The organism is Bacillus sp. AFS029533, assembly GCF_002585125.1.
Taxonomy (GTDB): Bacteria; Bacillota; Bacilli; order Bacillales; family Bacillaceae_G; genus Gottfriedia; species Gottfriedia luciferensis_B.
This window is the reverse complement of record NZ_NUQC01000040.1, coordinates 1-46,659: the sequence shown is the minus strand read 5'-3', so window position 1 is coordinate 46,659 and position 46,659 is coordinate 1. Positions and strand designations below refer to the sequence as shown.

At 31.2% G+C, this 46,659-nt stretch carries 49 protein-coding genes; 12 read left to right on the top strand and 37 right to left on the bottom strand.

Features of this window, described 5'->3' with window-relative positions; translation table 11 throughout:
* Positions 1-310 precede the first annotated feature (310 nt).
* Positions 311-1,837 (bottom strand): ABC transporter permease/substrate-binding protein, encoded by a 1,527-nt coding sequence (locus COE53_RS19565; RefSeq protein ID WP_098948571.1) that lies wholly within the window; start codon positions 1,835-1,837, stop codon positions 311-313.
* 1 nt (position 1,838) lies between these two features.
* Positions 1,839-2,591: an ABC transporter ATP-binding protein gene (locus tag COE53_RS19560; RefSeq protein WP_069032486.1), complete on the bottom strand. Its 753-nt coding sequence runs from the start codon at positions 2,589-2,591 to the stop codon at positions 1,839-1,841.
* Positions 2,592-2,804: 213 nt separating this feature from the next.
* On the opposite strand from COE53_RS19560, the gene brnQ reads away from it, so the two are divergent.
* Complete coding sequence (gene brnQ, locus COE53_RS19555; RefSeq protein ID WP_069032485.1) at positions 2,805-4,139, top strand: branched-chain amino acid transport system II carrier protein; 1,335 nt, start codon at positions 2,805-2,807, stop codon at positions 4,137-4,139.
* Between the two features lie 66 nt (positions 4,140-4,205).
* Here the strand turns inward: brnQ and COE53_RS19550 are convergent, their stop codons facing one another.
* Positions 4,206-5,378, bottom strand: coding sequence for an alpha-hydroxy-acid oxidizing protein (locus COE53_RS19550; RefSeq protein ID WP_069032484.1), 1,173 nt, complete (start codon positions 5,376-5,378; stop codon positions 4,206-4,208).
* Between the two features lie 382 nt (positions 5,379-5,760).
* On the opposite strand from COE53_RS19550, the gene COE53_RS19545 reads away from it, so the two are divergent.
* A complete protein-coding gene (locus tag COE53_RS19545) occupies positions 5,761-6,237 on the top strand; it encodes a nucleoside deaminase (RefSeq protein WP_069032483.1) in 477 nt (158 codons plus the stop codon).
* A 68-nt stretch (positions 6,238-6,305) separates the two neighbouring features.
* On the opposite strand, the gene COE53_RS19540 is transcribed toward COE53_RS19545, so the two are convergent.
* The 4 genes from COE53_RS19540 to COE53_RS19525 all read right to left on the bottom strand — a co-directional run bounded on the left by COE53_RS19540 (position 6,306) and on the right by COE53_RS19525 (position 9,552).
* Positions 6,306-6,764 carry a YkvA family protein gene (locus COE53_RS19540; protein ID WP_069032482.1) on the bottom strand — a complete coding sequence of 153 codons (459 nt, stop codon included), beginning with the start codon at positions 6,762-6,764 and terminating at the stop codon, positions 6,306-6,308.
* A gap of 128 nt (positions 6,765-6,892) precedes the next feature.
* Positions 6,893-8,515 carry an ABC-F family ATP-binding cassette domain-containing protein gene (locus COE53_RS19535; RefSeq protein ID WP_091021411.1) on the bottom strand — a complete coding sequence of 541 codons (1,623 nt, stop codon included), beginning with the start codon at positions 8,513-8,515 and terminating at the stop codon, positions 6,893-6,895.
* A gap of 124 nt (positions 8,516-8,639) precedes the next feature.
* The gene (locus tag COE53_RS19530) at positions 8,640-9,278 is read right to left on the bottom strand and encodes an SdpI family protein (protein ID WP_069032480.1); all 639 of its coding nucleotides are present in this window, start codon (positions 9,276-9,278) and stop codon (positions 8,640-8,642) included.
* Positions 9,279-9,291: 13 nt separating this feature from the next.
* Positions 9,292-9,552 (bottom strand): autorepressor SdpR family transcription factor, encoded by a 261-nt coding sequence (locus COE53_RS19525; RefSeq protein WP_069032479.1) that lies wholly within the window; start codon positions 9,550-9,552, stop codon positions 9,292-9,294.
* Between the two features lie 172 nt (positions 9,553-9,724).
* Here COE53_RS19525 and COE53_RS19520 point away from each other — a divergent pair, with 172 nt between their 5' ends.
* Positions 9,725-10,909 (top strand): alanyl-tRNA editing protein, encoded by a 1,185-nt coding sequence (locus COE53_RS19520; protein ID WP_069032478.1) that lies wholly within the window; start codon positions 9,725-9,727, stop codon positions 10,907-10,909.
* A 121-nt stretch (positions 10,910-11,030) separates the two neighbouring features.
* Here COE53_RS19520 and COE53_RS19515 read toward each other — a convergent pair whose 3' ends face one another.
* Positions 11,031-11,525 (bottom strand): GNAT family N-acetyltransferase, encoded by a 495-nt coding sequence (locus COE53_RS19515; RefSeq protein WP_069032477.1) that lies wholly within the window; start codon positions 11,523-11,525, stop codon positions 11,031-11,033.
* 351 nt (positions 11,526-11,876) lie between these two features.
* On the opposite strand from COE53_RS19515, the gene COE53_RS19510 reads away from it, so the two are divergent.
* A complete protein-coding gene (locus tag COE53_RS19510; RefSeq protein WP_098948570.1) occupies positions 11,877-12,569 on the top strand; it encodes a DUF899 domain-containing protein in 693 nt (230 codons plus the stop codon).
* 92 nt (positions 12,570-12,661) lie between these two features.
* Here the strand turns inward: COE53_RS19510 and COE53_RS19505 are convergent, their stop codons facing one another.
* From COE53_RS19505 to COE53_RS24125, 6 genes are all read right to left on the bottom strand, one after another.
* Positions 12,662-13,303, bottom strand: a complete 642-nt coding sequence (locus tag COE53_RS19505) for a DUF4272 domain-containing protein (protein ID WP_098948569.1) — start codon at positions 13,301-13,303, stop codon at positions 12,662-12,664.
* Positions 13,304-13,476: 173 nt separating this feature from the next.
* Positions 13,477-13,935, bottom strand: coding sequence for a hypothetical protein (locus COE53_RS19500; RefSeq protein WP_069032474.1), 459 nt, complete (start codon positions 13,933-13,935; stop codon positions 13,477-13,479).
* A gap of 56 nt (positions 13,936-13,991) precedes the next feature.
* Complete coding sequence (locus COE53_RS19495; RefSeq protein ID WP_069032473.1) at positions 13,992-14,906, bottom strand: DUF3885 domain-containing protein; 915 nt, start codon at positions 14,904-14,906, stop codon at positions 13,992-13,994.
* A gap of 169 nt (positions 14,907-15,075) precedes the next feature.
* Positions 15,076-15,696, bottom strand: coding sequence for a hypothetical protein (locus COE53_RS19490; RefSeq protein WP_069032472.1), 621 nt, complete (start codon positions 15,694-15,696; stop codon positions 15,076-15,078).
* 104 nt (positions 15,697-15,800) lie between these two features.
* Positions 15,801-16,640: an SPFH domain-containing protein gene (locus COE53_RS19485; protein WP_098948568.1), complete on the bottom strand. Its 840-nt coding sequence runs from the start codon at positions 16,638-16,640 to the stop codon at positions 15,801-15,803.
* Positions 16,641-16,928: 288 nt separating this feature from the next.
* Complete coding sequence (locus tag COE53_RS24125; RefSeq protein WP_175403443.1) at positions 16,929-17,066, bottom strand: hypothetical protein; 138 nt, start codon at positions 17,064-17,066, stop codon at positions 16,929-16,931.
* Positions 17,067-17,401: 335 nt separating this feature from the next.
* Between COE53_RS24125 and COE53_RS19480 the strand changes: the two genes are divergently transcribed.
* From COE53_RS19480 to COE53_RS19460, 5 genes are all read left to right on the top strand, one after another.
* Positions 17,402-17,734, top strand: coding sequence for a hypothetical protein (locus tag COE53_RS19480; protein ID WP_098948567.1), 333 nt, complete (start codon positions 17,402-17,404; stop codon positions 17,732-17,734).
* Between the two features lie 25 nt (positions 17,735-17,759).
* Entirely contained in the window at positions 17,760-18,638 is an 879-nt protein-coding gene (locus COE53_RS19475; protein WP_069032470.1) for an ABC transporter permease subunit, read from the top strand.
* Positions 18,635-19,654, top strand: a complete 1,020-nt coding sequence (locus tag COE53_RS19470) for an ABC transporter permease subunit (protein ID WP_069032469.1) — start codon at positions 18,635-18,637, stop codon at positions 19,652-19,654. The genes COE53_RS19475 and COE53_RS19470 overlap by 4 nt, the downstream gene beginning before the upstream one ends.
* 363 nt (positions 19,655-20,017) lie before the next feature.
* The gene (locus COE53_RS19465) at positions 20,018-21,241 is read left to right on the top strand and encodes an MFS transporter (protein WP_069032468.1); all 1,224 of its coding nucleotides are present in this window, start codon (positions 20,018-20,020) and stop codon (positions 21,239-21,241) included.
* A gap of 76 nt (positions 21,242-21,317) precedes the next feature.
* Positions 21,318-21,620, top strand: coding sequence for a hypothetical protein (locus COE53_RS19460; protein ID WP_069032467.1), 303 nt, complete (start codon positions 21,318-21,320; stop codon positions 21,618-21,620).
* A gap of 519 nt (positions 21,621-22,139) precedes the next feature.
* Here COE53_RS19460 and COE53_RS19455 read toward each other — a convergent pair.
* From COE53_RS19455 to COE53_RS19380, 16 genes are all read right to left on the bottom strand, one after another.
* The gene (locus COE53_RS19455) at positions 22,140-22,439 is read right to left on the bottom strand and encodes an SMI1/KNR4 family protein (RefSeq protein ID WP_069032466.1); all 300 of its coding nucleotides are present in this window, start codon (positions 22,437-22,439) and stop codon (positions 22,140-22,142) included.
* A 229-nt stretch (positions 22,440-22,668) separates the two neighbouring features.
* Entirely contained in the window at positions 22,669-22,929 is a 261-nt protein-coding gene (locus tag COE53_RS19450; RefSeq protein ID WP_069032465.1) for a DUF1294 domain-containing protein, read from the bottom strand.
* A 22-nt stretch (positions 22,930-22,951) separates the two neighbouring features.
* On the bottom strand, positions 22,952-23,428 hold the full coding sequence (ybaK, locus tag COE53_RS19445; protein WP_069032464.1) for a Cys-tRNA(Pro) deacylase: 477 nt from the start codon (positions 23,426-23,428) through the stop codon (positions 22,952-22,954).
* A gap of 36 nt (positions 23,429-23,464) precedes the next feature.
* Positions 23,465-24,400, bottom strand: coding sequence for an EamA family transporter RarD (gene rarD, locus COE53_RS19440; protein WP_069032463.1), 936 nt, complete (start codon positions 24,398-24,400; stop codon positions 23,465-23,467).
* A gap of 25 nt (positions 24,401-24,425) precedes the next feature.
* On the bottom strand, positions 24,426-25,865 hold the full coding sequence (locus COE53_RS19435; RefSeq protein WP_069032462.1) for an MDR family MFS transporter: 1,440 nt from the start codon (positions 25,863-25,865) through the stop codon (positions 24,426-24,428).
* A 115-nt stretch (positions 25,866-25,980) separates the two neighbouring features.
* Positions 25,981-26,499 carry a peptide-methionine (S)-S-oxide reductase MsrA gene (msrA, locus tag COE53_RS19430; RefSeq protein WP_069032628.1) on the bottom strand — a complete coding sequence of 173 codons (519 nt, stop codon included), beginning with the start codon at positions 26,497-26,499 and terminating at the stop codon, positions 25,981-25,983.
* 242 nt (positions 26,500-26,741) lie between these two features.
* Entirely contained in the window at positions 26,742-28,454 is a 1,713-nt protein-coding gene (locus tag COE53_RS19425) for an FTR1 family iron permease (protein ID WP_098948566.1), read from the bottom strand.
* Between the two features lie 9 nt (positions 28,455-28,463).
* Positions 28,464-29,714 (bottom strand): iron uptake transporter deferrochelatase/peroxidase subunit, encoded by a 1,251-nt coding sequence (efeB, locus tag COE53_RS19420; RefSeq protein ID WP_069032460.1) that lies wholly within the window; start codon positions 29,712-29,714, stop codon positions 28,464-28,466.
* A 1-nt stretch (position 29,715) separates the two neighbouring features.
* Positions 29,716-30,564: an iron uptake system protein EfeO gene (gene efeO, locus COE53_RS19415; RefSeq protein ID WP_069032459.1), complete on the bottom strand. Its 849-nt coding sequence runs from the start codon at positions 30,562-30,564 to the stop codon at positions 29,716-29,718.
* Positions 30,565-30,844: 280 nt separating this feature from the next.
* Positions 30,845-32,152: a D-arabinono-1,4-lactone oxidase gene (locus COE53_RS19410; protein WP_091021420.1), complete on the bottom strand. Its 1,308-nt coding sequence runs from the start codon at positions 32,150-32,152 to the stop codon at positions 30,845-30,847.
* Positions 32,140-33,315: an alanine racemase gene (locus COE53_RS19405; RefSeq protein WP_069032458.1), complete on the bottom strand. Its 1,176-nt coding sequence runs from the start codon at positions 33,313-33,315 to the stop codon at positions 32,140-32,142. Before COE53_RS19405 ends, COE53_RS19410 begins: the two co-directional genes overlap by 13 nt.
* 96 nt (positions 33,316-33,411) lie before the next feature.
* Positions 33,412-35,685, bottom strand: coding sequence for an AAA domain-containing protein (locus COE53_RS19400; protein WP_069032457.1), 2,274 nt, complete (start codon positions 35,683-35,685; stop codon positions 33,412-33,414).
* A gap of 374 nt (positions 35,686-36,059) precedes the next feature.
* The gene (locus COE53_RS19395; RefSeq protein ID WP_069032456.1) at positions 36,060-36,449 is read right to left on the bottom strand and encodes a hypothetical protein; all 390 of its coding nucleotides are present in this window, start codon (positions 36,447-36,449) and stop codon (positions 36,060-36,062) included.
* Positions 36,450-36,796: 347 nt separating this feature from the next.
* Positions 36,797-37,537 (bottom strand): esterase family protein, encoded by a 741-nt coding sequence (locus COE53_RS19390; RefSeq protein ID WP_069032455.1) that lies wholly within the window; start codon positions 37,535-37,537, stop codon positions 36,797-36,799.
* 17 nt (positions 37,538-37,554) lie between these two features.
* Positions 37,555-38,742, bottom strand: coding sequence for an ATP-grasp domain-containing protein (locus COE53_RS19385; RefSeq protein WP_069032454.1), 1,188 nt, complete (start codon positions 38,740-38,742; stop codon positions 37,555-37,557).
* Between the two features lie 130 nt (positions 38,743-38,872).
* Positions 38,873-39,703, bottom strand: a complete 831-nt coding sequence (locus tag COE53_RS19380) for an alpha/beta hydrolase (RefSeq protein WP_069032453.1) — start codon at positions 39,701-39,703, stop codon at positions 38,873-38,875.
* Positions 39,704-40,153: 450 nt separating this feature from the next.
* On the opposite strand from COE53_RS19380, the gene COE53_RS19375 reads away from it, so the two are divergent.
* Positions 40,154-40,666 carry a GNAT family N-acetyltransferase gene (locus COE53_RS19375; protein WP_069032452.1) on the top strand — a complete coding sequence of 171 codons (513 nt, stop codon included), beginning with the start codon at positions 40,154-40,156 and terminating at the stop codon, positions 40,664-40,666.
* 76 nt (positions 40,667-40,742) lie between these two features.
* On the opposite strand, the gene COE53_RS19370 is transcribed toward COE53_RS19375, so the two are convergent.
* From COE53_RS19370 to COE53_RS19360, 3 genes are read right to left on the bottom strand one after another with little or no spacing between them, the layout of a single operon-like run.
* Positions 40,743-41,210, bottom strand: a complete 468-nt coding sequence (locus COE53_RS19370) for a hypothetical protein (RefSeq protein WP_091021421.1) — start codon at positions 41,208-41,210, stop codon at positions 40,743-40,745.
* 56 nt (positions 41,211-41,266) lie between these two features.
* A complete protein-coding gene (locus tag COE53_RS19365) occupies positions 41,267-41,782 on the bottom strand; it encodes a hypothetical protein (RefSeq protein ID WP_069032450.1) in 516 nt (171 codons plus the stop codon).
* Complete coding sequence (locus tag COE53_RS19360; protein WP_069032449.1) at positions 41,757-42,323, bottom strand: RNA polymerase sigma factor; 567 nt, start codon at positions 42,321-42,323, stop codon at positions 41,757-41,759. The genes COE53_RS19365 and COE53_RS19360 overlap by 26 nt, the downstream gene beginning before the upstream one ends.
* A 207-nt stretch (positions 42,324-42,530) precedes the next feature.
* Between COE53_RS19360 and COE53_RS19355 the strand changes: the two genes are divergently transcribed.
* Positions 42,531-43,505, top strand: coding sequence for an NAD(P)H-quinone oxidoreductase (locus COE53_RS19355; protein ID WP_069032448.1), 975 nt, complete (start codon positions 42,531-42,533; stop codon positions 43,503-43,505).
* A gap of 26 nt (positions 43,506-43,531) precedes the next feature.
* The gene (locus COE53_RS19350) at positions 43,532-44,236 is read left to right on the top strand and encodes a DUF554 domain-containing protein (RefSeq protein ID WP_069032447.1); all 705 of its coding nucleotides are present in this window, start codon (positions 43,532-43,534) and stop codon (positions 44,234-44,236) included.
* Positions 44,237-44,277: 41 nt separating this feature from the next.
* Here COE53_RS19350 and COE53_RS19345 read toward each other — a convergent pair whose 3' ends face one another.
* From COE53_RS19345 to COE53_RS19330, 4 genes are all read right to left on the bottom strand, one after another.
* Entirely contained in the window at positions 44,278-44,976 is a 699-nt protein-coding gene (locus COE53_RS19345; protein ID WP_069032446.1) for a YoaK family protein, read from the bottom strand.
* Positions 44,977-45,250: 274 nt separating this feature from the next.
* The gene (locus COE53_RS19340) at positions 45,251-45,955 is read right to left on the bottom strand and encodes a hypothetical protein (protein ID WP_069032445.1); all 705 of its coding nucleotides are present in this window, start codon (positions 45,953-45,955) and stop codon (positions 45,251-45,253) included.
* Between the two features lie 74 nt (positions 45,956-46,029).
* Complete coding sequence (locus tag COE53_RS19335; RefSeq protein ID WP_069032444.1) at positions 46,030-46,281, bottom strand: hypothetical protein; 252 nt, start codon at positions 46,279-46,281, stop codon at positions 46,030-46,032.
* 99 nt (positions 46,282-46,380) lie between these two features.
* On the bottom strand, positions 46,381-46,659 hold a 279-nt coding region (locus COE53_RS19330), incomplete at its 5' end, for a GNAT family N-acetyltransferase (protein WP_142350424.1).

Below are 46,659 nucleotides of genomic sequence, written 5' to 3'. Positions count from 1 at the left end.
TTTTATTGACGTAGATACAAACCGCAATTAAAATTATCAAATCTGCAATTAAATCTTGAGAAAGTGCAATTAAAATACAAAATTACCCATACCAGTTAAGGTATTTCACCCCAAAAACTGTTCATAAATTCATACTCTTTAAAAGAAAACTAGCAATTTCCCGCTAATTCTATCTTTATCGAATAAAAAGTCGCTACAAATCTGCTTAAAAATCTTATTTTGATAGATAAGCGCTTTAAGTTCATGTGTATTACAATAAAAAAAGGACCGCTTTGATCAGTTCCCTGACCAATAAGACAGTCCAATACGTTTATTTTAGCAAACCCTCTTCTTTCAAAAACTCTCTAGCAACACTTTCGGCTGATTTTCCACCAACATTTACTTTGTAATTCATTTCTCGCATTTCATCATCCGTTATTTTATTTTTTAATTTATTTAATATATTTTTGACTTCTGGATATTTTTTAAGTGTTTCTTTCCTCAGAAGTGGTGCGCATTGATATGGTGGGAATAAATTTTTATCATCGACTAACACTTTCATGTGATAACTTTGGAGCTCACTATCGGTTGAATAAGCATCGATTATTGAGAGATCGCCCGATTGAATTGCGTCATATCTCAATTTAGGTTCCATCGTTTTTAAATTTTGGAACTTTATTCCATATAATTTTTGTAATCCTAAATATCCGTCTTCACGATCTGAAAATTCTAAAGTGAAACCTGCTTTTAATTGATTTGCTACTTTGGTTGCATCTGAAATTGTTTCGATTCCAAATTGTTTGGAAATGTGATCTGGAACAGCTAATGCATAAGTGTCATTAAATTTCATAGGTTCCAAATAGCTCAAATTATACTTTTTTGCTAAACCTTCAGCAGCTTGTTCATATACTGCATTTGCATCATTACTAATAGCCTTTTGTTTCAAAAAAGTAGATATGACCGTACCTGTATATTCTGGATAAATATCAATATCACCTTTTTTTAATGCATTAAACACAAATGTTGTTTTACCAAAATTGGGCTTAACTTCAACGTTTAGATTTGTTTCATCCTCAATCATTAATTTATACATATTCATTATTATTTCTGGCTCAGCACCTAATTTTCCAGCGATGACTAGGTCCGTTTTATTCCAAGATTTAATTGTTAATGGAGAAAATAATAATGCTAATAAAATAAAAGAAGCAGTAATTATTCTTAATGAAAAACTCTTAAAACTCCTCTTCTCTATTAATCTTAAAATAAAATCAAATATAATTGCTAAAAGTGCTGATGGTATTGCCCCTATAATGATTAAATTCATATCGTTTCGGTCGATGCCTAATAATATTAAACTACCTAAACCACCAGCTCCTATTAAAGCGGCGATTGTTGCAGTTCCAACAATGATGACCATCGCAGTGCGGATTCCCGCCATCATAACTGGTAGTGCTAATGGTAATTCAACCTTAAATAGTCTTTGTCTACCATTCATTCCTAACCCAGTTGCTGCCTCTAATAGGATTGGATCAATCTCCTTAATTCCAGTATATGTATTTCGCAAGATCGGCAATAATGCATAAACACTTAGCGCAATTACCGCTGGAATCTTTCCAATACCAACTAATGGTATTAAAATCCCTAACAGCGCCAATGAAGGTATAGTTTGAATAACTGCTGTCGTTCCAATTACAAATTCTGAGAGAACTTTCTTCCTCGTTAAGTAAATTCCAATCGGGACAGCTATTATTATTGCAATAATTAGTGCAAAAACTGAAATTTGTATATGCTCTAACAAAGCCGTTAATAATTGCTCTTTTCTATTTGCAAGAGCTGTTGTAAATGAAATGAGAATCATCTTATATTCCCTCCTTTACAACAACTTTACTACGATAATTGTCTATAAATTGTTCAACAAAAGGATTGACTGGATTATTTAGAATTTCATCCTTCGTACCAACTTGAACTAGTTCTCCATCGTGCATGATCCCGATTCGGTTTCCTAAATAAAATGCCTCGTCTAAATCATGAGTAACAAAAAGGATCGTTTTATTAATCTTAGTTTTTAATTGCTTCAGGTCCTTTTGTAATTGTAATCTAGTAATCGGATCCAATGCACTAAACGGTTCGTCCATTAATAATAGATTTGGATCCCCTGCTAAAGCCCTCGCTACACCTACCCGCTGTTGTTGACCCCCAGATAATTCTGAAACTGATCTTTTACTAAATTCCAAAGGATTTAATTTTACTAATTCTAATAATTCATGAGTGCGCTCTTTTATTTGAGCTTTGTTCCATTTTTTTAATTCTGGTACAATTGAAATATTTTCTTCAACATTCAAATGCGGAAATAGTGCAATTTGTTGAAGTACATATCCAAACTCTCTCCTCAGCTTATGTTCATCATATTCTTTAATATTTTTATCATTATAAAAAATTTCTCCGTCAGTTGGTTTAATTAATCTATTTATTAATTTAATTGTTGTTGTTTTTCCACAGCCACTTGGGCCAATTAAAACAAAACATTCACCTGTCTCAATTGAAAAAGATAAATCCTGAACTGCACATTTACCATTTGAAAACCTAAAAGAGATATCTTGAAATTGAATCATTCTAGTCCTCCCTTATAAATTGCCTATAAGTATATATATTTAGAGGACAAGTTTTCTTATGCTTTAACTGATGAAAATTAGGACAAAAGAAACTTTTTTCTTACTTTATGAAAATTATAAGAATTTTAAAGGTTTTTGTAGTAAATAGAGTTATTCTTTGATAAAATGAGAAAATCATTTTTAAATAGCAACTATGTTTTTGAGGTGAATTATTTGAATACTTTAACAAAAAAAGAAATACTGTTTATTGGATTTATGTTATTTTCTATGTTATTTGGTGCTGGTAATTTAATTTTCCCAGCATACATAGGACAAGCAGCCGGAGAGAATGTATGGGAAGCAATTATTGGATTTATTATTTCGGATGCAGGCATTGCAATTTTAGCATTTATTGCAATAGCAAAATCCGGTAATTTTGATACGCTTGTAAAAAGGGTACATCCCATATTTGCACTTCTCTTCCCAATGGCAATCTACTTGTCGATCGGACCTGGACTTGCCATTCCTCGAGCTAGTAGTCTGGCATATGAAATGGGTGTTAAACCATTTTTGTCCGAAAGTTTGTCTATTTCTCCGATAGGACTCTTAATTTATACGATTGTGTTTTTTAGTATCGTTTATTGGTTTGCTAAATCACCTTCAAAATTAGTTGACAGATTCGGTAAAATTTTAACTCCAGCTTTACTAATCTTAATTTTAATTGTTTTTATTAAAGCAATGTTTACAGACTTATCTAGTTTTAAGGATGCATCCTTAACATACAAATCTAACCCTGTCTCACAAGGAATTTTAGATGGCTATCAAACAATGGATGGCATTTGCGCATTAATCTACGGGATTGTTTTTATCAATATTTTTCAAAGATTAAATGTTACAAATAAAAAGTTACAAATTAAGTATTTAATTATTTTCGGTTTAATTTGTGCATTATTATTATCGATGACTTATTTTATAATTGGCTACTTAGGTGCTTCAGCAACGATTACTGGACAAATTGACAATGGAGCAATCGTTTTAACGACAGTCATGAATCAACTATTTGGCAATGGTGGAACAATTGTTTTAGGACTTATTTTTACACTTGCATGCTTAAGTGTTTGTATTGGTTTAATCACATCATGTTCTCAATATTTTAATAGTATTTTCCCTAAATTATCTTATAAGCAATGGGCAATCTTATTATGTTTTATAAGTGGTTTCGTAGCAAATTTAGGACTTACACAAATATTAAAAGTATCCGTTCCAATATTAGGTCTTTTATATCCAATGGCAATTGCACTAATTGTTCTAGCGCTTTTACACGATCAATTACCATTTAAAGGTAGACCTGTTTATTTATTAACAATTTTGTTCGTTGGAATTTATAGCTTAATCGAGATAATCAATTCATCATTTTTACATAACGGACTAAATGAATTATTATCGATTGTTCCAATGCAAAGTAACGGATTCGGTTGGGTAATACCTGGTTTAATCGGTTTTGTAATTGGGTGTATTTTGGAGAAGTTTATCGTCAAAGAATATACCGAAGTAAAAAACGCAGCATAATTCTTTTTAAAATATAAAGAGCGACTCATTAGTCTAAGCACTTATTGAGATTGCTCTTTTTAATTTTTAAAAATGCTTACTAAGGTTTTCTTTCACTAGCAATGATGGCTTTAATTCACTGATACTTTTTTGTCCGGATAAAGCCATCGTTAAATCAAAATCAGCTAACATATTTTTCATGACTTGAACTACTCCATTTTTACCAGCAAGTGCTAGGCCATACATATACGGTCGTCCAATTAATACTGCATCAGCACCGATTGCTAAAGCTTTATATACATCTGATCCTCTTCTAATGCCACTATCCATTAAAATTGGTAATTTACCTTTTAATTCACTACAAATACTCTCTAATGCATCTAGAGTACTAATTGTTCCATCAACTTGTCTTCCACCATGATTCGAAACGATAATACCATCCATGCCATATTCAAGTGCAAGCATCGCATCGTCCTTATGTAAAATTCCCTTTAATAAAATAGGTAATTTAGTTTGATTTCGCAAAAATGCTAAATCTTCCCATGTTAATGCAGGATTGCCAAAGAGTCTTGTCCATAATAGAATTGCTGACTGTGGATCCTCTTCGGGTGATTTATTCAATCTTGAGCGAAATACGGGATCCTCTAAATAGTTACCAATTCCTTGCCCCTGTAAAAACGGCAAATATGCATTTTCAATATCTTTTTCTCTCCAGCCCATAATCGAGGTATCAAGTGTAATAACAATCGCTTCGTAACCATTTGCTTCAGCTCGTTTAATCATACTCGCTGCAATTTCCATATCACTACTACAATATAACTGATACCATTTAGGAGAATTTCCTAAAACAGTTGAAACCTTTTCTAAAGAGTAAGTTGATGCAGTACTAGTAATGTATGGAATATTCAATTCAGCTGCTGCTCTTGCAGCTTCAAGTTCACCTTCTGGATGTGCAATTGACTGCACACCGATTGGAGCAAATAAAATTGGTGAATGATATGTTTTGCCAAATAAATTTATACTAATATCACGCTCAGCCACATTTCGTAACATTCGCGGTACAATTTTCCACTTATCAAAAGCTAATCGATTTTCATTCATCGAGCGCTCACTACCAGCGCCCCCTGCTATATAATAAAAAGGCCCTTCCTCTAATTGATCATGTGCTAGCTTTTCTAAATCTTCAAATCTAACAGGAATCTCACTTTTTTTCCCAGCACTATAAACTTGCAATTGAATAGAATTTCCGAAATTCCTCATTCGAAACACATCCTTCAAAAAAAGTTGTAACCGTTTACATATTCTAATACCTATCAGCTAACTCCTTTAAATTTCTTAATAAATCATTCGACATTTTGAATATTTATAAGATTCCCTATCTCGTTAAGCATTTAATTTTATAGTAAATATTTTTGTTTGAATAATATTAATCTTTTATTATTGTTAAAAAAAAAACGAAATATGTTCTTAAATATCGTTATAGAGTGTACAAATAAGTAAGATACCCTTTTAAATTTTATTGGCTGATTTAAAGAATTTTAAATCGTTTAACTAATTTGATTGACTACTTATTTATATTAATTTATGAGATTAGATAAATGTAAATACATTTCGCCCTTATTACTATAAAGGTGGTGTTAGTTTGAATCACTCTGATTGGATTAAATTAAGTGTAAGACTTGCTTACGAAAACTTATTAAATAAGAATGGTGGGCCATTTGGAGCAGTTATTGTCCAAGATGGAAAAGTAATTGGTGCAGGCGTAAATGGTGTCACAACTTTAAATGATCCAACTGCACATGCAGAGGTCCAAGCAATTCGAAACGCATGTCAAAATTTAGGTACATATTTATTAAAGGATGCTGTCTTATATACTAGTTGTGAACCATGCCCAATGTGTCTAAGTGCCGTCTATTGGTCTAGAATTTCAAAAATATATTATTTTTTCACAAAAGATGATGCAGCAAAAATTGGATTTGATGATGCACATATTTATAATGAACTTTCATTGCCATATGAAGATCGAACCATCCCAAGTGAACAAATTATGATTAAAGTCAAAGATATTGAAAACCCTTTCATTGTTTGGTCAAAAGATGAAAGTCATGTACATTATTAATCTGTATAAGAAAAGGTTGCTCATTAATAAATAATGGGCAACCTTATTTTAATTTTGATTTATAAATTTTATTCTTTTAGCTCATGATCTTTTTCTGACTCTTCAATTTCCACTAAATTTAATGAATCATCTTTTTCGTTATTATTTTCTTTCCAAATTTTATACTTTTCAATATCTTTGTTTATTTGTTTAAATGTATACGCTAAAATCGTTGCATCATCTAAAAAGCCTAAGCCGACGATAAAATCTGGTATTGCGTCAATTGGGCTGACAAAATAAATTAATGCCCCGATCACTGTCAAAATTGATTTTGTGGAGATATCTCTATAACTGCCATTAATATATGATTTAAATAAATCTATAAATAAATTTACTTTTTCCCAAGCTTCACCTAATGCACCTTTTTTATCTGGTGCCAGCTTAGCTGCTTTTTTCAATAAATTCGTAGATTTTTCTTTATTTCCTAAATAGGAAGAAGCTTTCTTTAAATACTTTTTAAAAAACTTATTTTCATTTAACTCAGACATTATTTCTCCTCCCTTTTTTATAGTTTAACAAATATGAAAACAAGATGAAAGTAAGAAAAACCACTAATCAATTGATTAGTGGTTTCACGCCTTTCTGCTTTTAATGTGAAAGGCTTGTGTAGTTGGAATTACTTATTATATAACTCTTCTACTTGCTTTTGTAAATCTTTGTTCTCTAAGAACTCATCATAAGTACATTCTTTGTCAACTAAACCGTTTGGTGTCACTTCAATGATACGGTTTGCAATTGTTTGAATGAACTGATGGTCATGAGATGTAAATAATGCAGTACCTTTGAAAGCAATTAGACCATTATTTAATGCCGTAATTGACTCTAAGTCTAAGTGGTTAGTAGGATCATCTAATACTAATACGTTTGCTCCACTTAACATCATTTTTGAAAGCATACAACGAACTTTTTCTCCCCCAGAAAGAACAGAAGCTTTTTTCATTACTTCCTCTCCAGAGAATAGCATACGTCCTAAGAAACCACGTAGGAAGCTTTCAGACTCATCTTGTGGAGAGAACTGACGTAACCATTCGATTAAGTTCATATCACTTTTTTCAAAGAACTCAGAGTTATCTTTAGGGAAAAATGCTTGAGAAGTTGTTACACCCCATTTAAATGAACCAGTATCTGGCTCCATTTCACCCATTAAAATTTTAAATAAAGTTGAAATTGCAACGTCATTTTTACCAACAAACGCAATTTTATCACCTTTGTTTACAGTAAAACGTACGTTATCTAATACTTTTTCACCATCGATTGTTTTTGAAATTCCATCTACAGTTAATAAATCATTTCCAACTTCTCTCTCTGGCGTAAATCCAACGAATGGATAACGACGAGAAGATGGTCTAATATCATCAAGTGTAATTTTATCTAAAAGTTTTTTACGTGAAGTAGCTTGTTTTGCTTTTGAAGCATTTGAGCTAAATCGAGCAATAAATCCTTGTAGTTCTTTAATTTTCTCTTCTTTTTTCTTATTAGCATCAGACATTAATCTTTGAGCTAATTGACTTGATTCATACCAGAAATCATAGTTACCAACATAAAGTTGAATCTTACCAAAATCTAAATCAGCCATATGCGTACATACTTGATTTAAGAAGTGACGGTCATGTGATACAACGATAACTGTGTTTTCAAAGTTAATTAAGAAGTTTTCTAACCATTGAACAGCTTTAAGATCTAAGTTATTCGTTGGCTCATCTAGTAAAAGAATATCTGGTTGACCAAATAATGCTTGAGCAAGTAAAATTTTTACCTTCTCACCAGCTTGTAATTCAGCCATTTTTTTATAATGTAAGTCTTCTGTAATGCCAAGACCTTTTAATAAAATCGCAGCTTCTGATTCTGCTTCCCAACCATTTAACTCTGCAAATTCACCTTCAAGTTCTGCAGCTTTCATGCCATCTTCTTCAGTGAAATCTTCTTTACTGTAGATTGCATCTTTTTCTTTCATTACTTCATAAAGACGAGTATGACCCATAATTACTGTTTGAAGAACTTCAAACTCTTCATATTCAAACTGGTTTTGTTTTAATACTGCAAGACGCTCACCTGGCGTTACAATAACATCACCTGTTGACGGCTCGATCTCACCAGATAAAATTTTAATAAAAGTAGATTTACCCGCACCATTAGCACCAATTAAACCGTAACAGTTACCTGGTGTAAACTTTATATTAACATCATCAAATAATTTTCTGTCCGCAAAACGCAAACTAACATTAGAAACTGTAATCATTTTAATTATATTCCTCCAACTCTTTTGCTCTACTCTTTACAATACCATATTTTAAAAGGAAATTAAATTTTTTCTAAAAGAAATTCATAAACAAACACCAAATTTTGTAAAAAAATAGCTTAATTTAGTTTTTCATTTCCTTTTTAAAGGCAATATATGAGTATATAGTTGTGAACCCAACTAAAAATATAATCAATGGAATGACAATAATTCCTTTATTACTCACTGGTATAAAATAAAGCAATAAGAAACATAAACCAACGATCATAAATAATCTACCGCTCACACGATGTGTTTTTTTCCAAACATTTTCATTACTTAATGTCCATGGTGTACGGACGCCAATAAAATAATTCGAACGAACATGAGGCATATAATTTCCAAGAAACATAAACAAAAGGCCAATAAAGAGAAAACTCATTGAGCCGATATGAACGTTATAACCTAATCCGTAGAATAAAACACTCATATTAATTAAAAAGAAAATAAATAAAATCCCTGTTGCCATAAAGTACAAGCTTCTTTGGAATAACTTATAATTTTCTTTTCTTGGATCGATCTTTGGAGTTACAATTGGTAATAAATAAACGAAAAGCATGATCGCATGGAGCTCGATAAATGTTTGCATTTTTGAATCGTAATTATTAATTTGACCTGAAAAATCCCAGTGAACTGGTAGTTGACTTGGTAAATTATGAAAGTTAATAATCCATAATACTAGTGAACAAATAAATAGTAAAATTGCAATGATGTGCTTTTTCAAAATAGGTCACCTCTCAATTATTTTCTTTAAAACTATATGCCCAACTAATAATTTCTTGGAAAACTGTCATATTTAAAGAATAAATAATAAATTGCCCCTTCTTCTCATCTTGAATTAACTGAGCTGACTTTAATATTTTAAGATGCTGCGAAATACTAGGTTTTGACATATCAAATTGTTCTGAGATTTCTCCCGCAGTTAAATCCTTCTCTTTTAATAAATCTAAAATTTTTCTTCGAGTTGGATCCGATAATGCTTTAAATAATTCGTTCACATTTTACACCTCTAAGATTTAGTATTTAGTTAATTAACTAAATACTAAAATCTATTTGTCAAATTGTCAATTATGCTAAAATTAAAATAGATTATTTTAAGTTTTTATTTCACTTCTATATAATTTAAATTAAACAACAAATTTAGGAAATTAAAAGATTAGAGGTATGATCATGGCAAATAAATTATATTTTGAACACCCTTCATTAAAAAAATGGTTTACTAAAATTACAGAAATTAAAGAAGTTGATTCTTTGTTTCATATCAAACTTGAGGATTCTGCATTTTATCCTGAAGGTGGTGGGCAGCCATCTGATTTCGGTACAATTAATGGAATTGAAATTGTTGATTTAATAGAAGAAAATGAAGAAGTCATCCATGTCCTAAATGCAAGACCGGATACAATAGAAGCAACATGTGAAATAAATTGGGATCGAAGAATTGATCATATGCAGCATCATAGTGGCCAACATTTACTTTCAGCAACAATTATTGAACTATTTGATGTACCTACTGTAAGTTTTCATTTAGGAAAAGAGACAGTTACGATTGATTTAGATACACCTTCTCTTTCTGCTGAACAATTAAATCAAATTGAAAGAGCTGTATATGAAAAGATACTTGCAAATATTGAAATTAATACATATTTCGTAAATAAAGAAGAACTAAATGCACTTCAACTACGCAAATTACCAAAAGTTGAAGACAACATACGAATTGTTGAGATTTTACATACAGATTTATCCGCATGTTGTGGTACTCATGTAAAACAAACGGGTGAAATCGGATTAATTAAATTAATTAAAACTGAAAAAGTAAGACAAACTACTAGACTTCATTTTAAATGTGGCTATAGAGCACTAGAAGAAGTTCAAAAGACTAGTAAAACTTTATCAAATATTAATCAATTATTTAATACACATACTGACCAAGTTAAGGATAAAGTCGAAACGACGATGAATGAATTAAAAGAAGCACAAAAAGAAATCGACAAAATGAAAGAAACGATCTATAACTCAATCTCAAATGAGTTACTATCAAAAGCTACGAATGATATCATTATTAAAACATTTGAAGAAGAATCAGTAAAAGACTTACAGTTACTTGCAAAATCAATCCAATCAAAAAAACCTTCATTACTTGTTTTTTCAAGTGTAAAAGAGCAAAAATTATTGCTTATTAATCAACTGAAAAATGATATACATTGTGGAGAATTAATTAAAAATTTACTAAAACGAGTTGATGGAAAAGGAGGCGGCGGTGCCGGGCAAGCACAAGTCACATTTGAAACTTCAATCCAATTACACGAAGCTGAAAATATTCTAAAAAGTATTCTTCTTAGTCAGGTAAATTGTTAATTCTTTAAAAAACTATTTTCAAAAAAAAAAGATTGTTAAATTAGACAATCATTCTAAAAAGAACAACGGCGGACTGCTCAAGTCCACAGTTGTTCTTTTCTTGTTATGTATTCATTTCGATCTATTCAACCGAATACTTATAGAATATTTTATCGACCTTCATTACTGGAAATTTTTCAGGTAAATCTGTCACTTCTACACTTTTAAAACCATTTTTCTCATAAAATCTATGAGCTGCTAAAAATTGGGGAGTTGTTCCAAGATAAATTGCTTTTATTGACTTTTCTTTCGCCCATTTAATAGCATTATTTAATAAAAGACTTGCAGTTTTATATTTTGCACCTCTGTATTCTTTGTCTACAAACATCTTTCTTAACGCAACTTCTTGATTCCCTATGTCTAAAAGACTAATTGTACCAACTACTTTATCCCCATAAAGAGCCACCCAAAAGTTGCCGTTTCCGTTTTGGTAAAATTCTTCAATTGTAAACAAATCAGGCTGGTCATCTTTGGTGATTTTAATATTATATTCTTGCTGCTGAATAGCAAGAATTAAATCTACTACTTCAGCTTGGTATTCATTAGAGTATTCTTTCAAAATAGGACTGTTGTTCATGTTTTTACACCGCCTTTTAGATATTAAGACATTACTATTTTTAATTTAACCACTGCTCTATACTATAACTCTTTATTCAATATAGAGATTGGGATGTCCTTTTTTCATATTTAACTAAATTGATAAATTGTTCAAATTAAAAAAGCCGCAATTATGCAACTTGTGATGTTTAACTATCGTATACTGTAGTTCTATAAGATTTAATTGTTTTCCAATCCTCATTTTTCACATTGCGGGTTAACTTAGCACTCTCCTCTGCTTCGTCGATTGAATCATAATCTGTATCTCAAATGAATACGAGATGCGATAATGTAGAGAATATATGAGAAAACGATATGACGAGGTGTTGTTATGGATCACAAAGTTCTGCCAAGAAAGGAATGGCTTGAATCGAGGAAAGAACTTTTACAGAAAGAAAAAGATTTCACCAAGTTAAGAGATGAACTTACACAGCAGAGACGAGATTTGCCGTGGGAAGTTGTTAGCAAGTCATATATATTTGACGGTCCGAACGGTACGGTATCATTAGCAGACCTATTTAATGGAAAAAGTCAGTTGATTGTCTACCATTTCATGTTCAGTCCAACTTGGGATCAAGGGTGCAAACATTGTTCTTTTTGGGCTGACCACTACAGCGGAATGATTCCACACTTAAATCACCGAGATGTCAGCTTTGTTTGTATTTCCCGTGGACCATTAGAAAAGTTGGAGAAATTTAAAAAACGTATGGGTTGGACATTTCCATGGTATTCATCAGGGCACACGGATTTTAATTATGATTTTCAAGCATCTTTTTTAGAAGACGAAGTAGAGAATAAATTAGCATATTATAACTATACTATGCAAGATCCAATGAGTTCTGACAGAGAAGGAGTGAGTGTTTTTTATAAAGATGATGAAGGAAATATATTTCATACTTACTCCACTTACGCTCGTGGCATTGACATGATGAATAATACATACCAGTTTCTCGACTTGGTCCCGAAAGGAAGGCAGGACGATCGTGGACTTCGTCATAGCGATCAATATGTTCCAAAAGTATAATTTTTTCATATTAAAAGGACTGCAAAAATGAATTGCAGTCCTTTCTGTTATAGAACTAACTCAATGCTTTAGTTGAATAAGGAATTTAAATTTTATGTATCTGTAGAAACAGCATCCCATTCTTCTTCCATGTAATTCACAAGCCAATTAAATGTATAATGTCTTTCATAAATGACACCTTCATTAAAGTTTGATGGGATTTGTGATCCATTTAATTGAGCGTCTCTAACTGCCCAATGACTTCTATATGTGAAATCCAAGCTATCAAGAATTTCATTAGTACCTCTAAGTGAAGTTTTTTTTATTAAATCCTCCTTAGTAGAACTCAATACTGTCTCATAAACTAAATCTACATCACATGTGTTTGTTGGGATACCCAGTTCTTGAATTATATTAATCGACCACAAAAGAACCCAAATACATTCGATTTTCCATGAATATTGAATAAATTCTCTTTGTTTTGGGCTTTTCTTTTCAATAAAAATTTTCTCCTCATCTGTAAATAAATCGAATGCTTTAAACACCTCGATAAATTCATCAATTTCACCATTTGATGCACCCATTCCTTTTGCAGAAACTATCGTGAGTGCAATTATTCTATCTATGATTTCCTCTTTAGTTCTTACATTTACATCACTATCTAGTTCTGTTAAAGGTAAATTCTCGTTAATCGGGATTCCTAATTTCTTTAGTTGAAGTTCGGATTTTAATTTTCTCTCATTTGTTAGTTCCACTTAATCACCCCTAATTTTATTAATCAATATAAAGATTCCTTCACTATGATACCAATTACATCATTCTATAATAACAATCCATATTAAACTAGGCTGCCAAATACTTAAAAAGGAGTCGATCATTATCGACTCCTGAATTTGCACAATTTTCACATGCGTTAACCAACCTTGAATCAATAATTTACCGCTCCATCCGAGTGAACTATTACTAAAGGATTATCAGAATCGCTTTCTAAAGTGAGAACACATTCTTTTCCAAGTACCCTTGATATTTTTTTCATAAATTCGAAAACTACCTTTAAATCAGTCTCATTTTTAATTTCTTTTGGATCTAAATCAAACTCAATTTCAGTAAGTGAAAAGAAATAGCAATTAAACAAAATACCATTAATTTTGATAGTCATCATAATACTGTGATTCTCTTTTTCTTTAAATAACATATAAACAGTTGTATTTTCATATTCAGATATCTGTCCATCTATATATAAAGTAATATTCCAGTGAGAACGATGGATTAATTCATATAATTTCTGCCATTCATCTAAACCTACATTAAACACATACATATCCCTAAGACTACCATCTACAAAAAATATCTCATTTAAAACTTTATTGTTAATGTTTTGCACCATTAGTCCATTCTCCATATAAGAATAATTTATAATCCCTACGTAACGAACGTATTCATTTAAGCTCTACTAGCTGACCAACTGTTATACATTCCCTGATATTTTTTCGAATAAAGTGACATAAGTTCAGTTTGGTAATTTATTAATCCTAAAGCTTCCTTTTTCGTGATATTAATTTTAATGAATTCATTCTCCGTAGTATCTACCATAACTTCAAAACCTGTTTGTTTGATCTCCTCAATACACTCTTGTGAACGGTTTATAGGAATCATTAATTTATGAGTTATATAACAAGTATTATCTTCAAATAAATTTATTTCAGATTCCCTGATTTTTTTTCTGTTTAGATTTAGTCTTTTCTCACTTTCATCAGGTGTTTCATAAATATTAAACAACCCATTTCCAAACATTCGGTCAATTTGGATCCTATTATAATCTAAAATCCAAGATTTGAAATTTTTATAAATAGGTATTAAGCTACTTTTTTCTATACCATATACATCGCATCCTCTATCGTCATACATATGAAACAACGTCTCTTTTGTCAAATTTAATAGATAACAAGAACCATTAATCATTGGTTTTTTTGCGAAATCTTTATTACCTATTAATTGGATAAGATAGGCTATGCGAATATCATCTTTTTTAACTCTTAAACTATACTGTTTTGTTTCCATTTCTACATCTTCTTCATCAAATTCAAATGGTAAAGTTTCGCATTTCAATCCATATATTTGCTTTTTACACCTCATCAAACGCTTTATGTTAGGGATAACAATTCGTTTGGAATTGCGTAGTCTATTAATATTAAGAATTAGTAGTAATTCATCATCCTTATCTATCATGGAATTTAGAATAGTAATTGCTCTTCGATTCATTTCCTCAAAGTATTGCTTACCTTCTAATTGAATAAGACCTAATTCAAAACGGATCCAAAAACTAGATCCCTTTATTAATTGACTCCATAGGCTCATTATGATCTCCTTTTATTTAAGCTATCTAGTAATTTCATTTAATGTATGATAGCTCTATTTTCTAATTTTAATATACTTACATTTTGTAAAATAAAAAAGACTACTAAAGTAGCCTATTTTTGTACAAAAGCAATGTTAGTTTTTCAAAAGAGAATGTATATCTGAGAAATTAGTCAAATTTTCTAAGATCGTTTGTTAATTTAACTCCTTGATTATAAAGCCCTAATTTACTTTGAAGTTGATTAGGTAGTATACAAGTAATTTTGTTTATATCCACTAAAGTTATTTCTTTTTGATTTGTACGTCCTGAAACTTCTTCACCAATCATTGCTAAGTCAAAGGGTGAATGACTATATATTAATTCTGTAATTGTTGTAAACATCTTATCTATATCATTTAACCAAAGATTAGATTCCTTTATTAGTGGGTAGTTACAATTAAAAATCTCTTCGAATATAACTAGAGGTATACTTATATCGATCCAATCAGACTCCCCTTCAATTCTTATAATACTAATCAAACAAGGAAAAATATTGCTCTTTGAGTCAGTAACTGTTCCATAAAATTGATCTACACTTGCATCTTCAAGATTTATAGGGAGCGAAATAGTTTCATAATAATTTTGGAAATCCTTTCTTTCTTTCCACATACCATTGAAATTATCGCATTTATACAATGCTACAAGAGCTTTATTCAATTTTTTATTATCTCCATAGGGATTATATTCAATTGACAGTTCATAGTATCCGCCATACCATAATTCTTCATTATTGAAATCATTATAATTCATAAAATTATCCCTCTTTTTTTATCTTGGGGTTTATTTATAGAAGTTAGATAGAGTTTTGTTCAAAAGTATCTGATTATAAAAATAGAATCTATTTTGTTTAGTTTCTATTTTTTCATTGTACTTAAAACAGGTTGTGCACCTTTTTCGGAAATTATTGTTACAAGAAGACTAGTAACCATATCGGCTTTTTGACTGTCTGTTGCAGTCAATAATCCTTTTTCTTCAAGCATTTTCAAAGCATCTTCTACCATACCAACAGCACCTTCTACAATTTCTCTTTTAGCTTGAACAACTGCTTTTGCTTGTTGTCTTTGTAACATACTACTTGCTATCTCAGGAGCGTAAGCAAGATGGCTTAATCTAGCTTCTTGAACTTTAACTCCGCTTTTTTGAAGTCTTTCCTGTAACTCAATTTGTAATTCTTCTGCAATCTCTTCTGCATTCCCTCTTAAAGAAAATTCTTCTTTATTTGTCGTGTCGTAAGCATATTTCGTTGCAATATGACGAATTGCTGTTTCACTTTGAATCATGACAAATTTTTGATAATCTGCAACATCAAACAATGCTCTTTCAACATCAACTACACTGTATACTACAACTGCAGCAATCTCGATGGGATTCCCGTCGATGTCATTTACTTTCAATACATCGCTATTGAAATTAACAGCTTTTAAGTTCACTTTGGATTTACTTGTAAATGGAATTGTGCAATAGAAGCCATCTTCATAGATTGTCCCTAAATATTTCCCCATAAATACCATAGCAACTGCTACGTTAGGTTGATTTATGACAAATCCAGACGAAATCAAACAGACGAATAGAAATGAAGCGATCATGAAAAATGCATGACCACTAGCTAAAGAAATAAATCCACCAAGTATTAATAATCCTATTATGAATGCCAACACGATGTAACCGTTAATTCGAAATGCTTCTTTTTTCATATTTTTCCCCTCTTCATTCAACTAAGTATGTTAAATCAATAAAAATAGTAATATCAATGAAAAATACAAAGAATTCATCGGAACACCTTAAGGTGATATGTATATTTCCAACTTGATTATTCAACCAAGTTTAATAGTTTAATAATTTGAAATAAATTCTAAATTTGAAAGTAATCCCAGAAATATAAATCCTATTCCTAATGAAAACCATATTGATTTTACTAACCAAATAGGCAAAAATTTTATAAACCCTCCAAAAATAAATGTAATAATAAACCCGATACAGCCTTAAAACTCATTTGAGTATACAGTTATATCTGCAGCATTCGATAAGTTTTCTTTATTTTTTTCATTTGTGATCATTACTTGTACGAATAGAAGCCCCCCTGTTATTATCAGTCCTAATCGATTTATCCAGTTGATCACACCATTAATCCTCCTGATAGTTTATCTACTAATTAGTTTAATAATAGGCTAATTATACAGCTTTGATTGACTTTTGTAACTTGGGGTATTTTGAATATTTAATAGAAATTATTTTGATCAAAAAAGTAAAGCCCTATTTAAGATTTTAAGACCTAAATTAAATAATCCTTATGTATAAGAACGTTAGCATATAACGATGTGTATTATTCTAAATCGACTTATTTTTGCTATAGTAAACTGTTGTTTTGTCACTAAATTCTAATTTTTCTTACAATAATTTCCAGATTGGTTTAAAATATAGGTAATCAGATTTTAATCTAGAAAGGATGATGAAGTTGAAAAAGCTTATTTTTGCAATCATTACACTAGGATTTCTGTTTGGCCTTACATGGATTGTTTCAGATTTTATGCATGGTAAAATGATTGACTATGCGTTTTTTGTAGGATTGGTAATAACGATCATTATCCGATTTTTCACGAGTAGTGGCAGCGGATATGCATCCAATAGCATTAATTTAAGTACTCAAACACAGACGGGTATGAAAAGAACGGGTGAGAATGCTAGTCCTTTTACAGTAACTCAAAAATCATTTTCATTACTGGTATCTTTTACTTTTACAATCGTTTCTTTACTCATTACACTAGCTTATTACTGGAAAGAATTTTGAAAAAAAGGAGTGAGATTAAGATCAAATGAGCATACGCTTTTATCTCTGGAAAAAATTCTACCAACTTCTATTTACGATCATTTTGATTGGAATCATTGTAGCATTTTCAGCTAGCTTACATACTTCAAAAGCTGACCTATTCCATTCTGTTTTAGAACAAATTAAAACGTTTGGTCACAGCTTTCTTCATTTAAACGAAATGACAATACAGATAGGAATCTTTTCAAAGCAAACACCATTATGGAGCTACTTAGTAGAACCGTTTACTTATTCGTTTATTATTTTATCATCTTCTTTTATTTGCACATTCACACTAGGAATCTTGTTTTCGTATGTAACCTATCTTTTAACACCCAAAATGCAAAGAGTCGTTAAAGAGGGGCTATTCCTCTTACAAAGTATTCCAGATGTGATATTCATTTTCGCAGTTCAATTATTCATCATTTGGTTATATAAAAAAACGAATATACTCATAGTCGATCCTGTCGCTGGTTTGAAGAAAGTCTATGTATTACCAATACTTGTCGTATCCATTTTACCAGGAATCATGTTATTTCAAATGACATTTTTAGCAATCGAAGAAGAAAGTAAAAAAACATATGTCGAATTTGCAAAAGCAAAAGGATTGTCAAATGGATGGATACTTTTCAAACATATCCTACGAAATGTAGTTGTAACGCTATTTTCTCATTCCCACTTTTTGTTTTGGTTGCTTGTATCGAATTTATTAATCGTGGAATATTTATTTAACATACATGGTTTTTTTCACTTACTTTATACAACATTGAAAACACCTGACGTATTTTACGTCTGCTTGCTAACTTTATTTTTTCCATTTTTTATCATTGAAACTATTTTTAATGTAGTCGCGATTAAATTAACAGGAAAGGAGCAATCTGAATGAAAAAAGGTTGGACGAGATACCCTTTCCTAGCTTCATTGTTTTTTCTAATTGGTTTAGTAACCTTCAGTTTTCTTTATACGTACTTTTTAAAGGATCACATTAAAGCTCCACCAAAACTTTTATATGATGGAAACGGGAAAATGATAAAGGGGCTTCCATTTCCACCAAGCTTAGATTACCCATTTGGTGTCGATCGTTTCGGTCATAATCTATTTTGGTCAGTCATTGATGGTGCAAAGTACACCATATTAATTGGTTTGTTTGTCAGTTTCTTACGAGTTGGGTTAGGTGTTTGTTTCGGGATTTTTTACGGGATCTATTTGAAAAAGATGAGATCTTTTTTTACAACTTTTGAACGAGCATTCCGTTTTATCCCAGCAATTCTTCTTGTCATGTTGTTCTTTGATGTGAATCTATTTAATAATGCAACAAAAGGGTTTTCCTATATTGCTTCAATCATTATTTGGCTAACAGTTGTTGCATTACCATCTCTCATTCAAGTGATTGGCAATGAAGTGAGTCATTTTAACAAAGAAGATTTTATTACAGCATCCAGAGCGATGGGTGCAACGAAATTTCGTATTATTCAAAAACACGTAATGCCATTTCTACGTTCTAGAATTTTACTCATGATCGTTCAACAAATGATTAGTGTCTTACTACTACTTGTTCACTTAGGTGTAGTTCGAGTGTTTGTGGGTGGTAGCACAACAATCTATCTCGATTCTGTCAACAGTGTCACACTACCTAATACGAATGAATGGTCTTCCTTAATTGGTGTCTCATACCAAGAGCTAATGCTTGATCAATGGATTGTTTTTGGTCCAAGTATCGCATTTATACTTACTTTATTAGCTTGCAATGTAATGAAAAGAATGTTGCAAGGTGCTGAAGAAAGAGTTGTTACTCCAAAGACTGAGCAAACAACTTTAAAAGAGAGTAAACAGATAAAGAAATCCGACTTTACGTTTGTCGATGTCGTGGTAAGGAATAAGAACATTAAAGAGTTTCAGTAAAGCATAAAAGGAACTTCCCTTGAAGTTCCTTTTTCATTTCAAATCCTTTTATAGGCGATGACAAATGTTATATTATCCTCGACTAAGATCATAATTTCAATCATCTTATTGAACTATCCTGCCATAGAAATTCATCACAATTTCTACCTTTTTACTTTTATGCCGCTATGGAATTTCAGTATTCTATCTATCTTCAATTATTCTCCCATTTAGTAAAACAAACACCACTTCAACAACCCAATTAATCATATCCGATATTGCACTTTTTCATTTTTTATTTCGATTTTACATAGTCTTTTTTTACTATTGATGAGATAATAGTTTTTGTCGAATTATATTTTGGGTAAATGGGGAGAAATTTTTATGTGGAAAAACCGAAACGTTTGGATCGTGTTGTTCGGTGAATTTGGAGCCGGTATAGGTCTTTGGTTCGGAATTATCGGAAATTTAGAATTTATGCAAAAACATGTACCATCAGATTTCTTTAAATCGTTAATTCTTTTTTTCGGCTTATTAGCTGGAGTTTTTGTTGGTCCGTTGGCTGGACGGTTAATTGATCAATATTCAAAGAAAAGGATTTTATTAATTAGTGGTTTAGGTCGAACTTTAAGTGTAATTCTGATGTTTTTTGCAATACAATACGAAAGTATTATTTTCATGGTCTTATTTTTAGTTATGCTGCAAATTTCTGCCGCATTTTACTTCCCAGCGCTTCAAGCTGTTATACCAATGATTGTGAAAAACGAACAGTTATTAACTTTAAATGGGATTCATATGAATATTTCTACAATATCCAGAATTGCCGGAACTTCAATTGGTGGTATTTTAGTTGTATCAACTAGTCTCACGAATGTATATGGAATGAGTATGCTAGCATATGCATTTTTATTTTTAATGACGTTCTTTTTACGAATTGAAGAACCTACGATCAAAGCAATTAATGTAGAAAAAACAAAAAATTCTAAAACAGACAAAGGATTTGCTGAAATATTTGCACTCATAAGAAAAAGTCCAACAATCTTAAATTTATTTATCTTAAACCTAGTGCCAGTACTTTTCCTTGGTGGATTTAATTTAATGGTAATCGAAATAAGTGATATTCAACATGATCCTTCAGTTAAAGGCCTTATCTATACAAGTGAAGGTATCTCATTTATGATTGGAGCATTTGTCATTAAACGATTAACAAAAAAATATACGAATAAGCAATTATTATACTTTTCAACTTTTTTAGTAGCTTTTGCTCAGCTATCACTTTTCTTTGCAGATCACCATTGGATGACTCTTATCTCATTTGCAATTTTCGGATTTTCAGTTGGTTGCTTCTTTCCTGTTTGTTCAACTGTTTTCCAAACTTCAATTGACAAATCATATCATGGTCGACTTTTCTCATTTAGAAGTATGTATGACAGGGTAACATTTCAGATCGTCCTTTTAAGTACAGGGCTATTTTTAGATACAATTGGTCTACAATATATGGTTTTAATTTTCGGAACGGTTTCGCTTTTAATTCTTGCTAGATTATTGAATAAAGAGAAAAAATCTAAAGCAGAGTTAGTGAGTGAAACTCAAAATTTATCAATGTAATTAAAGAGGCTGTCTCAAAAGTGAGTTTAACTGACACGGGGGCGCCTCTTTTATTGTGACACTTAGGAGGTTTTATATGAAGAAAATAGGAAAGTTTGTATTAATTTTTATAATTTTCATTGGAATTGGATTTAGTTATATTCAATATAAAAAGTCAAATGTTGAGAAAAGTGTAACTAAGTATCTAACAACGGAAAAGAACATATCAAAGAATGACATTATTTCCAGTGAACCATTTATTGCGAATTTACAAGGAGATAAGAATTGGATGGTTAGCATCAAACTAAAAAATGATGATAAAACGTATTATTATTACAAAAGTAAAAACAAAGTTATTTTAGAATCATATGTGGAAAACGGAGAAGAACACGTTCAATAATAGAACGTTTAGATTTTACAGAGCCTTTTGGAAAATTATCATAAAACGTTCTCGAGAATAATATTATTTAAGTACTGATCTAAATTGATAAAAGTAATCGGAGGTATCTCAACAGCACTTTTCATTTATAGTTAATTAAATCTCTCTTTTTCAAAGATTATTAAAAGATTTTTATACAATTTAGTAAGAATTAGAGCATATTTACAAGTTTCTAATTTCAAAGTATCATCTTTATTTCAATTTTAAGGCTATAATACCCTTACTGGTACAGGTAATTATTTATTTTATTTGCGGTTCTCTATTTTTAATTGCAGTTTTGCTATTTTTATTTGCGATATTCAGAATTTATTTGCAGTCCGCTGTTTTTTTAGTTTTTCATCATCTATTTGCAAGATAGTATTGCTATTTTTAATTGCGGTTTCTCTATTTTTATTTGCGATTTTCAGATTTTATTTGCAGTACACTGTTTTCCCATAAAAAAAAGGGGTTCATCTTGGAACACCCTCATTTTATTAAAGCTCAATATCCATAAGCAGCTAAGAATTCATTCAAACTTGAATACAGTGTAACAACTTCCCATTTCCGTTCAAATTCATAGGCAGTACATACTTCCCCTGATTCCTCGTTGATGAAAATAACATCATCTGTTTCGTCATCGAAGCCAATTATTAACCAATTTTCTGGCCATTGTATTTTTTTACTTAAGTCCTTTTTAGCCTCATTTAACTCTTCTTCTTTTATAAAATAGATTGTCATATTTTCATTTGAGACCTCATCTATACCGATTCCTTTAATTCTTGAAAACCATTCACTTTGCATTTAAATTCCCCACTTCCAATAAGAAAGCCTGTATCAACCAAGTGATCACAGGCTAACTTTTTTACTTTTGTGCTTTTTTTGATTCAGATAAATTTGATTTATCTTCGTAGTTTGGTTGTTTTTGACTAGCGTTATTTTTTCTTCCACCATTTCCACGTCCCATTTCTTTCGCCTCCTTAAATTGTCATAAAAATATTTTATACAATTAAGGTAAGACTATCCCATTAAATTATAGAAAGAAAAAATAGATAACGAATTGGATAAATAGGATGATCCAATAACCAAAAACAAATTTTGGATGCTTTGTTTTATGTCTAAAATAATACATTCCTAAAATTGAACCAATTGAACCACCGATAATTGCAAATAAAAATAATATGCGTTCAGGAATTCTCCATGCTTTTCTTTTTGCCCGAGACTTATCAATTCCCATAATTGCGAATGAAACAATGTTAACGATTACTAAATAAAACATAAAATACCCTACCATTTGGATCCCTCATAAGACTCGTTTATTTTGAAATTTTTGCTATTTTGCTACGAGTTGATTGTATTAAATCTTTTGCATTCAATTGAAGTTGTATACCTATTTTTCCACCGCTTACAATAATCTCTTCTATATTATTAACAGATTCTTCAATAAAAGTAGGGTATTGCTTTTTCATACCAATTGGTGAACAGCCACCTCGAACATATCCTGTACTTGCTAAAAGGTCTTTCACTGGTAATAATTCTACTTTCTTTTCTCCAGCAGCTTTTGCTGCTAATTTTAAATCTAATTCCTTTTCGACTGGAATGACAAATACATAAATCGCCTTAGATTGACTGATTGATACAAGTGTTTTATAAACTAATTCAGGATCTTTATTTATTTTATTTGCTACAGAAACCCCATCAATCTTTCCATCATTCGAGTCATAATTTAAGGTTGTATAGTTAACTTTTTTTGAATCTAACATTCTCATTGCATTCGTTTTACTTACAGCCATTTTTACTCCTTTCAAAGCTACATACATAATCTATTTCTAGGCAGATATTGATTGCTTTTTATTTCGATTTTTAAGTTTTTGTTCAATTGATTTCATAAACGGTGTAGTAGAGACCGCAAATACGATACAAGCTAACCAAATAAATGAAAATGAGATAAAGTCTTTCTTTGAAAAACTTTCATCATATAATAAAATCCCTATTAATAAACTAATTGTTGGTGAAATAAATTGCAAAAATCCAACATAAGTATACGGAATTAATTGGGCTGCTTTACCGAAAAACAATAAAGGAATAATTGTTACTAAACCAGCACCTACTATAAATAATTGCTCAATTGGTGCACTTTCTACAAGTCCCGCTTGGCCTTTATAAGCTAGAAAACCAAAGTATAGTAAGGCCACTGGAAAAATTAATAATGTTTCAATTGTAAGGCTTAAAAAAGAATCGATATTTAAAATCTTTTTCAATAATCCATAAAAAGCAAATGTTAAAGATAATAGTATTGCTACGATAGGTAAAGTACCTGACATGATTGTTAAATATCCTACCCCTATTGTTGCTAAACAAACTGAAACGATTTGCCAAATAGACAGTGACTCTTTCAATACGATTACACCAAGTATAATGCTAACTAATGGATTAATATAATAACCTAAGCTTGCATCAAGAATATGATTTGAATTGACTGCCCAAATATAGATTAGCCAATTGGTACTAATTAATAGTGAAATAGCAATCATTGAAACGAATACTTTTTTATTACTTACAACTTGCTTCCAAGTAATTTTAAATTGCTTTAATTTTTTTGTAAGAAGAATGAAAAGTATTAACGTTACAAAAGACCATATAATACGATGTGTTAATATTTCAAAAGGAGAAATATCTTGTATTAGTTTCCAATAAATTGGTAAGACTCCCCAGACCACATATGCAAGTACACCGTACAAAATCCCTTTAAGTGTGTTGTTCATTCTCTCCCAGCTTTCTTTTTCTATATTAGTGTGCTATTTCAGCCTTTTTTTCTTCAGATTGTTCAGACGGTAAAAAAAAGACGAAAATAAACGTAATAATACTAAATACCGCCATAAATAAAGTGATGATTTCAAAACCAGCCGTAACAGCTTTTACTGTCGATAAATGATTGATTTGATTATGAGCATTTAAGATTAATTTTTGACCATTCAATACTTCGGAAGCCTTAATTGTAAAAATGGTTCCTAACACAGCAACGGTAATTGTTTGCGAAAAAGTATTTAAAAAGGAATTTGCGGCAATTGCAATACCCCTTTGGTTCATTCCTACTGCTGATGAAATTAGGATCATATAAATTGGAAAAGATAAACCAAAGCCAAGACCTAAAAATGCATTAAATGGATAAATTAATATTTTTGAATCATGAAAAAAGTTCATACCTAAGGCACCTATAATACATAAGAAAGCCCCTAATAGGATAATATTTCTTGCCTTCATTTTCTTAATGAAACGACCAGATAAAAAAGAACCTAATGTCCAAGCGAATGAAAGTGGAATTAACATTAAACCTGACTGTGTTGCACTTAATCCAAACACACTTTGATTATAAACTGGTAAATATACCTCGATCGAGATTAGAAGCGCATGTGCAATAAACATTGCTGCATATGTTACGACTAAATTTCTGATTTTGAATAATGAAAGTGGTAATAATGGTTCTTTTGCTCTTGTTTCAACAAAAAGAAATAACCCAAATAAAATAATTGCAAAAGCAAAAAGGAAAAGTAAATTTGGAGAAGTCCAGTTATGTTGCTCTCCTCCTACAACTAAAGCATATAAAGCAGATAAAGTACTGAATATAAAAAGGATGGACCCTAAATAATCAATTGAAACTGTATTTTTACTGTCAATTTTCTGATGATAATATTTCCAAAATAGAATAATAGAAATGATGCCAAATGGAAAATTAATAAAAAAGATATAACGCCAAGAAATGAAGTCTACAAAAAATCCTCCAACTAATGGACCAATTACACTTGAAACAGCCCAAACCGCACTAATATACCCTTGTACTTTAGCCCTTTCTTGGTATGGATATAAATCACTTATTACTGTCATCGTTAAAGGTAATGCAGCTCCAGCACCTAGCCCTTGAATTGTACGAAATAATATCAATTGACCCATATTTTGTGAAAAACCACATAAAACTGAACCTAAAATAAATAAAATGATGCCAAACATTAATAAGTTTTTGCGACCATATAAATCCGATAACTTCCCATAGATGGGTGTCGTTACAGTCATTGCCAACATATAAGCTGCAAAAATCCAACTCATCAACTTAACACCAGATAATTCAGTAGTGATGGTAGGTGTGGCAGTTGTTATAATCGTCCCTTCAATCGCAGACAATGTAACAGCTACCAATAACCCGATCGTCACTAGCCTTCGATTTGTTTCCATAGTATCCCTCCATTCGAGAGCAGATATAAGGATTGAAAATTTTTAGGATAGATAAATATTCCTATCTCCCTTAAAAATAATAGAAGCTCTAATGGAGCTTCTATTGTTTTTTTGCCTACTTTTTCCAATTTGACTCAATAAATTCGTCTCTTCCTGACATCGCTCTATCTTCTTTATAGTGTTTTGGATTTTTTTTATGATAGTCTTGGTGATACTCTTCAGCCTCAAAAAAAGTGGTTGCCTGTAATATTTCAGTTACGATCGGTTTCTTAAACATATTACTTTCAATTAATTTTTCTTTTGATTCCATTGCTTCCTTAAGCTGTGAATCATTATGAACAAATATGGCAGCTCGATATTGTGAACCTCTATCTTGGAATTGACCGTCTGGATCAGTTGGATCAATTTGCGGCCAAAATAATTCTAATAATTTTTTGTATGAGAATAATTCATCGTCAAACGTAATTTGAACTACTTCATAATGGCCAGTAGTACCCTTTTTAACCTCTTCATACGTAGGGTTTTCTAATTCCCCACCCATATAACCTGAAACAATACTATGTATACCAGGTAAATCCTCAAACGGTGTTACCATACACCAAAAACAACCACCTGCAAATGTAGCTTTTTGAATCATTAAAAATCCTCCTTACTTTACCTAGTTTACATAATATTATTATGAAAACCTATCTAATTCTTTAATCTTATCTTATCTCTTTTAAAAGAATTTTTAAATATTTTAGCTCATAATTTTCCAATTTTTTATTAAATGAATTCCATCAATCTGATTTGACTATTACTAAGGTGAAAAGACGATAAAAAACAGACATAAATTGTCTATTTGAAGGACAATTATGCCTGTTTTCTTATACTGTTTTAAGCAGCAATTGACTTACTATTATTTTTAACTTTTGTTCCAACGAACAACCAAATGACAAATAGTAATAAAATTAGTTGTGGAATGATACTTTCTAGGGAAGGATAAATCCCTAATTTAGGTATTGTTGGAAAAATAGTACTCATATGGTCAGGCAAATAGCCAATTCCTTGTAATGCATGTATACTTTGACCAATGAATTTAAACGTCAAGTAATAAATACATAAACTTGCAATTGTAAAAAACGGCTTTAAAGGAATAAATTTGCTTCCTTTTAAGATGAAAATTCCAATTATTACAAGTAAAATGATTCCACCTGCAAAACCAGTAATCAATTCTTTCGCTGTAATTGAAGAACTCATACCGATATAAAATACTACTGTTTCAGCACCTTCTCTAAATACTGCGAAAAATGAAAGTAAGCTTAATGAAAGAATTCCTCCGCCAGCAATTGCTGCTTTTGCTTTTTCTTTCATCTTACTTCCATATACTTGTTGGCGGGATTGTTTATGCAACCATAACCCAACTGTTAACATGAAAACAACAGCAATAAGACCAGATATTCCTTCAATTAATTGATTACTAATTCCAGCTGAGATCTTTGATAATAAGAACTGGAATAATAAACCGGCTACTAAACTAGCTAAAATACCACAAGCACCACCAACAAAGATCCACTTACGTGCTGATTCTTGTTTACCTTTTGACACTAATGCTAGTAAAGCAGAAATAATAATTAAAGCCTCTAAACCTTCACGAAATACAATTGTCCCTGCATCAAACATCGTATAAGATGTTTTCTTCGTAGCTAAGTTTAAATTGTTTTGAATTTGTTTTAATGTTTTCATCGTTGTAGCAGATTCAGGCTTTTCAGTTAACTGAGTTAAAGCAATGGATGTATCATTTTCAATCTTCTTATATAATTCCATTGAATTTGATTGAACCATTACTTCAACATATGGCCAATCTTGTATAAATTCATTAAACGTTGCTTGTGCTTTCTCTGTATCATTTGATCCAACATAATTGATTGTTTGATTGAGTAGTTTTATAGCTTTCTCAATACTAACTTCTTTTGTTGCGTCACTACTTGGATTATTCAATACATCGATTAATTTAGTAAAAGAATCATTAACTTTAGTAATTGAAGGATTTTCAGTAAACAAAGTTGACCTAGAAGTAATCATATTAGCTTCGATTGAACCATAAAAACCACTGTTTGCTTTTCTTATATCATTTTCTACTTTTGACCATTCAATTTCAAAAAGCTTATACTCTGATTGTGCCTTTTCCCAATTCGATTCATTTGATAAAGTTTTAACATTATTTAAATGAAATATTATTTTAGTCAGATTAATTTGAGAAAGATCTTTTTTATCATTCGTATTTTCGATCCACTTTTCTGTTTCAAAAGCGATCCCGCGAATATCATCTTTTACTGTTGCAAGTTCATTTTGATCAATATCTTTAATCGCTTGGTCAACAAGTTTAGTTAATTTTGAAGTTTTTTTCTCATTTTTAATTAACTCTTTAATCGCTAATAAATCTGTTTTTACTTTATCTTTTTCACCATTTTTAACTTCTGTTAAAGAGTTACCAATATGTGAAAGTACTTGTTCCTGGATATCAGTTTCAGCAAATGTTTTATGAAACGGACTAAATATTAAACTAAAAAATAGTAAACTAGCTATTAAAAATATATTTTTTTTCATGCAATTCACCTAAAGTAATCCTTCGCCAATATAGCTTCCATTCTTAACCCCAGGGAAGCATGCAAATACTGCACTACCATTATGTTCAATGTATTCGTTCAATAAATCCATTTTCGCTAATTTATCTTGTAAAGGAATAAATTGTTTTTCTAAATCTCTTTGGAAACTAACAAATAGTAAGCCTGCATCTAATTTTCCCGTTTGGATATCAAGACCGTCAGTATATGAATAAGATCTTCTTAAAATTTTAATTTTACCTTTTCCTTTTGCTAAGGCAACATGTGAATCTGCAGGAATCAGTAATTTCCCATTATCATCTGTTTTCTTTAAATCGATTTTAGCAAATTCACTACTTTCACCGATTGGTGCACCAGATGATCTGTGACGACCAAATGTTTGTTCTTGATCTTGTAATGAACTGCGATCCCATTCCTCAACACGGATACGTATACGCCTTGCAACTAAATAAGAACCACCTGTTAGCCAAGCTGGGCCATCGCCATTTTGTACCCAAATATGTGAATTCATTTCTTTTTCATCTTTTGTATCTGGATTTCCAGTACCGTCTTTAAAACCCATTAGGTTCCTAGGTGTACTACCAGATGGATCCGCTCCAGATGAACGTTGGAAACCGTGCTGCATCCATTTTAAACTAACAGTCCCACGTCCAATTCGAATTAAGTTTCTTACACCATGAAAAGCAACTTGTTGATCGTTTGCACAAACTTGAACTACGATGTCTCCACCGTTCCATTCCTCTCTCAAATCATCACCAGGGAAATGAGGCAAATCTTTTAACCCCGATGGTTTACTAGATTGAATTGATAATCGGTCAAAAAATGAAGGGCCAACTCCAAATGTAAACGTAAGCTTCATTGGTTGTAAACCTGTTGCTTCCCCCGTATCAATTGGTGGTGATGAAGGAAAATCTGAATCACCTAGTTCCTTTCCTTCACTCATTAAAGCTGCTGCTTCAGTCCATTTTTTAAACATTGTTTTGACATCTGCTTTTGAAGTAGTTTCTAGTTTAAATGACGCCAAATACATAAAATCTTGAGCAGGAGTTGTAATACCTTGTTGCTTTTTACCATAAAACGGAAGTATCTCTCTTGCATCCGCTTTTGCTGGTGAAAAGAAATTAGTTACCTTTTCAGTAGCTGTTTCAATTCCAGTTGCACCAATAAGTATACCAGCCCCACCAACTCCAATAAGTTTTAATGCATCTCTTCTAGAAACTTTATTCGTTTCTAATTTTTTCATATTATTTAACCCCTAATGTTGACCCAACTTGAGAAATCGGTTCTGCTAATGCATCTACTTGTTGAGCCAATTTTTTCACTTCATCTTCTTTTAACTGTTTATAATCAACGTACTGATCACCTTTTTTATAAGTATTTAATGTTGTCATTAAATCATTGAATCTAGTTTCAATTGTTTTAGCTAAATCAGCATCTTTTGCTTTTAGTTTTTCTGATAATAATTGAACGATTTTATCTGAACCTTCCACGTTAGCTGCAAAATCAGCTAAATCAGTATGAGAATATCGCTCTTCTTCACCAGTAACTTTTGAAGATGATACTTCATTTAATAATTCAACAGGACCAGTTACAAATAATACAGGATCAATTTCAGCTGTTTCTACTTTTGCTCTTAAATAGTTCGCATCCTTCATAAGTTGTTCTGTATATTTTTCAAGACCTTTTGTTGTATTTTGAACCCAAAGAACTTGCTCAATTTTATGGAAACCAGTCCATTCATTTGCAGGTACATCACCTTCACGGGCATCAATTTTTGGATCTAAATCCCCAAATGATTCTGCTACAGGTTCAATTCTTTCGTAATATGAACGACTAATTGGATATAAACGTTTTGCCTCTGCCATGTTTCCTGCATTAATTGCATCAACGAACTTCTGTGTATTTGATACGAACTCTTCCGTTTGAGATACAACGAAATCTCTATAATTATTAATCTCAGAATCTAAATTTATTTTTGCTTCTACTTTTGATTCTTTTTTTACGTTACTAGCTTCTTCACTTTTTTGTGCACAACCTGCCATCATTAAACTAGTAGCAAGAGAAATTGCGATCATTGTAGTTTGCTTCTTCATGAAAATACCCCCGAAAAAATCTAAATTAAATATATGTAATTGATATTGATAATTCTTCTCATCACTTATCATAATACAATTGATAAATATTTTCAATTAGATTTTCATAAAAAAATGACTGAAGCTTGTTCAGTCATTTTAAATCTATCTATTATTTAGAGCGAGTTTTCCAAATTTATTCACTTAATGTTCGTACTTTTTAATTTAACCTCTTATATAATTAAGGTAGTACAGCTGATACTATTAAATTATTTAACAGCAAGTCATCTAACCAACAACTTTATTCAATCTTAAATAATTTCGCTAAATAAGCATTCACAAAAATATTATTCTTATCTAATTGACTTCGAATAGTAAGAAAGTTAGATAATGATGGATACGAGTGATTTAGTCTTTCTAAATTCATTGAATGCATTTTTCCCCAATGTGGTCTGCCGTTATAGCTTTGAAGAATTTCTTCTATTCTATTAAAATAGTCTTGATGCGGCATTCCTTTATACATATGGATCGCGATATACGCTGAATCACGCATCGAAGCAGGACTTATTAAAAAATTATCTCCTTGTACGAATCGACATTCGATTGGGAAATGGACGTTAAAACGTTTATTTTTTATTTCTTCTTGTATTTCTAAAGTCGCATCATTCATATATTCAGCTGGAATACTGTACTCCATTTCGTTAAATTTTACATTTCGAGTTGTTGAAAATAATTCATGGCTCGGTCCGACCATTCTTGAATTTGGAACACTGCTACCACTTATTTTACTAATTTGAGAACTACTTTTTGGAAAGTTTCTACTAAATTCACTTAATAACCAGAATGCTTTATTTTCAATGGTTGCTACCTTCCATTTCTCAAATTTAAATGAATGTTTCTTCGTTCTAGTTTCATTCATTATCTTTACTTGAACTTGATCAGAATAAGGGAATAAGTAAAACTCAAAATGTTCATTTTCTTTTTTCAAATTTAGTAGATTACTATAAACTTCATCAATCTTTATTTTTTTACTCTCAAAACGATACGTTTTAGCAGGCTTTATCCTAATTTTAAATTTAACAACTATGCCAAGTAGACCTAACGATACGCCAATTGCCCTATAAATATCTGTATTTTTTGTCTTTGAACAATCTAATAGATCACCAGATGGTAATACTACTGTCATCTCTTCGATTTGCGTAGATAAAATTCCGTGATCAATTCCTGTGCCATGCGTACCCGTTAAAAATGCTCCTGCAATCGATTGAACATTTATATCACCTAAGTTTTCTTGTGAAAAACCTGATTCATATAATTCATTTCCTAATTGTTCAAGCTTAGTTCCAGCCCAAACTTCGGCAATTTGTTCCTCTTTGTTGATAGAAATAACACCATTTAAATTATCTAGTGACAGTAAATAGTCGTTTGTTGAAATTAGTGGAGTAAATGAGTGACATGAACCTACTACTCTTATTTTCTTATTTTCCGAGTTAGCTTTTTTAACGAGGTTAACAACTTCTTCAATCGATGAAGGATAAAATACTTGATTCGGTTTAAACTTTACACTTCCAGACCAGTTTTTCCATAACATACTTTTCATAGGAAGCACCCCCTATCTCCTCTGTATGTTGTGAACCGGTCGATAATCTTATTTTTACTTACTACATATAAATGAGAAAAACGCTCAGCAATTTCACCAGACTTACTTGGTCTAAATAAAATTGCTTCTCCTATTTTTAAATCTTCATGACCTGAATAAAAAACTGGGGTTTGAACTTCACCAGCACCTTCTAGTGGTAATAAAGTACAATGATCTGGGGAATATGGAGTTGGTAATTTTTCTTTTCCTACAGCACCTGAAGCGATAAATCCTCCACTTGTGCATGTAAAAATCTTATCTGCTGGTTTTCGAATGATTGGTAAAGCAAAGCCTATTGCTGGTTGATATTGAAAATTTCTGTATTCATCAAATAATGTTGGAGCGTAAAATCCAGAGCCTACTGTTACTTCTGTAACCACTTTTTCCTTTGTCGTCGAATGAAGACTTCCAGTTCCTCCACCATTTACAAACTCAAGATGGTAGCCATCCTTTTCAATGTATTTAACAATATCTCTTCGTTTTTTCGCTATTTCACCTAATGATTTCGTCTTTAAAAACTGTATTATTTTATTTTTAATAAACTTATTTTTAGCGTCATCACCAACACCCGCAATTTGCGCCTCATATCCCATAATTCCTTCTAAGCGGACGTTCAATGATTGCAAAATATGGGTTAGTAGAGGTACTAAATCTCTAGGTTCTTTTATTGGTGACCTCCTAACTCCAAAATGAAACCCATAATATGATGTACTCATATCTATATCGATACAAAGTGGAATAACAATCTCATTTTTTGCTGCAATCTTTTCAATCATACTAATTTGTTCAGTCTGATCCACCATACAAATGATTTTTTTACCCTTTTTTATTTGTAATGCAATTTTATTTAATCCTATTACATCAACTGTTGGATAACCAATTAACAAATTATCGAATCCATTTTCAGCAAGAAAATCTGCTTCATGGGGGTTATAACACATTAGCCCTTCATAACAATCATTGCTCTCTAATATATATTTTAAAACTTGTACACTACGAATTGATTTTGTAGCAATTCGTATTTTCTTACCGTTTGATTTAGCTGCAATATCATCCACATTTTGAACAAAAGCATCCCAATCTAAAAAAGCACATGGCATAGACAATTTAGAAAATACCGATCGATCGACCATTTATTCACCTATCCCGTAGCATTTTATTATTAATTTATGCAATAAATTATTTAATAAGAATAAAAAAAATTACATAGAATACGCTCTATGTAACTTTTAATAATCGATAAATCCTTTTAATATTTGACATGTTAAAGGACAATTCAATCTCGCAGAGTTATTTGATTGGTTTAAACTAACATTTGACAAGGGTATACCATACCATAAAATTTCATTATCAATCATAATGAAAGGTTGAACTTGATCTTTTTTAATAAAACTTCTATTTTTTTGATTTTCAAAATACGATTCACTTATAAAGAGAATAGGTATCTCAACTTCATTGATAAGTTTTCGTATTTCCAAAGACATTTCAGATAAATTAGGCATGGAGACAACTATTTTTTTGTTAGCATTTTTTAGATCAGTTACTAATTCATTTTTCATGTCTATGGAATCATTTGAAAACAGTCTTAACCTCTTTGATATACTCTTTGAAAAAACCTTTTCAAACTCTTCTTTACTCACCTTGTATTCATTATCCATCTGGAAATGAATTAACTTATTAATCGTCTTTTTTGAATTTGTTTTACTTTTTATAAATGGAATATCTGCAATATGAATAAATTTGCCTCGAGCTCTAGTCAAAGCAACATTAATTAATCTTTCACTGTTTTGATCTGTTAGTAGTAATCCAGGAGAATATTGTGGTTTCGTATCAACTGAATCAAAAATGATTACGTCGCACTCCGCTCCTTGAAATCGGTGAACTGTTGCGATTTGTATTGGCAATTCTCGATATTTTGTTTTGCCGATCATCTCTTTATGGAGTGCGGTAAGTAACTTTGCCTGTGCTCTATATGGCGTAACAATTCCAATTGACTTGACCCCATCTACTATACTTGAAAGAATACATTGAATTGCAATAATCGCAGAGCCTAAATTATATCTAGAATTCGTATTTGAATCTTTTAATGCATAAGTTTTAAGAAATTGTGAATTTATTAAACTATTTGCTTCCATTGGAAACGGTCTATGTTTAGCGATTTCCTGTCTTTTTTTTACAGAAGGATGATCAAACACTAACGAATGATAGATTTCTTTATTTGTAAATCCAGAAATGGCCGGATGCATTCTCCTTTGTTGATTCAGTAAAACTAAATTAATTAATTGTTCACCATTTTCTATTTTTTGGACAATTCCTGTATGGTGAAATAAATCTTCTTGTAGCCATTTTTTCACAAATTCATTATGAAAACATGATGCAATTGGTGGTAATTGTTTAAAATCTCCACATACAACAATTCTTTTCCCTAATGTTGAAGCAAAGGCGATTTGTGGTGTATACGCCATACTAATTTCATCAACAATCACTAAATCGAACTGGCGTAAATAGATTAAAGGATCTATTGAACATTTTGATAATGTAGTTCCAATCACTTTTGCTTGATCAATCAATTCCTTTTCTTTTTCACGAATTTCCCCTCGAATTTTATTTAACTTATTTTGAATTTTACTTAAATCATCTAATTCTTTTTTTGAGGCTGCACCTCTTCTAGCTTTCCTTAACATCGAGTGCTTTCGTTCATCTAAATTTTCCAACTCATATTGATTTATACTTCCATTTACTTCTACAAGCTTTGAAGAAAGGACGTCTTCATGTTGTAATAATACTTCATCTTTTGTATACCCATAGCGGACAATCTCGCCACTTTTCCATTTATCTTTCTGTTCTAATTCATGAATTACATTTTTCATTAATACATCTACTGCAGCATTAGAATGAGCTATTACTAAAACGGACTTATTTTTTTCGTAATGTTTTAAAATAATATTCGTTAAATTATAAGATTTCCCAGTACCTGGTGGACCCCATATATATGTTGTTGCATTATAAAACGAACGATAAATTAACTCCTGCTTTGTTGAAACTTCTTTCTTCATTTTACTTAAATGTTTAGCGGTTGAATCAGCATTCATTAGCTTCATAATTCTTTTTTGTTTACTACGATAATCTTTTATTTCCTCAAGTCTTTCAATTAATTGATCTAGTAACTCCCATGGTTCATTAAAAAGTTCTGCATATGGAATTGTTGAAGTAATTCTTTCATTTATTTTAATTTCAACTTGAGAGCCTTTAAATGACAACAATTCACCTTGATACTCTTGATTTTCTATTTTTATTCGAACCGGCGTTCCTTCTGGGGCAAAAATTTCTGCATAAATCGTAAACAAGATCACCGTACTTTGTCCAATTTGGTATAGAGGAGTCCCCTTAGAAAGGGTATAACTTCTCCCACCATGAAATTTCAAATAATTTCGTTCCGCTTCAATTGCTGTTTGCCATTCTGTAATTAACTTATTTACTTCATTTAGTGTATTTACAATCATTTATTTCACCTTATTAATTTCGAAATTGATATTTAAAGATTTCACTTTAGTCATTTATATTGCGTTAGGGAGTCCTTCTTAAATTTGTGGAAATCCATTAACAAACGCTCCTTAACTATAAAAATTAAACATTTATAGTAATTTACTTATCATACACTAGTTCATACAGTTTATTAAATTATTACAACTTATCAATCAGTTAAAATATTGTCGATTTTTTGATTGATTTTTTAGTGTAATTAGCCACAACCTGTACTTATTAAAAATTCTTTTCCTTTCCAAAAAAGATTCCCACCTGATAAAAAAGGAGAATGATTTCATTATGAAATCATTCCCCTCGAATAGTATGTAAATTTATTTAGAGTAATATCTCTTCATTGACTAACTAAACGTTTTTCAAAATCCGCCTTAAACAGCAGAATAGCATCGATATTAACAGCAAAATCGTGGTCACTCATATTAAAATTAGTGATATATTCGTCAGACCTCTCACGAACCATAATTGTTGGACGGATATTGTCTCCAATAGTGTCCAGAGTTACACCACTTCCATAAAAATACCAGTTCGTTTCAGTAGCCTTATTTGCTGCATTAGATAAGTCATTTTTTATTATTTCGCATAGATTATCCATAAAATCTTCATTCAGATTAATGACTTTTCCAAATTCACCTTCAACAGTTAGATCGGCATCTCCATACCAAATATTCCTGCTTGTTCTCTTCCCGTCATTGGAAGTATAAGTTTCATCATACAAAATATTCATTTTCATTACCCCCTGTTAAAATATAATTTCTTCTCACTATCATACCTCAATTAGAAATTGTTAATTAGCATGCTAATGTCTCACTAAACTTGAGTTAGTCATTTGTTATTTTAAGGTGAAGAGAATATGAGTAACTAAAAGAATCATAAACGGTAGCTATAATCACTTTTAGATAGGTTAATACAAGTGTTAGTTGAATAAATTATAATATTTTAATATTAAAATATAAAAAGAGCTACCTAAATAAAGTAGCCCTATAAAGTATTAAGTGCTTATTGCCAAAGTTTCGTTTCTTTTAAGTTTCAATAAAAATCTTATCTTAAAAAAACTGATGTTTTTATGATTTATTATTTAAATAATTCCCCTAAATAATACGGCATTTGTTTGCGCCACCAAACCCAGTCATGCGAAACATCTTCGCCCCACTCATCAAACCATGCTTTAATTTGTTTTTCTTCAAAGGCTTCTTTTAATGTTTTGTACGACGGCAGCCCGTCTTGTTCCCAATCACCTAGCCCGGTACATAATATGATATCTGCTGAACGGTATCGATCAATAAACCAGCCGTCATTTTGGTTCCATATGTAATCACTTGGTGAATTTTCGTATACAAGAGGATCATTTCCGTAGTCCCCAAAAAAGAAACGTACATCGTAAACACCGCTAAGTGCAACCGTTGTTTGGAAAACATCCGGATGTCTTAGGAAAAAGTTCAATGCATGATATGCCCCCATACTACATCCCGTTGTCATCATTGGATCAAACCAACCTGTTTTATGTTTAATAAATGGAATAGCTTCTGAAATCACATAACGATCATATGCTTCATGGGCTAATGCACGGTCATGTACTGATTTTGAGTCGTGTAGCCAACTTTCACTATCTATAGTAGACAGTGTAAAAAACTGAACTTTACCAGATTCAATAAAGTCATGACACACATCAATCATTCCAAAATTATTGTATTCAAAATGAGTCCCCCCAGATGAAGGGAAAACTAGGATTGGCATGCCACTATGTCCATATCTGTTTAACTGCATTTCGCGTCCTAATTCTCCACTCCAATGGCTTAAATGTTCTATATTCATTGAAAAATCTCCTATCCTTATACGTTTACAATGCTGCAATTTTTACGTTCATGTACAAAACGAATAATGTCATCGACTTCTTCCTGCGAATCTGCATTAATCGCATAAAATTGATTTCCTTGTAGTTCCGCAAACGCATCTGGAATACGCTTTTCAAACTTCACGCGGTCGCCAAATTGTTCATAAATAGCATTTGTATCGTGGTTATACTCATATGCATCACGCTGTGTTATACCGACACAATACTGGTTTTCGATATCGGATTCCTTAATTTTTTCACCTGTCACAATAGAAGCATACTGAGCAAATAAATCTATAGAGTATGCAAAATTGTACATATCTATCGTGTATCCTCCAGCTAAGCGGTTATTATATTCAAGTGCAACATAACCCCCATCTTCTAATTTAAAAAACTCAATATGGAAAAAGCGTTCTTTCATCCCAAAAGCTTTCACAATTGCCTTCCCATAAGTTTCGAGCCTAGGATCAATTTCTTTTTGAATCACATAAGCTAAATCCAACTGACCTTTAACAAGTTCCAGAGTTGGCACATTATATGTAAAGCTTGTTTGGAAAACAATATTCCCTTTTTGATCGACTAAACCATCAAATGTACAAAGCACGCCTCCTTCGACATATGGTTCAATGAAGTACACTTGTTCTTCATCCCATACTTCTTCAAAATGGCGTACAGCCTCTTCTGAACATAATTTAAAAGTTGCAGCTGATCCAACACCATTATCCGGTTTAGCAATAACTGGCAGTCCTAATTCATCAATGGCTTTCGTTAAGTCATTTTTAGTTTTAACGACTTTTCCATCTACAACAGGCACACCTGCTTTTTTAAACAGCTTTTTCATTTCAGATTTATATTTAACTTTTTTCAAGTCACTCGGTTTATTTCCGTATACATTAAATTGTTCTCGCAACTGTGCATCAAGTTCTAGCCAGTATTCGTTATTGGATTCAATGCGATCAATCGGACCATGTTTATAAAATAAAAATGCAACAGCACGTTTCACTTCATCTAGATCTTCTAAATTATTCACACGATAATATTCTGTTAAAGAGTTTTGTAGTTTGGAACCTAATTGGTCATATGGCTCTTCGCCAATACCTAATACATTAACACCTGCGGCTTTCAAACGATGAGCAAATGCCTGGAAATTTTCTGGATAAAATGGAGAGATCAAAATATAATTCATAAAAATGCTCCTTTCTTACTATGAAAAAATAGATTATTGATACAATATATTTCAATATAAAATTAATCTAAGCCTTTTAAAAATAAGTAAGATATATCAAATTTAAGTCAATTGTCATTATTTAGTTCAATTAAGACCATTTCTCACTTAAGAAAAATAAACATTCTGGTAAGTGTTTTGCCCAAGCTTTTTCATCATGTACTTCATCTGCAAAAATATTTAAACAAATGCTATCAATTGGAACAGAGCCTTTTATCAGTTGTATATAATACTTAAGCGAGCAATCAATATATGCTTGCTTCATATTTCCATACATCAATTGTCGATCAGTATCATCGCCTTCCTGAGTACCGACTTGAATATACACTCGCTGTTCAGGATCTAGCTCTTTACTAGCAATATACTGATCAAATGCTTTACTTGTAATCCAATTGGCTAAAGAAAAAATACCTAAACCACCAATTTGATCTTTATATTCAACACCCATAAAAGCCGAAATATTTCCTCCAAGTGAGCTACCAATCACCGCTGTATGATATTTATCCGATTTAGTTCGATATTGCTTATCAATGAACGGCTTCACGACTGTCATGACAAAATCAGCAAATTCCGCGCCTTTCCCACCTAGTTCATAATCTTCAGGAAGAGGGCTTTCAGTAATTTTCCAAGGCGTATATTCATTAATTCGGTCTTGTCCACCGTTATCGATCCCAACAACAATCATCTTCGGTAAATCAGGGTTTTGTTTAATTGCCGGAATCACTTTCCATGAATACCCACTATAAGATTCACTACTATAGAAAATATTTTGACCATCATGCATATAGACAACTGGATAATTTTGATCCTTGTCTTCTTCATAATTTTTCGGCAATAAAACACGCACGCGACGTTTTTCATTTTTATAAGACATATGTAATTGATGTGTTTCTAGTTTTAAATAAAAATAGGATTGGTTCATTTTAACTTCCTCGCTCCTTTATACTTACCTTTAGAAATCCAACTGCTTAATTTCTTCTAATAAATAAGTGTTTGATAAATATAAATCAGACTAGGAAGAGTACTCTTCAATAAATTTAAATACTCCTATGTTCTAATTGCTACATTTAAATCTAAATCTATTAAACTTTGATGCTAACCAATAACCTATATAAATGTTTTTATCAGCTGTTACCACATTAGTCTGAAAAATCATTTGTAATTAATTCAACGAAAATAGACTAGATTCCTTCTTGAACATTTATGTCAAATAATGAAATAGAGAATAACCGGTAAATGAATATCCTCTATTTCACGTATTGGAAGATAGTTTCCTAAGGAACAAGAATTATAATATGAAAAAATTTTACGGTCTGTATAAAAAGTTCTAAAATAAGAAGAGATAACAAATTAAATTTGGGGGAAAGAAAAAATGATTAGGGAAGCTACTCAAAATGATTTAAATGACATTTTAGAGATTTATAACGATGCTATTCTTAATACAACTGCTGTTTATACATATAAACCACAAACGCTAGAAAGCAGACAAATTTGGTTTGAACAAAAGATGGATGAAGGGTTTCCAATACTAGTTTGCGAACTTGATCAAAAAGTCGTTGGATTTGCTACATTCGGGCCCTTTAGAGCTTGGCCGGCCTATAAATATTCGATTGAGCATTCAGTTTATGTAAATAATGAATACAGAAAAAAGGGTATTGCCACTTCATTAATGAAAGAATTAATCTCAATTGCCAAAGAAAGAGAGTATATGACTTTAATTGCTGGAATTGATGCAGATAATGAAAAAAGTATTGCCATGCATAAAAACTTCGGATTTGTTTATTCAGGTACTATTAAAAAGGCAGGTTATAAATTTAATAGATGGCTTGACTTGTCCTTTTATCAATTAGATCTTGATGGTCCAAAAAATCCTACAGAAGAATAAATTAGTAATCTAGTAAGGGTATGTTTTGATTAATATTTTTCAAAACATACCCTTTCTTATTCTAACGAAAAACGTTCTATTTTACCTCTAAAGCAAAAGCATAAAAAGCATCGCCATGTGATAAGTGCTCTTCTTTTTTATCCATCCAATATACTCCATATGAGTAATAATATACTCCTTTATTAATAGGTGCTGAAAATTGATTCTTCACTAATTCTATTTCAATTTCATTATTATTATTTATTTGACTTAAGTGGATTTCATTTGGTTTGGGATAATAATCCATTATAATTTTAACGGTTTCGCCAGGTTTTACTTCAATCGGCTTTCTCTCCTTAAGCAGCTCGACCGGTCCAGCCGTATCAACGCATTCTCCCTGTCTTTTCGATTGCCAACAATATGTACCTAAAATCGTATCATATGTTTGATTCTCCACTTGAACCATTGTTTTTGGAGGCTTATTCCCTTTCATTCCATTATTTGCTGAACATCCAGTGAAAATGAGAAAGAAAAAAAGTATCGATACACTTAACAATTTTGACATATTGGACACTCCCTATTTTCAAATTGGACTCAAAATTTTATTAAAAAAGTCATCATTCATTTTTCAGTTTCTACAAACTTTAAGATTGTTCCGTCCTCTTGTTTTACAATAATGACTTTCGGGTCTTCATTCGTTAAAAAAATTTTATCTCCAACATTTAACATGTTAGAGGAAAAATTGTCTTTCGGAATCGTATTATTTTTAACAACTTCTTGAACTACACCAATTTGGTCTTTAAGTATAATTTCCTTACTATGTAAAATTCCTTCAAACCGATAACCTGCCCCGTTTACTATTAATAGTCCAATACTAGCATCTGCAGAAGTACTTTTCGATTCATTTGTAATTCCTATGTCTTCTTTTAGTCCCTTTTTAATTGGTGAGTTAATAAAAATTGTAAAAGCCAGAAATAAAAGAATCCCAACTGAAACAAGCGGTTTTCGAATTCGATTATACCCCCAATTTGAATTGGCTTTATTCCATATTCGTTCATATGTGACGGAAGAATTATGTTGATCTAACTTCTTCTGAAGAGTGTGTTTCATTTCAGAAATAGGATTGTTTTCCACCACTAAGTTCTCCCTCCTTCAGTTTTTCTTCTACTTTAAACAGTTCGTTTTTCGATAAACGATTTCTTAATTTTGTCAGCGCGTAATTAAGCCTTGATTTACATGTACCAATCGGAATATTTAAAGAGACCGCCACTTCATCTAATTTAAGTTCTAAATAATAATGAAGAACGATCACTTCCTTACTCTTCTGGGGTAATAAATTTATCTCTATCCATAGATGATCTTCCATTTCATTTTGTAAAATCGATTGTTCAACTTCATTTTCAGTTGGAACATCATAATGAATGCCGAAAAGTTTCTTAATTTTTTGCATACGTATCATATTACGGGTGATATTTACTGTCATTCGATAAATCCAAGGTTCAATTGCTTTTGTTTGATCAAACAGATGGAATTTTTTTATGATGCGAATGAACGTCTCTTGCGTAATATCATCTGCCAATACTTTTGATTTTGTTAAAAAGTAAGCGGTACGATACACCATTGACGAGTGATTATTAAATAATTCTTCTAAACGATTTTTGTCAATTCTCTCAGACACTATTTCTCCTCCTTTCACCACATACTCTATATACACTTAAAAACCGATTAAAGTTCGAAGTTTTTTTAAAATTTTTCCTCCAAAATTAATTTTAAAAAAGTGAGTAGGAAAAATATACAAATTTCATCAATCCGAGTTTTTAAAATATTCTTTCGATTAGTTATATAGTATGATAGGAATTAAATTAATTAAAGGTGGGTTTTTAGAATGAAGGCAGTTCAAATTGATGAATCAAAGCATTTATTTATTGACGATTATCAGATGCCTGTTTTAGGTGAGAATGAGCTACTTGTTAAAGTTCATGCTACGGCTATTAATCGAGCTGACTTACTTCAAAAACATGGTAAGTATCCCGTACCTAAAGGCGCATCACCTATTTTAGGTTTAGAAATGTCAGGGATTGTTGAACAAGTTGGGTCTAATGTAACAGACTGGAAAGTAGGAGATCGTGTTTGTAGTTTATTGCCAGGCGGAGGTTATGCGCAGTATGTATCTATTCCTTCAGATTTGGCAATTTCAATTCCAGATCATTTTTCGTTCGAAGAGGCTGCGGCTATACCCGAAGTGTTTTTGACAGCTTATTTAAATTTATTTGAATTAGGTAGATTAAAAGAAAATGAAACTGTATTAATTCATGCCGGAGCTAGTGGTGTTGGGACTGCTGCTATTCAGCTTGCAAGAGAATTTGGTGCAAGTTCAATCGTTACTGCTGGGAATGAAATGAAACTTGCAGCTTGTACTGATTTAGGTGCAAACCATGTGATTAACTATAAAAATGAAGATTTTAAAACCGTAGTCGAAAAAGTTACTGATCATGTAGGAGTAGACGTCATTTTAGATTTTGTTGGTGCATCTTATTTCCATCAAAACTTACAATCATTAAATAGTAATGGTAGACTAATTTTGATTGGTACAATGGGTGGAGTTAAAGTGAACGATGTGAACTTATTACCACTTTTGACAAAAAGAATTTCCATTATAGGGAGTACTTTGCGTTCACAAACACTTGAGCAAAAAATCTATTTAACAAATCAATTCAAAAAATATGTCTTACCACTTTTTACGAATAAGAAAATAAAACCGATTATTGATTCTGTGTATAGTTGGCAAGAAGTGAATGAAGCTCATACGCGAATGGAGAACAATTTAAATATCGGAAAAATAGTTTTAAAAATAGATTAATTATATGTAAGTTAAAGGGGATAATTATGGTACTACTCGGTTCAATTGTTAATGCAGCAGCTATTATTTTTGGCTCTTTACTAGGTTTGTTTATTAAAAGAATTCCAGATCGAATGAAAAACCTAGTAACTCAGTCAATTTCTCTCGTAATTATTGTCATAGGATTTACTTTAGCTATGAAAACAAATCAAGTTCTAATCGTCGTTTTCAGCTTATCGCTAGGTGCGGTTGTAGGAGAATGGCTAGATATCGAAAGTAAATTAGATAAATTAGGTTTATTTATCGAAAGTAAATTTCATTCTAAAAGCGAAGGCTCTATTTCTAAAGGATTTGTTACGTCCACTTTATTATTCTGTGTTGGCGCAATGGCTATACTTGGAGCACTAGATAGCGGACTTCGTCATAATCATGAAATTTTATATACAAAATCAATGATGGACGGATTTTTATCAATCATTTTAACTTCGACTCTTGGCATTGGCGTGTTATTCTCTGCTGTCCCAGTGTTAATCTATCAAGGATTCATTGCCATTTTTGCCTCATTTGTACCGAATCTAGTAACACAGCATTTATTAAGTTCAATTATTGCTGAAATCTCAGGTACAGGAGGAATTTTATTAATCGCTCTTGGTTTGAATTCTTTAGGTTTAATAAAAATAAAAATTGGAAATATGTTACCTTCTATTTTATTTGCACTTATTATTGTTTGTTTCATACAGTTTTTCAAATAAGATGACTAAAATGAGCCCCGAAAAAGGGCTCATTTTTTAAATTAATGGAGTTTCTTTCTAAAATAACCTTTGTCTTTGTGATATAAGATTAACGCTACAATTAATACTCCTGCAGCAATCCAAACAGCTTGGTTCCCAATATACTTAGTCGAAAGACTCCCAAACAATGCGCCAAATGAAAAGGAAAAGATAATAACGAGAAACTCTTTAAATTTTGTTTTTGCTTCTTTGTCATGATTTACAAATGCTGTATACGCTGCCTGTGAAGCAATTCTAATATTACCGGTTGTCATAGTTGAATTGTATGTCCATTTATCTAAATGGGTGAAAGTTGAAATTTGTAATGATGAGACAAAGGAGATGCAAACAGTTACAACTATATTAGGTACACTACTAGGTAATAATCCTACAATCAATAATACACTACATTCTAATAAGAGAATTGAACGTCTATAGCTGTATAATAGCTCTCTTAAACGTGGATGTTTAACGGATTCAGCAACTAAAACACCAAGAATAAAGGCTATAATAGGTAAAATATAATCAACAGAGTTTTTCCAATTTCCAAATGATAGATTTATTGCCAAAAGCACAAGATTTCCTGTTTGCGCATTGGCAAATACACCATCTCTACTTATAAAAGTATACCCATCTAAAAAGCCACCTACTAAAGCTAACAATAATCCAAGATAGACTGAATTTGATGATAATGATGGAACTATTTTTTGTTTAGATTTCAATCTAGTTCTCCTACTTCTATTACTAACTTAGCACAATCATAACACACTTATTATGTAAATAAATGTGAACAAAAATCCAACAATTACATTTAAAAAATAATCATTTTTTCACTTTGGTTGTTAGTTTTTTTAATGGATCTGTTTAATTTTTAACAATAATCTACTTTGAATTTCCAAAGCAAATTATCCTATTTATTTAAGTTAAAATGCCAATTAAACAAAAAAAAATCGACTATATAGTCGATCATGAAATTCAACTAAAACATGCGTTAATTCAATAAGATTCGTATTCAAAAATAGCCCAAGGAAGCCAATAAACTGGTTCAGTTCCAAGTTTTTCGTCATTTGCAATGTCACAACATCTCTCTGCTTCAGCAAGTGATTTAATAAAACCATTTTTATTTAATGAAAAATCAAACTGATTTTTAAACTCATTTTCTAATCCGTTACACAAATAAGAATGGAATGTATTTGTTTCATACCCTAAGATCTCATAGCCTTTTATTGAAGTAGTTCCATCAACAATAAATTCTTTCCTTAGTAGAATATTCTCTAGGCCAGTTCTTTCCTCTGAGGTCTTAATTATTGTGTCTTCCTCATCTAAAAAACTTTCTAAATAATTATTAGGTAGTCCAATACCTATTATTTTTAAGTCTTTTACATCACTTAAAAATGTGCTAAAAAACTCATTTGCTATATTTAATGATGGTAAGATTTGAGGATATTCGAATTCTCTCAAGTCAAACTTATCTTGGATCCATTTTTCCATCTCTTTGTATTTAACTTCCGAAATATTAAGATCTTTAATGTATTTTAGTTTATTTACCTTCGAACCACCCCAAAATATATTGATTTCAGGATGCATATCACAAATGCACTCACTTACTGACACAATTCTATTAGGGATTATTTCTTTATCCATATATTCTTGTCTAATAGTAGGAGCTATAATGTAATATCCCCCTGAAATAAAATCCATTAATTCACCTCATTAAAATAATATAATTATATAGTTCTAATGCAACTAAATTATTGCATTAGTTGCATTACAGTTTAAATATTTGCGATTGAAATTAGTTCATCAACACCTATTAGGTAATCTTCATTTGTTTCCTCATGGAAAACAAAAAAACAAGTTTCTCCATTTGCTCCTTCGAATGCTATATTCATCATTTGAACTTTTGAAAATGGATTATTTGAATTTCCTAATTCATAACCAGATTTAAATTCAAAGATGTACCATCTATCTTCTTCAAGAGTATATTCTGTGTTTTCTATTACTATATTTAAAAACATTTTACTCATTCTTATATCCTCTTATCTTTAGAATATAGACTTCTTATGTAACGAACGCAGTGCTTTAGTTACATAAGCAATTTTTTTAAATAGATTATTTCATATTTTCTATACTACGATTAAACCATCTTTTTCTAAGAATTCATTCCACTCTTCTCGCAATAACCCCATACGAATTGAGTCATAATAATTCCCATCATAAAAACGACATTTTCTTAATCTTGCTTCCATTGTCATTCCTAATTTTTCCCCAACTTTAATCATACGATGATTACCCGACCAAGTTGTATAACCTACACGTACAAGAGGCAATGTATTAAATAAATGATTAATCCAAAGTTTTAAAGCTCTTGTACCAAAACCTCCGCTCCAATAGTTGGGATCATA

Excerpts from the sequence above, each read along its gene's own strand:
- COE53_RS19560 (WP_069032486.1), bottom strand. The coding sequence starts at position 2,591 with ATGATTCAATTTCAAGATATCTCTTTTAGGTTTTCAAATGGTAAATGT.
- COE53_RS19390 (WP_069032455.1), bottom strand. The coding sequence starts at position 37,537 with ATGAATATAGAACATTTAAGCCATTGGAGTGGAGAATTAGGACGCGAA.
- COE53_RS19520 (WP_069032478.1), top strand. The coding sequence starts at position 9,725 with ATGGCAAATAAATTATATTTTGAACACCCTTCATTAAAAAAATGGTTT.
- COE53_RS19385 (WP_069032454.1), bottom strand. The coding sequence starts at position 38,742 with ATGAATTATATTTTGATCTCTCCATTTTATCCAGAAAATTTCCAGGCA.
- COE53_RS19485 (WP_098948568.1), bottom strand. The coding sequence starts at position 16,640 with ATGAAAAAAGAAGCATTTCGAATTAACGGTTACATCGTGTTGGCATTC.
- ybaK (WP_069032464.1), bottom strand. The coding sequence starts at position 23,428 with ATGGCTGTAAGTAAAACGAATGCAATGAGAATGTTAGATTCAAAAAAA.
- COE53_RS19535 (WP_091021411.1), bottom strand. The coding sequence starts at position 8,515 with ATGATTACAGTTTCTAATGTTAGTTTGCGTTTTGCGGACAGAAAATTA.
- COE53_RS19540 (WP_069032482.1), bottom strand. The coding sequence starts at position 6,764 with ATGTCTGAGTTAAATGAAAATAAGTTTTTTAAAAAGTATTTAAAGAAA.
- COE53_RS19450 (WP_069032465.1), bottom strand. The coding sequence starts at position 22,929 with ATGGTAGGGTATTTTATGTTTTATTTAGTAATCGTTAACATTGTTTCA.
- COE53_RS19455 (WP_069032466.1), bottom strand. The coding sequence starts at position 22,439 with ATGCAAAGTGAATGGTTTTCAAGAATTAAAGGAATCGGTATAGATGAG.
- COE53_RS19500 (WP_069032474.1), bottom strand. The coding sequence starts at position 13,935 with ATGGTGCAAAACATTAACAATAAAGTTTTAAATGAGATATTTTTTGTA.
- COE53_RS19470 (WP_069032469.1), top strand. The coding sequence starts at position 18,635 with ATGAAAAAAGGTTGGACGAGATACCCTTTCCTAGCTTCATTGTTTTTT.
- COE53_RS19460 (WP_069032467.1), top strand. The coding sequence starts at position 21,318 with ATGAAGAAAATAGGAAAGTTTGTATTAATTTTTATAATTTTCATTGGA.
- COE53_RS19335 (WP_069032444.1), bottom strand. The coding sequence starts at position 46,281 with ATGAGTAAAATGTTTTTAAATATAGTAATAGAAAACACAGAATATACT.
- COE53_RS19350 (WP_069032447.1), top strand. The coding sequence starts at position 43,532 with ATGGTACTACTCGGTTCAATTGTTAATGCAGCAGCTATTATTTTTGGC.
- COE53_RS19425 (WP_098948566.1), bottom strand. The coding sequence starts at position 28,454 with ATGAAAAAAAATATATTTTTAATAGCTAGTTTACTATTTTTTAGTTTA.
- COE53_RS19435 (WP_069032462.1), bottom strand. The coding sequence starts at position 25,865 with ATGGAAACAAATCGAAGGCTAGTGACGATCGGGTTATTGGTAGCTGTT.
- COE53_RS19370 (WP_091021421.1), bottom strand. The coding sequence starts at position 41,210 with ATGTCAAAATTGTTAAGTGTATCGATACTTTTTTTCTTTCTCATTTTC.
- efeB (WP_069032460.1), bottom strand. The coding sequence starts at position 29,714 with ATGAAAAAATTAGAAACGAATAAAGTTTCTAGAAGAGATGCATTAAAA.
- COE53_RS19565 (WP_098948571.1), bottom strand. The coding sequence starts at position 1,837 with ATGATTCTCATTTCATTTACAACAGCTCTTGCAAATAGAAAAGAGCAA.
- COE53_RS19380 (WP_069032453.1), bottom strand. The coding sequence starts at position 39,703 with ATGAACCAATCCTATTTTTATTTAAAACTAGAAACACATCAATTACAT.
- COE53_RS19490 (WP_069032472.1), bottom strand. The coding sequence starts at position 15,696 with ATGAATTATAATGATTTCAATAATGAAGAATTATGGTATGGCGGATAC.
- COE53_RS19475 (WP_069032470.1), top strand. The coding sequence starts at position 17,760 with ATGAGCATACGCTTTTATCTCTGGAAAAAATTCTACCAACTTCTATTT.
- rarD (WP_069032463.1), bottom strand. The coding sequence starts at position 24,400 with ATGAACAACACACTTAAAGGGATTTTGTACGGTGTACTTGCATATGTG.
- COE53_RS19495 (WP_069032473.1), bottom strand. The coding sequence starts at position 14,906 with ATGAGCCTATGGAGTCAATTAATAAAGGGATCTAGTTTTTGGATCCGT.
- COE53_RS19515 (WP_069032477.1), bottom strand. The coding sequence starts at position 11,525 with ATGAACAACAGTCCTATTTTGAAAGAATACTCTAATGAATACCAAGCT.
- efeO (WP_069032459.1), bottom strand. The coding sequence starts at position 30,564 with ATGAAGAAGCAAACTACAATGATCGCAATTTCTCTTGCTACTAGTTTA.
- COE53_RS19395 (WP_069032456.1), bottom strand. The coding sequence starts at position 36,449 with ATGAATATTTTGTATGATGAAACTTATACTTCCAATGACGGGAAGAGA.
- COE53_RS19405 (WP_069032458.1), bottom strand. The coding sequence starts at position 33,315 with ATGGTCGATCGATCGGTATTTTCTAAATTGTCTATGCCATGTGCTTTT.
- COE53_RS19550 (WP_069032484.1), bottom strand. The coding sequence starts at position 5,378 with ATGAGGAATTTCGGAAATTCTATTCAATTGCAAGTTTATAGTGCTGGG.
- COE53_RS19400 (WP_069032457.1), bottom strand. The coding sequence starts at position 35,685 with ATGATTGTAAATACACTAAATGAAGTAAATAAGTTAATTACAGAATGG.
- COE53_RS19465 (WP_069032468.1), top strand. The coding sequence starts at position 20,018 with ATGTGGAAAAACCGAAACGTTTGGATCGTGTTGTTCGGTGAATTTGGA.
- COE53_RS19375 (WP_069032452.1), top strand. The coding sequence starts at position 40,154 with ATGATTAGGGAAGCTACTCAAAATGATTTAAATGACATTTTAGAGATT.
- COE53_RS19510 (WP_098948570.1), top strand. The coding sequence starts at position 11,877 with ATGGATCACAAAGTTCTGCCAAGAAAGGAATGGCTTGAATCGAGGAAA.
- COE53_RS19340 (WP_069032445.1), bottom strand. The coding sequence starts at position 45,955 with ATGGATTTTATTTCAGGGGGATATTACATTATAGCTCCTACTATTAGA.
- COE53_RS19355 (WP_069032448.1), top strand. The coding sequence starts at position 42,531 with ATGAAGGCAGTTCAAATTGATGAATCAAAGCATTTATTTATTGACGAT.